At 65.6% G+C, this 55,202-nt stretch carries 58 protein-coding genes and 1 pseudogene (1 of these 59 running past the window's edge); 29 read left to right on the forward strand and 30 right to left on the reverse strand.

The window, feature by feature from the left end; genetic code table 11:
* The 3 genes from RMN86_RS03730 to RMN86_RS03740 form a co-directional block, all read left to right on the forward strand.
* On the forward strand, window positions 1–423 hold a 423-nt coding region (locus RMN86_RS03730; protein ID WP_405041307.1), incomplete at its 5' end, for an AMP-binding enzyme.
* Window positions 424–500: 77 nt separating this feature from the next.
* Entirely contained in the window at window positions 501–1,718 is a 1,218-nt protein-coding gene (locus RMN86_RS03735; RefSeq protein WP_309604489.1) for an aromatic ring-hydroxylating dioxygenase subunit alpha, read from the forward strand.
* Window positions 1,715–2,251 carry a VOC family protein gene (locus RMN86_RS03740; RefSeq protein WP_309604490.1) on the forward strand — a complete coding sequence of 179 codons (537 nt, stop codon included), beginning with the start codon at window positions 1,715–1,717 and terminating at the stop codon, window positions 2,249–2,251. The genes RMN86_RS03735 and RMN86_RS03740 overlap by 4 nt, the downstream gene beginning before the upstream one ends.
* Window positions 2,252–2,281: 30 nt before the next feature.
* Here the strand turns inward: RMN86_RS03740 and RMN86_RS03745 are convergent, their stop codons facing one another.
* The 3 genes from RMN86_RS03745 to RMN86_RS03755 are packed head-to-tail and all read right to left on the reverse strand — an operon-like array spanning window position 2,282 to window position 4,141.
* Window positions 2,282–2,602, reverse strand: a complete 321-nt coding sequence (locus tag RMN86_RS03745; protein WP_309604491.1) for a hypothetical protein — start codon at window positions 2,600–2,602, stop codon at window positions 2,282–2,284.
* Entirely contained in the window at window positions 2,602–3,369 is a 768-nt protein-coding gene (locus RMN86_RS03750; RefSeq protein ID WP_309604492.1) for a ThuA domain-containing protein, read from the reverse strand. Before RMN86_RS03750 ends, RMN86_RS03745 begins: the two co-directional genes overlap by 1 nt.
* A gap of 10 nt (window positions 3,370–3,379) precedes the next feature.
* On the reverse strand, window positions 3,380–4,141 hold the full coding sequence (locus RMN86_RS03755; RefSeq protein ID WP_309604493.1) for an SDR family NAD(P)-dependent oxidoreductase: 762 nt from the start codon (window positions 4,139–4,141) through the stop codon (window positions 3,380–3,382).
* A gap of 186 nt (window positions 4,142–4,327) precedes the next feature.
* On the opposite strand from RMN86_RS03755, the gene RMN86_RS03760 reads away from it, so the two are divergent.
* A complete protein-coding gene (locus RMN86_RS03760) occupies window positions 4,328–4,996 on the forward strand; it encodes a TetR/AcrR family transcriptional regulator (RefSeq protein WP_309604494.1) in 669 nt (222 codons plus the stop codon).
* 13 nt (window positions 4,997–5,009) lie between these two features.
* Here RMN86_RS03760 and RMN86_RS03765 read toward each other — a convergent pair whose 3' ends face one another.
* Together RMN86_RS03765 and RMN86_RS03770 are read right to left on the reverse strand one after the other, a co-directional pair.
* Window positions 5,010–6,131, reverse strand: a complete 1,122-nt coding sequence (locus tag RMN86_RS03765; RefSeq protein WP_309604495.1) for an acetoin dehydrogenase dihydrolipoyllysine-residue acetyltransferase subunit — start codon at window positions 6,129–6,131, stop codon at window positions 5,010–5,012.
* Window positions 6,132–6,284: 153 nt separating this feature from the next.
* Window positions 6,285–7,628, reverse strand: coding sequence for an SRPBCC family protein (locus tag RMN86_RS03770; protein ID WP_309604496.1), 1,344 nt, complete (start codon window positions 7,626–7,628; stop codon window positions 6,285–6,287).
* A gap of 146 nt (window positions 7,629–7,774) precedes the next feature.
* Between RMN86_RS03770 and RMN86_RS03775 the strand changes: the two genes are divergently transcribed.
* The 14 genes from RMN86_RS03775 (at window position 7,775) to RMN86_RS03840 (ending at window position 22,444) form a co-directional block, all read left to right on the forward strand.
* Window positions 7,775–8,518 carry a TetR/AcrR family transcriptional regulator gene (locus RMN86_RS03775; RefSeq protein WP_309604497.1) on the forward strand — a complete coding sequence of 248 codons (744 nt, stop codon included), beginning with the start codon at window positions 7,775–7,777 and terminating at the stop codon, window positions 8,516–8,518.
* 106 nt (window positions 8,519–8,624) lie between these two features.
* On the forward strand, window positions 8,625–9,167 hold the full coding sequence (locus tag RMN86_RS03780; RefSeq protein ID WP_309604498.1) for a nuclear transport factor 2 family protein: 543 nt from the start codon (window positions 8,625–8,627) through the stop codon (window positions 9,165–9,167).
* A gap of 3 nt (window positions 9,168–9,170) precedes the next feature.
* Complete coding sequence (locus RMN86_RS03785) at window positions 9,171–9,572, forward strand: nuclear transport factor 2 family protein (RefSeq protein WP_309604499.1); 402 nt, start codon at window positions 9,171–9,173, stop codon at window positions 9,570–9,572.
* A 12-nt stretch (window positions 9,573–9,584) separates the two neighbouring features.
* Window positions 9,585–9,932, forward strand: a complete 348-nt coding sequence (locus tag RMN86_RS03790; RefSeq protein ID WP_309604500.1) for an antibiotic biosynthesis monooxygenase — start codon at window positions 9,585–9,587, stop codon at window positions 9,930–9,932.
* 46 nt (window positions 9,933–9,978) lie between these two features.
* On the forward strand, window positions 9,979–11,172 hold the full coding sequence (locus tag RMN86_RS03795; protein ID WP_309604501.1) for an aromatic ring-hydroxylating dioxygenase subunit alpha: 1,194 nt from the start codon (window positions 9,979–9,981) through the stop codon (window positions 11,170–11,172).
* 91 nt (window positions 11,173–11,263) lie between these two features.
* Window positions 11,264–12,655 (forward strand): aromatic ring-hydroxylating dioxygenase subunit alpha, encoded by a 1,392-nt coding sequence (locus RMN86_RS03800; RefSeq protein ID WP_309604502.1) that lies wholly within the window; start codon window positions 11,264–11,266, stop codon window positions 12,653–12,655.
* 4 nt (window positions 12,656–12,659) lie between these two features.
* Window positions 12,660–14,048 (forward strand): MFS transporter, encoded by a 1,389-nt coding sequence (locus RMN86_RS03805; RefSeq protein ID WP_309604503.1) that lies wholly within the window; start codon window positions 12,660–12,662, stop codon window positions 14,046–14,048.
* 29 nt (window positions 14,049–14,077) lie between these two features.
* Complete coding sequence (locus tag RMN86_RS03810) at window positions 14,078–14,902, forward strand: glucose 1-dehydrogenase (RefSeq protein WP_309604504.1); 825 nt, start codon at window positions 14,078–14,080, stop codon at window positions 14,900–14,902.
* Window positions 14,903–14,921: 19 nt separating this feature from the next.
* Window positions 14,922–15,452: a nuclear transport factor 2 family protein gene (locus tag RMN86_RS03815; RefSeq protein ID WP_309604505.1), complete on the forward strand. Its 531-nt coding sequence runs from the start codon at window positions 14,922–14,924 to the stop codon at window positions 15,450–15,452.
* 84 nt (window positions 15,453–15,536) lie between these two features.
* The gene (locus tag RMN86_RS03820; protein WP_309604506.1) at window positions 15,537–16,073 is read left to right on the forward strand and encodes a nuclear transport factor 2 family protein; all 537 of its coding nucleotides are present in this window, start codon (window positions 15,537–15,539) and stop codon (window positions 16,071–16,073) included.
* Window positions 16,074–16,201: 128 nt separating this feature from the next.
* A complete protein-coding gene (locus tag RMN86_RS03825) occupies window positions 16,202–17,833 on the forward strand; it encodes an FAD-dependent oxidoreductase (RefSeq protein WP_309604507.1) in 1,632 nt (543 codons plus the stop codon).
* Between the two features lie 26 nt (window positions 17,834–17,859).
* A complete protein-coding gene (locus RMN86_RS03830) occupies window positions 17,860–18,777 on the forward strand; it encodes an NmrA family NAD(P)-binding protein (RefSeq protein WP_309604508.1) in 918 nt (305 codons plus the stop codon).
* Window positions 18,778–19,004: 227 nt separating this feature from the next.
* On the forward strand, window positions 19,005–19,730 hold the full coding sequence (locus RMN86_RS03835; RefSeq protein WP_309604509.1) for a LuxR C-terminal-related transcriptional regulator: 726 nt from the start codon (window positions 19,005–19,007) through the stop codon (window positions 19,728–19,730).
* A gap of 176 nt (window positions 19,731–19,906) precedes the next feature.
* Window positions 19,907–22,444: a TonB-dependent receptor domain-containing protein gene (locus RMN86_RS03840; protein ID WP_309604510.1), complete on the forward strand. Its 2,538-nt coding sequence runs from the start codon at window positions 19,907–19,909 to the stop codon at window positions 22,442–22,444.
* A gap of 44 nt (window positions 22,445–22,488) precedes the next feature.
* Here the strand turns inward: RMN86_RS03840 and RMN86_RS03845 are convergent, their stop codons facing one another.
* The 4 genes from RMN86_RS03845 to RMN86_RS03860 form a co-directional block, all read right to left on the reverse strand.
* Window positions 22,489–23,796: a cytochrome P450 gene (locus RMN86_RS03845; protein WP_309604511.1), complete on the reverse strand. Its 1,308-nt coding sequence runs from the start codon at window positions 23,794–23,796 to the stop codon at window positions 22,489–22,491.
* Between the two features lie 38 nt (window positions 23,797–23,834).
* Window positions 23,835–24,593 carry an SDR family oxidoreductase gene (locus tag RMN86_RS03850; RefSeq protein ID WP_309604512.1) on the reverse strand — a complete coding sequence of 253 codons (759 nt, stop codon included), beginning with the start codon at window positions 24,591–24,593 and terminating at the stop codon, window positions 23,835–23,837.
* Between the two features lie 183 nt (window positions 24,594–24,776).
* Window positions 24,777–25,469: an SDR family oxidoreductase gene (locus tag RMN86_RS03855; protein WP_309604513.1), complete on the reverse strand. Its 693-nt coding sequence runs from the start codon at window positions 25,467–25,469 to the stop codon at window positions 24,777–24,779.
* Between the two features lie 155 nt (window positions 25,470–25,624).
* Window positions 25,625–26,098, reverse strand: coding sequence for a nuclear transport factor 2 family protein (locus tag RMN86_RS03860; RefSeq protein WP_309604514.1), 474 nt, complete (start codon window positions 26,096–26,098; stop codon window positions 25,625–25,627).
* Between the two features lie 175 nt (window positions 26,099–26,273).
* Between RMN86_RS03860 and RMN86_RS03865 the strand changes: the two genes are divergently transcribed.
* On the forward strand, window positions 26,274–27,188 hold the full coding sequence (locus RMN86_RS03865; RefSeq protein ID WP_309604515.1) for a glucose 1-dehydrogenase: 915 nt from the start codon (window positions 26,274–26,276) through the stop codon (window positions 27,186–27,188).
* 16 nt (window positions 27,189–27,204) lie between these two features.
* Here the strand turns inward: RMN86_RS03865 and RMN86_RS03870 are convergent, their stop codons facing one another.
* From RMN86_RS03870 to RMN86_RS03885, 4 genes are all read right to left on the reverse strand, one after another.
* Entirely contained in the window at window positions 27,205–27,678 is a 474-nt protein-coding gene (locus RMN86_RS03870; protein WP_309604516.1) for a nuclear transport factor 2 family protein, read from the reverse strand.
* Window positions 27,679–27,745: 67 nt separating this feature from the next.
* Window positions 27,746–28,489 (reverse strand): TetR/AcrR family transcriptional regulator, encoded by a 744-nt coding sequence (locus RMN86_RS03875; protein WP_309604517.1) that lies wholly within the window; start codon window positions 28,487–28,489, stop codon window positions 27,746–27,748.
* 39 nt (window positions 28,490–28,528) lie between these two features.
* Window positions 28,529–29,359: a ThuA domain-containing protein gene (locus RMN86_RS03880; RefSeq protein WP_309604518.1), complete on the reverse strand. Its 831-nt coding sequence runs from the start codon at window positions 29,357–29,359 to the stop codon at window positions 28,529–28,531.
* Between the two features lie 159 nt (window positions 29,360–29,518).
* Window positions 29,519–30,280 carry a glucose 1-dehydrogenase gene (locus tag RMN86_RS03885; protein WP_309604519.1) on the reverse strand — a complete coding sequence of 254 codons (762 nt, stop codon included), beginning with the start codon at window positions 30,278–30,280 and terminating at the stop codon, window positions 29,519–29,521.
* Window positions 30,281–30,609: 329 nt separating this feature from the next.
* Between RMN86_RS03885 and RMN86_RS03890 the strand changes: the two genes are divergently transcribed.
* The 5 genes from RMN86_RS03890 to RMN86_RS03910 all read left to right on the forward strand — a co-directional run bounded on the left by RMN86_RS03890 (window position 30,610) and on the right by RMN86_RS03910 (window position 35,189).
* Complete coding sequence (locus RMN86_RS03890) at window positions 30,610–31,074, forward strand: hypothetical protein (RefSeq protein ID WP_309604520.1); 465 nt, start codon at window positions 30,610–30,612, stop codon at window positions 31,072–31,074.
* Window positions 31,071–31,478 (forward strand): MaoC family dehydratase, encoded by a 408-nt coding sequence (locus RMN86_RS03895; RefSeq protein WP_309604521.1) that lies wholly within the window; start codon window positions 31,071–31,073, stop codon window positions 31,476–31,478. Before RMN86_RS03890 ends, RMN86_RS03895 begins: the two co-directional genes overlap by 4 nt.
* A gap of 66 nt (window positions 31,479–31,544) precedes the next feature.
* Complete coding sequence (locus tag RMN86_RS03900; protein ID WP_309604522.1) at window positions 31,545–32,582, forward strand: NADP-dependent oxidoreductase; 1,038 nt, start codon at window positions 31,545–31,547, stop codon at window positions 32,580–32,582.
* A 143-nt stretch (window positions 32,583–32,725) separates the two neighbouring features.
* Window positions 32,726–34,126 (forward strand): MFS transporter, encoded by a 1,401-nt coding sequence (locus RMN86_RS03905; protein ID WP_309604523.1) that lies wholly within the window; start codon window positions 32,726–32,728, stop codon window positions 34,124–34,126.
* 130 nt (window positions 34,127–34,256) lie between these two features.
* The gene (locus RMN86_RS03910) at window positions 34,257–35,189 is read left to right on the forward strand and encodes an NmrA family NAD(P)-binding protein (RefSeq protein WP_309604524.1); all 933 of its coding nucleotides are present in this window, start codon (window positions 34,257–34,259) and stop codon (window positions 35,187–35,189) included.
* Window positions 35,190–35,237: 48 nt separating this feature from the next.
* On the opposite strand, the gene RMN86_RS03915 is transcribed toward RMN86_RS03910, so the two are convergent.
* Window positions 35,238–36,665 carry a carotenoid oxygenase family protein gene (locus RMN86_RS03915; RefSeq protein ID WP_309604525.1) on the reverse strand — a complete coding sequence of 476 codons (1,428 nt, stop codon included), beginning with the start codon at window positions 36,663–36,665 and terminating at the stop codon, window positions 35,238–35,240.
* Between the two features lie 174 nt (window positions 36,666–36,839).
* Between RMN86_RS03915 and RMN86_RS03920 the strand changes: the two genes are divergently transcribed.
* Complete coding sequence (locus tag RMN86_RS03920) at window positions 36,840–37,607, forward strand: glucose 1-dehydrogenase (protein WP_309604526.1); 768 nt, start codon at window positions 36,840–36,842, stop codon at window positions 37,605–37,607.
* Between the two features lie 22 nt (window positions 37,608–37,629).
* Complete coding sequence (locus RMN86_RS03925) at window positions 37,630–38,421, forward strand: SDR family oxidoreductase (RefSeq protein ID WP_309604527.1); 792 nt, start codon at window positions 37,630–37,632, stop codon at window positions 38,419–38,421.
* 124 nt (window positions 38,422–38,545) lie between these two features.
* Here RMN86_RS03925 and RMN86_RS03930 read toward each other — a convergent pair whose 3' ends face one another.
* The 9 genes from RMN86_RS03930 to RMN86_RS03970 all read right to left on the reverse strand — a co-directional run bounded on the left by RMN86_RS03930 (window position 38,546) and on the right by RMN86_RS03970 (window position 46,848).
* Window positions 38,546–39,952: an aromatic ring-hydroxylating dioxygenase subunit alpha gene (locus tag RMN86_RS03930; protein WP_309604528.1), complete on the reverse strand. Its 1,407-nt coding sequence runs from the start codon at window positions 39,950–39,952 to the stop codon at window positions 38,546–38,548.
* Window positions 39,953–39,954: 2 nt separating this feature from the next.
* Entirely contained in the window at window positions 39,955–41,097 is a 1,143-nt protein-coding gene (locus tag RMN86_RS03935; protein ID WP_309604529.1) for a thiolase family protein, read from the reverse strand.
* 18 nt (window positions 41,098–41,115) lie between these two features.
* Window positions 41,116–41,526, reverse strand: a complete 411-nt coding sequence (locus RMN86_RS03940; protein ID WP_309604530.1) for an OB-fold domain-containing protein — start codon at window positions 41,524–41,526, stop codon at window positions 41,116–41,118.
* Between the two features lie 122 nt (window positions 41,527–41,648).
* Window positions 41,649–42,479 carry a ThuA domain-containing protein gene (locus tag RMN86_RS03945; protein WP_309604531.1) on the reverse strand — a complete coding sequence of 277 codons (831 nt, stop codon included), beginning with the start codon at window positions 42,477–42,479 and terminating at the stop codon, window positions 41,649–41,651.
* Between the two features lie 4 nt (window positions 42,480–42,483).
* Window positions 42,484–43,494 carry an NADP-dependent oxidoreductase gene (locus tag RMN86_RS03950; protein ID WP_309604532.1) on the reverse strand — a complete coding sequence of 337 codons (1,011 nt, stop codon included), beginning with the start codon at window positions 43,492–43,494 and terminating at the stop codon, window positions 42,484–42,486.
* A 19-nt stretch (window positions 43,495–43,513) separates the two neighbouring features.
* Window positions 43,514–44,524, reverse strand: coding sequence for an alpha-ketoacid dehydrogenase subunit beta (locus RMN86_RS03955; RefSeq protein WP_309604533.1), 1,011 nt, complete (start codon window positions 44,522–44,524; stop codon window positions 43,514–43,516).
* A gap of 2 nt (window positions 44,525–44,526) precedes the next feature.
* On the reverse strand, window positions 44,527–45,492 hold the full coding sequence (locus tag RMN86_RS03960) for a thiamine pyrophosphate-dependent dehydrogenase E1 component subunit alpha (protein ID WP_309604534.1): 966 nt from the start codon (window positions 45,490–45,492) through the stop codon (window positions 44,527–44,529).
* 22 nt (window positions 45,493–45,514) lie between these two features.
* Window positions 45,515–46,282, reverse strand: a complete 768-nt coding sequence (locus RMN86_RS03965; RefSeq protein ID WP_309604535.1) for an SDR family oxidoreductase — start codon at window positions 46,280–46,282, stop codon at window positions 45,515–45,517.
* Window positions 46,279–46,848 (reverse strand): SDR family oxidoreductase, encoded by a 570-nt coding sequence (locus RMN86_RS03970; protein WP_309604536.1) that lies wholly within the window; start codon window positions 46,846–46,848, stop codon window positions 46,279–46,281. The genes RMN86_RS03965 and RMN86_RS03970 overlap by 4 nt, the downstream gene beginning before the upstream one ends.
* Window positions 46,849–47,144: 296 nt before the next feature.
* Here RMN86_RS03970 and RMN86_RS03975 point away from each other — a divergent pair, with 296 nt between their 5' ends.
* Window positions 47,145–47,939: an SDR family oxidoreductase gene (locus RMN86_RS03975; protein WP_309604537.1), complete on the forward strand. Its 795-nt coding sequence runs from the start codon at window positions 47,145–47,147 to the stop codon at window positions 47,937–47,939.
* 10 nt (window positions 47,940–47,949) lie between these two features.
* On the opposite strand, the pseudogene RMN86_RS03980 reads toward RMN86_RS03975, so the two are convergent.
* Window positions 47,950–48,174, reverse strand: a pseudogene (locus tag RMN86_RS03980) (vitamin B12 dependent-methionine synthase activation domain-containing protein); the annotation flags it as partial.
* 53 nt (window positions 48,175–48,227) lie between these two features.
* Between RMN86_RS03980 and RMN86_RS03985 the strand changes: the two are divergent.
* A complete protein-coding gene (locus RMN86_RS03985) occupies window positions 48,228–48,659 on the forward strand; it encodes a cupin domain-containing protein (RefSeq protein WP_309604539.1) in 432 nt (143 codons plus the stop codon).
* On the forward strand, window positions 48,656–49,285 hold the full coding sequence (locus RMN86_RS03990) for a TetR/AcrR family transcriptional regulator (RefSeq protein WP_309604540.1): 630 nt from the start codon (window positions 48,656–48,658) through the stop codon (window positions 49,283–49,285). Before RMN86_RS03985 ends, RMN86_RS03990 begins: the two co-directional genes overlap by 4 nt.
* A 61-nt stretch (window positions 49,286–49,346) precedes the next feature.
* Here the strand turns inward: RMN86_RS03990 and metH are convergent, their stop codons facing one another.
* The 6 genes from metH to RMN86_RS04020 all read right to left on the reverse strand — a co-directional run.
* Window positions 49,347–52,010 (reverse strand): methionine synthase, encoded by a 2,664-nt coding sequence (gene metH, locus RMN86_RS03995; RefSeq protein WP_309604541.1) that lies wholly within the window; start codon window positions 52,008–52,010, stop codon window positions 49,347–49,349.
* A gap of 7 nt (window positions 52,011–52,017) precedes the next feature.
* Entirely contained in the window at window positions 52,018–52,467 is a 450-nt protein-coding gene (locus tag RMN86_RS04000) for a PIN domain-containing protein (RefSeq protein WP_309604542.1), read from the reverse strand.
* The gene (locus RMN86_RS04005) at window positions 52,464–52,880 is read right to left on the reverse strand and encodes a hypothetical protein (RefSeq protein WP_309604543.1); all 417 of its coding nucleotides are present in this window, start codon (window positions 52,878–52,880) and stop codon (window positions 52,464–52,466) included. Before RMN86_RS04005 ends, RMN86_RS04000 begins: the two co-directional genes overlap by 4 nt.
* 63 nt (window positions 52,881–52,943) lie before the next feature.
* A complete protein-coding gene (locus tag RMN86_RS04010) occupies window positions 52,944–54,005 on the reverse strand; it encodes a homocysteine S-methyltransferase family protein (RefSeq protein ID WP_309604544.1) in 1,062 nt (353 codons plus the stop codon).
* Window positions 54,002–54,934 carry a methylenetetrahydrofolate reductase [NAD(P)H] gene (gene metF / locus RMN86_RS04015; protein WP_309604545.1) on the reverse strand — a complete coding sequence of 311 codons (933 nt, stop codon included), beginning with the start codon at window positions 54,932–54,934 and terminating at the stop codon, window positions 54,002–54,004. The genes RMN86_RS04010 and metF overlap by 4 nt, the downstream gene beginning before the upstream one ends.
* On the reverse strand, window positions 54,931–55,202 hold the 3' end of the coding sequence (locus RMN86_RS04020) for a metalloregulator ArsR/SmtB family transcription factor (RefSeq protein WP_309604546.1). 700 nt of this gene lie beyond the right edge of the window; the window shows 272 of its 972 coding nt (coding positions 701–972); its start codon lies beyond the right edge, outside the window; it ends in the stop codon at window positions 54,931–54,933. The genes metF and RMN86_RS04020 overlap by 4 nt, the downstream gene beginning before the upstream one ends.

Raw genomic sequence — 55,202 nt, forward strand, 5'->3', positions numbered from 1 at the left:
GCGGCCGCGCACATCGCGCCGGGCGTCTTCACGCTGGGCGAGATGGGCTACGCCGATGACGAAGGCTATGTGTTCATCACCGATCGGGTCTCAGACATGATCGTCAGCGGCGGCGTGAACATCTATCCGGCGGAAGCCGAACTGGTGCTGATCCGCCATCCGGGGGTGACCGATGTGGCGGTGATCGGCGTTCCGAACGCCGAGATGGGCGAGGAGGTCAAGGCGCTGGTGATGGCGGCCGAGCCGGCCAACCCTCCGGCCGGGGCTGACCTGGACGCCTTCTGCCGGCAGCACCTGGCCGGTTACAAATGCCCGCGCAGCTATGAGCTGGTGGATGATCTCGGCCGCAACGCCATGGGCAAGATCAACAAGCGCTCGCTGATGCGACCCTACTGGCCCACAGATCGAACGATCGGCGGCTGATCCAAGCCGCCGAAGAGACCCGCATTGTCCTGGCGCCACGCGAATGTGACGCGGCAACCAGCCCCTGGGAGGGCGTAATGGCAAGTTTCGAAGATCGACTTCTGGAGACCCGCCTGCGGCTCGGTCGGCGTGTTGTCGAGCACATTCGCCATGGCACCAGTGACCTGGCGGACCGCCCGATGCGCAACGACGTCAGCGTATATATCGACCCCGCGCGGCACGCCGCCGAGCGCCAGAAGCTGTTTCGCGAGACGCCACTGGTGGCGTGCCTGTCACGCGAGCTTCCGGGACCGGGCAGCTTTCGCACCTTCGACGAGACGGGTGTGCCGATCGTGGTCGTGCGCGGCGCCGACGGCGGCGTCAGGGCCTTTCTCAACATCTGCATTCACCGCGGCGCCCGCCTGGTGCGGGAGACGGGCGGTCAGGCCAAGCTGTTCACCTGCTGGTTCCATGGCTGGTCCTATGGCCTCGACGGCAAGCTGGCGGCGGCGCCGGAGGCGGAACGGTTCGACGATGCGCTGTGCGGCGCCGATCATCTGGTCTCGGTTCCGGCGGCCGAGCGGTTCGGTCTGGTGTTTGTCCAGGCGACGCCCGGGTCAACCATGGATATCGACGCCCATCTGGGGACATTCGGCGCCGAACTGGAACTGTTGCAGCTTGAGCAGGCCGAGCCGGTGAAGTCCGGGCAATTGCCGGTGAGCGCCAACTGGAAATACGCCCTGGACACCTATGGCGAGGGCTATCACTTCGCAGCGCTGCACAAACAGACTCTGGCGCCGTTCTTCCGCAACGACATCACCGTCTATGACCGGTTCGGTCCACACCATCGAATTCTGTTCGTCGGCCGCGAGCAGGAGGCCTGGCTCGATCTGCCGGAGCGTGAGTGGGGCGTGGAACACCGGATCGGCGGCATCCACTACATCTTCCCGAACACGATCCTGTTCGCGGGCGCGGTCGCGCCCGGCAAGGGCTATTACACGACCTTCCGCCACTTCCCCGGCGAGACGCCCGGCGAAACCGTGACGCACAAGACGATCTATGCGCCAAAGGGCGTGCATTCGGAGGAATACCGCAGCGAGGTCGAGGCCGCCTACGACGCCACCGCCCACGTGGTGGAGACCGAGGACTATGTGGTCGCGGCACAGGGCTGGGCGAATCTGGGCGCCTTGCCGCCCGGCTCAAGCGTCGTCTACGGCCGACAGGAGATGGCTTTGCAGAACGTACACCGCGCGATCTCGGAAGCGATCGGCATGCCGCTGCCGACGGTCGCGCCCAGACTGGAGGCTGCCGAATGAGCGCCGCGATGATCGCCTCGCTCGGAGCGGTGATGCAGATCGCCTATGTGCCTTCCGATTTCGAGGCCGCCCTGGCCTTCTGGACCAGGACGATGGGCGTTGGGCCGTTCTTCGCCCTCGATCATGTCCAGCTTGAGGATGTGAAGTATCGTGGCGCGCCGGCGCAGATCGATTTCTCGATGGTCATCGGCTATTGGGGCGACATCCAGATCGAGCTTATCCGCCAGCACAATGACGCGCCGTCGATCTACAAGGCTTGGCGTGATGAGGGCCGCGAGGGCGTCCACCACGTCTGCATCCTGGTCGATGACATGGCCGCGGCGCGGGCGGTCTGCGCCCGGGCCGGCGCGGTGGTTGTCCAGGAGGGCAAGGTGGCTGGCGGCGGCGAGGTGATCTACGTCGACACCGGAGGCGGACCCGGAACCCTGGTCGAAATCCTCAAGACCGGTGCGGGCGGCCGCGAATTCTTCGGCATGATGCGCGAGGCCGCGCGCGGCTGGGACGGGACCGATCCCGTCCGGAAGCTGGGGTAGACCACCGGCCGCCCTCGGCCGGTCGGGGCCTCAGGTCTTCGCGGGCTGCGGATAGACAATCGCGTCGGCGAAGGTGAGCGTCTCCTTGATGATCGCGTCCTGCAGCACGCCCTGGATGCCGGCCGCGCGAGGGTCCATCCCGACGGCGGCGAACCCGGCGTTCATGTGGTTGTGATCGTTCAGCTCCCAGACGTCGATGACGGTGTTGAGCTGGCCGGTCCGTAGCACATAGGCGCTCGCCAGTTTCCAGCCGGCCGATTCGACGATGGCTTGCAGCGTGCCCATCGCCTCGGTGAAGGGTCCGAAGAGCGAGGCCCTGACCTCGATGGTGGCGATGAGAAAGACGCTCATTATGCGGCGGCTCCGGCTGATCTTGTCTTGGCCCACTCCAGGCCCCGGTTCAGCAGTTCGTAGAACACCGGAAGGGCCCAGGAGCCCTTCTCCGGCACAGGATAGAACGCCATCATCGGATGCATGTCGTAGTGACCGCGGCAGTGCCCGAGGGTGAGGTAGAGCACCTCGCCCTCACCGACCGGGTGCAGATAGAAGACCGGGTGGCGGGCCCGGGGCCAGGTGTGGTCCACGAAACCGGTCGCCTCGCCCTCGAACTCGGTGTCCAGCAAGACGTGGAGCTTGCCATAGATTTCCGAAAGGTAGAGCTCGTCGTCAGCCTGGAACGGTTCGATCCCCTTGACGAGCGGGTGGTCCGGGTCGGCGACAGAAACCGTATAGGGGGCGATCGGCGGATGGGCGATGAACATGGAGCCGAGCGTCTCCATGAAATGCGGCGCCCATCGGGGGCTGTCGACCCGCCCGTCAGAAAGGAAGCGGAGGATCGAGTTGGTGCCGTGCAGGGCGTACCATCGCCCGCCCCCCTCGAGCCAGGCGCGCAGGGCCTCCTGCTCATCCAACCTGGGGATCACATCGCAGGTGTAGCTCACCAGGAAATCGGCGGCGCGGATCGCGGCGAGGTTCGAATAGTCCTCGAACACCCGCACCCGCACCCGGTCATCCTGGGCCAGGAGCTTGAGTATCTCCAGGCGGGCGAAATCAATGTCGTGATACTTGCCCCCGGCGACCAGGACAACGTTGAGGCGCTTTGCGGGCGTTTCGCTCACCGGCGTGGGCCTAGTACTGGACGCGCTTGGTGACGCCGCCGTCGATGACCACGTTGGTCCCGGTCATGAACGGGCAGGCCGGCGAGGCCATGAAGGCGATGGCGTTGGCGACTTCCTCGCCCGTGCCCAGGCGTCCCATCGGCACGGCCTTGACGGTCTGGTCGTAGAGCGCGGTCATGTGGGTCTTGATCATGTCCCAGGAGCCACCCTTGATGAAGACGGGGCCCGGCGAGACCGTATTGACCCGGATCTGCTTGGGCGCGAGCTGCTGGCTGAGCGCCGAGGCGTAGTTGATCACCGCCGCCTTCATGGCGTTGTAGGACTGCGGACCGAGGAATTCCTCGAGCGCCGCCGTGGATGAGACCGCGATAATCGAGCCGGCCTTTGATTTTTCGAGGTAGGGCAACGCCGCCTCAACGCCCCGGTAGGTGGCGAGCAGGTCGAGATCGAAGACCGCCTTCCAAGCCTTTTCGCTGACCGGCCCGCCGCCGGCGGAGGCGAAGGAGATGAAGATGTCGCAGCCGCCGAGCGCGTCGGCGGCGCGCGCGACCCAGGCGCGGTAGGCGTCGCCGTCAGCCATGTCGACGCTCTCGCCAAACGCCTTGACGCCCTTGGCCTTGAGCGAGGCGACCGTGGCGGCCACGCCGTCCGCGCCGCGGGCGCAAATCGCGACGTCGCATCCTTCGGCGGCGAGAGCCTCCGCGGTCGCCCGGCCAATACCCTTGCTGGCGCCGGCCAAGATGGCTTTGAGACCCTTGAGACCGAGATCCATGATCTTTCTCTCCTTTTGCCTTTGCTCGCAATTGCAGCAAAAAGCCAACCTGATTGTTTGTTATCTGTCACTATAGGCGAACAGGTTCCGTCGTCTATCGGCAATTCGCTCCAGGCCCGGGATCTAGACGCTATAGTGGAGCGAGCCGATGAGTCGAATGCCGTCAGCCGGGAGCGGAGTGTGCGAATGAGGGAGTCGCCGACCATGGCGCTGGCGCAACTGGAGCCCGAGGGCCTCGACGCCGAGGGGCAGAACTGGCAGCAGCGCAAGAGCATCCAGACCCGGCTCGCCATACTGGAAGCAGCCATCGACTGCCTGCAGGAACATGGCTTTGCCCGCACGACCACCCAGCTCATCGCGCAGATGGCGGGAATTTCGCGCGGGGCGATGCTGCACCACTACGCCACCAAGCAGGAGCTTATCGCCTCGGTCCTCGAATATACGTTCTTCAAGCGGATGGAGAATTTCCTCGCCGCGATCCGCACCCTTTCCGAAGACGAACGCGTCGACCGCAATGCCGGCATTGAGATCTATTGGGAAAGCCTCCTGACGCGCGAATTCGGCGCCTATCTGGAGCTGATGGTGGCGGCCCGCACCGACAGCGAACTGCGCGAAGTCTTCCTGCCGAAGGCGCGACACTACGAACGGATCGAGCGCGCCGAGGTCGCCCGGGCCTTTCCCGAATGGCAGGACGATCCCGACGCCTATGACCTTGCCATGGACTTCTGCATCTCAGCCATGCAGGGTCTGCTGTTCAATCGCGAGATCTGGGAGGATCGCGACCGGCGCATCCGGCTGCGGCGGTTCATCTCCACGGCTATCGTGATGCTGCGCAGCGGCGCCCTGGCCGCCTGAGCCACCCGGCGCCTCAGGACGAACGGATCTGCTCCGCCAGCAGGGCGTTCACCGCACCGGCCTGTTCAAGATGCGGCATGTGTCCCGCGCCGTCGATCCACGCCACCCTGAAGCCGGCAGGCAGGGCGGCTTCGTCCGGCGGCCCGACGATCCGATCGTCCCGCGAGGCGATGACCAGGGCCGAGGGAATCTTCCGCAGGTCGGCGCGAAGGGCCGCGGCGTCGTCCCCCTGGACCATGCGGTCACGAAGGGCCGTGAGCGCCTCCTCGACGCCGTCCAGGCGTTTGAACTTGAGGATATCGTCGATCATGTCCTTGGTGACGCCGGTCGGATCGGCCAGCAGAAGTTCCAGGATCGGGCGCAGATCCCGGGGGCGTTGCGCCTCAATGAGGCCCGTGAGAAAGGTTTCCGAGATCGGCGAGGCGGACAGTCCCGCCGGCGCGATCAGGGTAAGGGACAGGCCCAGGCCCGGGCGATCGGCCGCCAGCCGGGCGGCCACCGCCGCGCCAAGGGAATGGCCCACCAGATGCGCCTGCGGCACGCCCAGGGCGTCGAGCATCGCGCCGACGCTGTCGGCAAGGACCTTCAGGGACCCGTCGCCCACATCCTTGGTCGAGCCGCCATGGCCGGGCAGGTCAAGGGCGATGACGGGATTGTCCGCGGCCAGGGCTTCCATGTTGAACAGCCAGTTGTTGAGGTCGCCCGAGTAGCCATGGATCAGGACCACGGGCTGGCCCTCGGCAGGTCCGACCCGGGCAATGCGAAGCCTTCGGTCCCCCGCCGGGACCAGGGTCGTCGCCAGCCCGGCGACAGCGCCCTCCTCGGTCGCCTCGGGCGTGAAGTTTGCCTGAAAATCGGCGACGAAGGCGTCGATGTCCGCCTCGGAAAGCGCCTGCGGGCCGAGCACCCCGATCAGCGCGCCGACCGGCAGGGTCTCGCCCGTCTGGGCGACGATCCGGCGCAACACGCCCGCAGCGGGACTCTCGCAGACGTTGGTGATTTTGGAGGTTTCAATATCCACCAGGTCTTCGCCTTCAGCGATCACATCGCCTTGGGCCTTCAGCCACTCGACGATCGCCCCCTCCTGCATCGAGAGACCCCATTTCGGCATGCGGACGGGCGTAACCTCGGACATCGGGAATCCTTTGCAAGGCAACCTATGGGGGCAGGTGCGCCGGGGTCGTCGCGGTCCGCTGGGCATGTCCCGGCCCGCGCCCCTATGACGAAGCCGAGCCTAGCAGCGCCGAAAAAAACCAGCAAGTATGATTGTTTATTGCAGAGCTCTTGCCTAGTCCCGCAGCCGGCGATCAAGATTCTCGTGGAAAAACCGCACCCGGCTTTCCTGCCCGGAGAGATAGTCGCGCTTGTAGCCGCGCGAATGCAGCGCCTTCTGCTGGCCGTACCAGACCGAGAGATCCTGATCGATTCCGGGACCCATGGAGACTTCGCCCAGCTTGCCCTGGAGATGGGGCGCGGGAACACCGACATCGACCCAATCGGCCATGCTCTGCGAGTAGTATTTGGTCTGGCCCTTGGGGAAGAGGGTCATGTACCACATGTCGAAATAGCACTTCTCCGGGTCGGTTTCGTGCGGTCGGGCGCGGAGCCAGATGTTGCCGTCCGGCTTCAGGCTGAACGACAGGTTCGGGAAGATCGTGAAGTGCCAGTGGTCGGTGAGCTGGGCATCGTGATAGGAGGAAAAGTCAAAGCCCTTTTCAGCGCCCAGGAGCCGCTTCTGGCGCTGGAGGGCAAGGCGGATTTCACCCGTCCTGCCGCCTCGGAACTGATCGGGATCCAGGCCCCAGAACCGCAGCTCCTCGGCCATGTAGCTCAGCGTTTCCTCCTCGCCGCCCTGCATCGTCTTGGTCGGCCCGGCGCCGGGCATTAGCATTCGCGCATGTCCGCTGGGGTAGAGGTCGAACTGACTGTATAGGTAGGCGTATTCCATCACATACTTGGTCTGGGGATGGACGAACGGCACATGGTAGGACTCGTTGAAATTGTCCTGCACCAGCTTCCAGTTGAAGTTCCCCTCGTGCGTCACCCAATGCGTGCGGACCATGTCGTCCATCGGATAGGAGTCGATCTGGTCAGCTATCGGATGCATCTCGCTGCGCAGAGACGCGCAGGTGTCGTCCATGTTGTACCAGACGAACCCCGCCCACACCTCGCAGGGGATCTCCACCAGATTGAGCTTTCCGCAGGGATTGCCCTGGGCGAAGTCAGCCTCGTCCGGCACCGTTCGCAGCTCGCCTTTCAGATTGTAGGCCCAGCCATGGTAGGGGCAGACAAGCCGCCGCGCATGGCCCTGCTCCTCGGCCATCAGCAGCATGCCGCGATGCTGGCAGACATTGTAGAAGGCGCGCGCCTTTCCATCGTCGCCCAACACACAAAGGATGGTCTCCGGGCCCAGGGTGGTGGTGATGAAGTCCCCCGGCTTGGTGAGCTGTTGTTTGACGCCCGCGATCTGCCAGGTCCGCGTCCAGATCTTTTCCCATTCCCGGCGCGCGAATTCCGGCGACCAGTAGCGATCCGGAGAGATCGGTCGGTCGCCCAGCTGGACCGCCGGCGCCTTGGAAATATCGGCGAGGCCGCGCGTGCGGGCTTGGCGATGTTCGAGTGTGTCGGTCATGGACATCTGCTCCCCGGCGAAAAAGCGCCGCGCCAGTCTGCGGCGATAGTGTCGTGCGCCAGAAAAAAAGCAATATCGCTTAAAAGCCGAAACGGCCTATTGGTGTCCGCGCGTGCGGTGCGCGAGCGAAACTCACGGCGGACGCCATGGTCAATCTGAAGCTGGTATCGTCATCCATCCTGCCGCGGTCGCCCCTTCGGCCCCCCCGCAGCGCCCGGTCGCGACGCGCGACGCCCAAGAGCGAACTGACCCGCGCGCTGATCCTCGAGGCGGCCGTGGACTGCATCAACGCGCATGGCTTTCATGGAACAAACATGGCGCGCGTGGCCGACCTCGCCGGCGTGACCCGGGGGTGTCTGCAGTACTATTTCACCACCAAGCAGGATGTTGTCATCGCCCTGGCCAAGCACGTCGCCCGCCGCAACTGGGAAATCTATGAGAGTCAGGCGTCGAACCCGCCGGCCGGTCGCGATCTCGTTGAATTTGCAATTGACCTTGTCGCGAACCCGATAACCGACCGATACCGGGTCGCGCACCTTGAACTGCTCACGGCCGCGCGCACGACCCCGGCGCTGAGGCCCGTGCTGCAGGAGGTCGCCCAGATCGTCGAGGCCCAAGCCAAGCGGTTTACAGCGCAGCTCTTCGGCAATGGCGACCTGGCCGACACCCCTCAGTTCCGCGCGGCCCGGGATCTGACCGCCCTGGTGAACGACTGGCTGTTCGTGCAGATCTTTCCCGACCGGCGCGACGAGCGGATCGCCGAGGTTCTTTCGGCGCTCAGAATCGCGCTGCACACGCTCTGGCGGATCCCCAGCCTGGAAGGCGAGGCTGATCTGGCCAAGCCGAGGGTCCGGGTCAAGGCCGGCGCGGCAAGGGTTCCAGGGTCCTGAGGGAGCAGATTATTCGGCCGCGATTAAAGTCACTTGCGTCGGCAATCGGCGTGGGTGATCTTCCTGGTCAAAGGTGCTCGATGACGCCTTGTCGGGAGGCGTAAGGATGACGCAAGCGGCGTGGGATGAGCTTCTGGACAAGCAGGCTTGCGTTGAACTGGTCTATCGCATGGCCCGGGCCATCGACCGCTGCGACGAAGCCCTGCTTCGATCGCTCTTCCATCCCAACGCCACGGACGATCATGGGGGGTTTCGCGGCGCCGCCACGGGCTTCATCGACTGGGTCCTGCCACTGCTCGCCACCATGAAGCGGACGCAGCACTGCATCGCGAACGTGCTCATCGAGGTGTCGGGCGACCGGGCACGCGGCGAAAGCTACTTCACCGCCCACCACGCCCTGGCCCAACCGAGCGGACCCGACGTTCACATGGTCGCCGCGGGACGCTACCTCGACAGCTTTGAGCGGCGCGACGGCGAATGGCGCTTTGCGCACCGGCAGGCCTGCTACGACTGGAACGCTCAGGCGCCATCGACCGACAGTTGGGACCGCGCGGCGATGCCGGGATGGACGTTTGGCCAGAGGGGGCCCGCGGACGCCTCCTACGCCAACTTTGCGGGCCGGTTGCAGCCGTCGACAGGTGGAGCATGATCGATGTTTGATGGGTCCGTCGAAGACCGCTTGGCTATCCGTGAACGTATCGAGGCGTACAGCGACGCCGTGTTCCGCCATGACGCGGACGCCTGGATCGCAAATTGGGCCGATGACGGCGTCTGGCGCCTGCCGGGTATCGATGTCGCCGGCAAGACGCAGATCAAGGCGGCGTGGCAGGGCGCGATGTCGGCGTTCGCCGTGGCCGGGTTCTTCGCGACGCCCGGCGCGATCGAGGTGCGCGGCGATCGCGCCAGCGTCCGCGTCTACACCCAGGAGGTGCTTATCGACCATGCGGGCGCCGTTCGCCGCATCATCGGCGCCTACGACGACGAGTTGGTGAAGACCAAAGGGGCGTGGCTGTTCGCGAGCCGTTCCTACAAGATCCTGCACGATCAGACCTGAGGGTTGAAGACCATGAGAATCGTGATTTCCGGCGAGATCGACCTGGCGCCCGAGGCGCGCGAAAAGGCGCTGCTCGACGCCCGGCCGCTGATCGAAGCCGCCCTGGCCGAGTCCGGCTGCCTTCAGTACGCCTGGACGGCGGACCTCAGCCGGCCGGGGCGGGTGAACGTCTTCGAGGACTGGGAGAGCGAGGCGGATCTTGCCATTCACCTCGCCGGTAAGCCCTACCAGGGCATGTTGGCCCACCTGGGCGGTGTCGGGATCAAGCAAGCGGTGACCCGCAAATATCGCGTCGATCTCGTCGAGCCGGTCTATGATCCCGAGGGCCGCCCGCGGGCGGACTTCTTCACCGCCAAGTGACCGCTAAGTCGCCAGGACGCATCGCCAGCCAGTTTCCGGAGCGAAGATGAACAAGGTTCTCGACCGATCAGAGCTCTCCGCCATGGTCCGCAACGGCATGGCGCACGCCAAGGCGCACACCCTCGCCAAGGTCCCCGACGTGGTCGCCCTTCCCGCCGACCGCTATTTCGACCCGGCGATCTTCGCCTCCGAGGTCGAGAGGATCTTCAAGCGCGTGCCGCTGCTGCTGGCGGTGACGGCGGAGATGCCCAAGCCGGGGGATTTCAAGGCCCTCGAGGCGGCGGGCGTGCCCGTGCTTCTCTCCCGCGGCCAGGATGGCGTGGTCCGCGCCTTCGTCAATTCCTGCAGCCATCGCGGCACGAATGTCGCGGCGGAAGGTCGCGGCAATGCGCGCCGCTTCATGTGCCCCTACCACGGCTGGACCTTCACCCAGAAGGGCGAGCTGATGGGGATCGCCTCGGCCGACGATTTCGGTGACATCGACAAATCCTGTTACGGGCTTACCCCGCTTCGGGTGACCGAGCGGGCCGGTCTGATCTGGGTGATCGTCAACCCCGACAGCACCTTCAGCTTCGACGCCTTTCTCAGCGGCTATGACAAACTGTTGGCGCACTATGGCTTCGCCGATTGGCACTTTCATTCCAGCCAGGTCATCCAGGGTCCGAACTGGAAGATCGCCTACGATGGATATCTGGATTTCTATCACCTGCCTGTTCTTCACAAGAATACGTTTGGCGAGCAGATGCTAAATCAGGCGCTTTACTATGCCTGGGGACCGCATCAGCGGGTTCAGGCGCCCAGTCCCGACCTGTTGAATTTCGAAGGAATAGCCGAGGAGGATTGGTCGACAGAAGACATGCTGAACGGTGTCTGGACGGTATTCCCGCATATTTCGATCGCCAATTTCAATAGTGGTGTTCGGACGGTTATGATCTCTCAATTGCTGCCCGGAGCCACCGTCGATACATCCGTCACCACCCAGATTTTTCTGACGGCCAAGGTTCCCGATGCGGCGGAGGCCGCCCTGGTCGATGGGCAATGCGCCTTCCTCGAGCACGTCGTGCGCGATGAGGACTATGCGACCGGCTTTCGCCAGCAGGCCGCGCTCAAGAACGGCGGCCGCAAGCACGTCCTGTTCGGACGAAACGAAGGCGGGGCCCAGCGCTTCCATCAATGGGTCGATCGTCTGATCGCCGCCGCCGACGACGACGCGCTCGAGCAGCTGTTCGTCTCAGGCTGAGCGCGGCGCTCGACCGCGGGTCGTCATTGGCCAACCAACGAGATGGCGGGACGGAATGTCACGCACCCGCCCGCGAAAAGGGGAGGATCCGATGGCCGACGACCTTACCAACGCGCCGGGCGGCGGCGCGCCGCGCCCCGGAGACGCGCGCTGCCCCGGTCCGTCGACCCGCGACCTGATCCTGGCTGACGGACAGACAGCGCCGCCGGCCCTGACCGAGGCCCGCTATGAATTCTTGGGCGACGCCGACATCGCCTATGACCGATACACGTCCCCGGCCTTTTTCGACCGGGAAGTGGAAAACCTGTGGCCTCGCGTCTGGCAATGGGCCTGCCGGGAAGAACACCTGCTCAAGGTGGGCGACTACCTGACCTACGACGTCGGCCGCCACTCGGTGATCCTGGTCAAGAGCGGGCCAGACGAGATCAAGGGCTACATCAACGCCTGCCTGCATCGCGGCACGCAGTTTCGACCCTCCGACAGCCGGGGCGTGGCGCCGATCCTTCGGTGCCCCTTCCACGGCTGGAGCTGGAGCCTCGATGGCCAACTGAAGGCTGTGCCCTGCCGATGGGATTTCCCGCACGTCACCGATGAGGCCTACCGGCTTCCGGAGGTGAAGGTCGAGCGTTGGGGCGGGTTCGTGTTCATCAACATGGATCCCGACGCCGGCCCCCTGGCGGACCATCTCGGCGTCCTGCCCGATCACCTCAAGGACGGCTGGGACCTGGCCAACCGTTACACGGTGCTGCACATCCAGAAGGAACTCGAAACCAACTGGAAGGCCGCGCAGGAGGCGTTTCTCGAAGCCTATCACGTGTTCGCCACGCACACGCAGGCCTTGCCGACAGCCGCCGACGCCAACGCCCAGTACGACATCTTCGGCGAGACGGTCAGCCGCTTCATCCACACCATTGGACACCCGAGCCCTCACTTCACGCGGCCGCAGACCCAGCAGGAGATCCTGAACAAGATGGGTTCGGCGCCTGAGGGGGCCACGGTTCCCGAGGGGCGACTGGCCCGATCGGTCGCCTCCGAGCACCTGCGCAAGACCCTGGGGGCGGAGTGGGGACTCGACCTGTCAAGCTATTCGGACAGCGAGATGCTGGATTCCATCGAATACTTCCTGTTCCCCAACATGTTCATGTTTCCGGGGGTGGGCCTGCCGATGGTCTACCGCTTTCGCCCGATCGGCTCGGACCCGGGCAGGACCCTGTTCGACCTGCTGTTCCTGCGTCCCCTGGCGCCTGGCGAGACCCGTCCCGAAGCCCCGGCGGCGCATCGGCTCACGCCGGGCGACTCCTACGCCTCGGCGCCGGGCATGAGCCCGGGCCTTGGGTTCGTCTACGATCAGGACACTGACAATCTGGCGATGCAATACAAGGGCATGCAGGCTTCCCGCAAGCGCGGACAGACTCTTGGAAACTACCAGGAAGCCCGCACGCGACGCATGCATATGACCCTCGATTCCTATCTGAGGGACTGAACCCGTGACCGAAATCTCCGAGTTGAGCGAGACGGTGGCGTCCGCGCCCCGTGTGACGTCGCCGCCGCCGGCGGCGGAGGCGCGGGCGCGCCTCTACGCCTGGTACGTGGTCGGCTTCCTGACCGTGGCCGCCACGCTGTCGAGCGTCGACCGCCAGGTGCTGGCGGTGCTGATCGGGCCGGTCCAAGGCGATCTCGGTCTAAGCAACAGCCAGATGGGGCTGTTGGGCGGCGTCGCCTTCAGCCTGCTCTATTCGGTGGGCTCCATCCCGGCGGCCTGGATCGCCGATCAGCGATCGCGGCGCGTGGTGATAACGGCCGGCATCGCATTCTGGAGCGCAATGACCGCGGCGTGCGGGATGGTCAACCAGTTCGTGACGCTCTTTCTGGCGCGGATGGGCGTGGGCCTCGGCGAAGCGGCGTTGGGGCCGGCCGCCTATTCGATGATGTCGGACCTGCTTCCCCGTCGAAACCTGCCGATGGCCATCGGCGTGTTCACCGCCGCGCCCTTCTTTGGCGTGGGCGTCGCCAGTATCGGCGGCGGCCGATTGGCGCAGTATTTCGAAACGGCGCCGCCGCTGATCCTGCCGCTGCTGGGCGAGGTGCGGTCGTGGCAGGCGGTCTTCCTGCTGCTCGGCCTGCCGGGTGTCCTGCTCGCGCTGATCGGCTTCCTGACGCTGCGTGAGCCGAAGCGCAGGGAACGAGCAGCGACGGATGGCCCCGCGCCGCTGACGTCGCGCCAGATCCTGACCTTTCTGGGCGAGAGACGCCGGTTCCTGACCCTGCATTTCATCGCCTACATCGCCATGTCGATCCAGGGCTGGGGCCTGTTCTTCTGGGTGATCGAGTTCCTGGTGCGCGAGCGGGGCCTGCCGCGGGGCGAGGCGGGCCTGAAATACGGCCTGATGGCCTTTGGCCTGGGCCTGACCGGCAGCATTGTCGCGGGCCGGCTGGCGTCGAGGCTGGTGGCGCGTGGGGCGGCGGACTCCACCATGCGACTGGTGCTCTTCGCGATCCTGGCGCTCATGCCCCTGGCCATCGCCATGCCGCTGGTTCCCCGCGCCTGGCAAACCCTGCTGCTGCTCGCGCCGATCACCTTCCTGATGGGATGGCCGGGGGGATTGGGCATGACGGCCTTGCAGTTCATCGTGCCGAATGAGTTGAAGGGGCGGATCATCGCCCTCTATTCGCTCGTGGTGAACGCGCTGTCCCTGGCGCTCGGCCCTCTGGTCGGCGGCCTGATCAGCGACAAGGTGTTCGCCGGCAAATCGCTTGGCGGCAGCCTCAGTCTGATGGCGGCGGTCAACTACCCGCTGGCGGCGGTCGCCTTGCTGCTTTGCCTGCGCCCCTTCCGTGCGGCGCTCGTCAAGGCGCGGGCCTGGGAAGGCGCGTAACGCATTCTCGTTGAGACGGAGACCCGGACGTGACGGACAGGCTGAAAGACAAGGTTGTGGTGATCACCGGCGCGGCCAGCGGCATCGGCGCCGGGACGGCCAAGCTGTTCCACGCGCAGGGCGCCTGCGTGGTGATCGCCGACCTGCAGGAGGGACCCGGCGCGGCGCTGGCGCAAAACCTCGGGTCGCGCGCCCGCTTCATCCGCGCCGACGTGACCTCGGAATCCGATGTCGCGGCCTGCGTCGACCTGGCGGTATCGGCCTTTGGCGGGTTGGACGTGATGGTCAACAACGCCGGTATCATTGGCGCGGTCGGCCCGATCGCGGACACGCCACTTGACGACTGGAACCGCACCCTCGCCATCCTGCTGACCGGAGTCTTTCTCGGGATCAAACACGCCGCGCGCGTCATGATCCCGCGGCGGCGCGGCTCGATCTTGTCGGTGGCGAGCACCGCCGGCCTCATGGGCGGCCTGGGTCCCCACGCCTATACCGCCGCCAAGCATGGGGTGGTCGGCCTGACCAAGTCGGCGGCCTCGGAGCTGGCGCAATACGGCGTGCGGGTCAACGCGGTGGCCCCGGGCAACACGGTCACGGCGATGACCGCGTCCCTGCTGACCGGCGACCCCTCCGACCATGAGGGCACGCGCCAGCGGATCGCCGCCGGCTCGCCGCTGGGGATCGCGGGCGCACCCGAGGACCCCGCCTATGGCCTGCTGTACCTGGCTTGCGACGAAGCCCGCTTCGTGACCGGCCACACCCTGCTGGTGGACGCCGGCCAGACCACCGGCGGAACGATCCCGGCCTTCCACAACGGCGAAGTCCGCCTCATCGGCGCGCCGACCGCCAGCTGACCGCAGGAGGACTTTCGCCGTGATCTCGCCCCATCCCGATCCCCGTGTGGACGCCCTGATTTCCAGACAGGACATCTATGACCTGTGCTGCCGCTACCTGCGGGCGCAGGACAGGTTGATGCCATCGCTGCACCGCTCGGTCTTCTGGGACGACGCCACCACGGACTATGGCTTCTACCGCGGCGGACCCGACGGCTTCGTGGCGTCCGCCCAGAACGCCCTGCGCGACCACCTGTCCAACCACCACATGATGGGTCAGGCCCTGATTGAGGTCGAGGGCGACGTGGGGTTCGGCGAGATCTACTTTCAGGCCTTTCATCGCATCGCGCAGGACGGCGTGGCCAAGGACCTGTTCATCAGCGGCCGCTACATTGACCGCTACGAGCGGCGCGACGGCGTCTGGAAGATCGCCCATCGCAGCGAACTGGTGGACTGGGCGCGCACCGAGCCCGCCGCCGACGAATGGCTGAAGGGCGCCCCAGACGTGCTGATCGGCTATCGCGGCGACAAGGATCTCAGCAATCAACGCGAGGTCGTCCGCGTGCGCTAAATGGACGATGACCCTGTTTGATCCCGGCTGAATTGAGTCAAGTCCGCCGGGACAGGGTCTGGGGGTCGCCATCCGGAGGTCTGAATGACACCAGCCAATGACGTCGATGTCGCCGGCCTGCTGGAGATGATCGCCCGGCAGAAGGTCGCCGACGTGATGGCGCGATACGCGCGGGGCATCGATCGATGCGACATCGAGACGCTTCTGTCCGTGTTCTGGCCCGACGCCAGGGCCGACTATGGCTCGGGCGAGCAAGACGCCGGCGCCTGGGCGCGCGCCACGGTGACGGCGCTCAAGGGCATGCGCCGGACCCAGCATTCCGTCGGCAACCTGCTGGTCGAATTTCAAGGCGAGCAGGCCCGCGCCGAAACCTATTGCCACGCGTTTCACGAGTTCGAAGGTGCGGACGGGCCAAGGGAGATGGTGGTGGGCGGCCGCTATCTCGACCTGCTGGAGCGTCGGACCTGCGAATGGCGGATCTCGCGCCGGATCTATGTGATGGATTGGAATCACAACGGGCCTTCCACCTGCCAGTGGGACGAGGGGATCTACGCGGGTCTCAAGATCCGTGGCGGGCGTTGGCCGCAGGATCCGCTGCGAGCCTTCCTCGCCGGTGACTGACCACCGCGCCCTGGGGCGCGGCGTCGCGTCTGGCGGCGCAATCTGTCGATTCCGGGAGTTGCCCGCTATCGCTCTGGCTGCATCCTAGCGCGCTGGCGCCCTTCGGCGCTCCCTGGAGAGCGCGGGACGTGGAGGACATTGCAGATGTCGTGGTCATCGGGGCCGGCGCCAGTGGGCTCGCCGCCGCGATCGCCGCGCGCGACGCCGGCGCTGACGTCCGGCTGATCGAGAAATCGACGAACGTCGGCGGGACCGCGGCGATATCCGGAGGCGTCGTCTGGGTCCCCGGGAACGCGCACATGGCCGCCGATGAGCGAGACGCCGATCGCGCCGCGGCGCTCGCCTACTTCCACGCCCTCTCGGACGACCTGGACGACGACGTCCTGGCGGCGTTTGTTGACGGCGCGGGCGAGGCCATCGCCTTTCTGGAGCGGGCGACACCCCTGCGTTTCGCCATCCTGGAAGGCTATCCCGACTACTACCTTGACCGGCCAGGCGCGCGTCCGCAGGGCGGTCGCGCCTTGGACACCGATCTCTTTGACTTCAACCGCCTCGGCGCCTGGTCCAAGCGCGTCTTCACATCAGGACCTGTGCAACGCCTGATGCTTCGCGAGACACCCTTGGGCGGCGCAACGACAATCCCGTCCATGGAAACATTCCAGGCCCGCATCCAGGCCGATCAGCGCGGCTTCGGACAGGCGCTGGTCGGCGCCCTGCTGGCGGGCTGTCTTGATCGCGGCATCGAACCGATCCTCGACGCGCCTGTGCGGCGCCTGTTGGTCGACGATGGGGCCGTCGTCGGCGTGGAGTATGTGCTGGCCGGCCAGGTTCACCGCCTGGCGGCTCGGCGTGGCGTGATCCTGGCGACGGGCGGCTTTGAATGGAACGCCGAGCTCACCCGCGCTTTCCTGAGGGGTCCGCTGACCCACCCGGCCTCGCCTCCGATGGCGACCGGAGACGGCTTGAAGCTCGCGCAACGCGTCGGCGCGGGCCTAGGCAACATGACCAGCGCCTGGTGGGCGCCGACCCTCACCCCCAGCGGCGAGACCTGGCCGGACGGATCGCCAAGATCGGCCCCCGTGCTGATCGAGCGGACGCTCCCCGGTTCGCTGATGGTCAATCGCCGCGGGCGGCGCTTCTGCAACGAGGCGACCAACTATTCCGCCCTCGGCGGAGCCTTCCAGCAATTTGATCCCAACACCTACAGCTGGGCCAACCTGCCCGCCTGGCTGATCTTCGACGCCGACTACAAATCTCGCTATGCGGTGGGCCCGGCGCCCCCTGGCCCCGACGCGCCCGACTGGATCTTCTCGGCCCCAAGCCTGGCGGACCTGGCGCACGTGATCGGCTGCGACGGGGCGGGTCTTGAGGCGAGCGTCGCGCGCTTCAACGGCCACGCCGCCCAGGGGCGCGATCCGGATTTCGGGCGTGGAGAAAGCGCCTACGACATCTTCTACGGTGATCGATCGCGCCCCGGCGCGGCTGGGACCCTGGGACCCTTGCTGACGCCGCCATTCTTCGCCGTTCCGATCACCATGGGCGCCCTGGGAACCAATGGCGGCGTGCGGACCGATGCCCGTGGGCGCGCGCTCGATCCCGATGGCGATGTGATCGCGGGGCTCTACGCGGTGGGCAATGTGATGGCCGCACCGACGGGCTCGGTCTACGCCGGCGCCGGCGGCACCCTGGGTCCGGCCCTCACCTTCGGGTGCATCGCGGGCCGGCACGCCGCGCGGCTCTCCAACACACCCTTCCCCTGACGCGACTGAAGTGAGGTCCGCACCTAATGACCAGCATCCGCAAGGTTCTCGTTCTCGGCGCGAGCGGCGACCAGGGCTTCCCCCTTTTGCAACGCCTGCTGGAGGACGGCTTTCAACCGACCGCGGGTGTCCGCCGGGTCGACGCCCTGAAGGACACCCCCTTCGCGTCAGTTCCCGTCGTGCAGGCCGACATCGAGGACGAAGAGTCGCTGTTTGAAGCCTTCAAGGGACAGGATGCCCTGGCGATGCACCTGCCCTTCGAGTTTGATCGCGCCCGGGCGGCGGGGTTTGGCCGGCGGATCGCCTCGGCGGCCAAGCGCGCGGGCCTGGGCAAGATCGTGTTCAACACCAGCTGCTTCGTCGCCGAGCACGACCTGAACCTGTCTGCCCATGACGGTCGTCGCGACATCGAGCGGTCGATCGCCGACAGCGGCGTGCCCTATGTGGTCGTTCGTCCGGTGGTGTTCATGGACAACCTCATTCGCGTATGGTCGAAGCCTTCGATCGTCCACAAGGATGTCTGGGCCTATCCCGCCGGCGAGACCCTCAAGATCTCCTGGATCTGCCTGGAGGACGTCGCCGCCTATATGACATGCGGCCTGGCGCGTGACGACCTGACGGCCGAAAAGGTGCTGGTCGGCGGGCCGGAAGCCCTGGTCGGCGCCGAAGTCGCCGAGCGGGTGAGCGTCGCGGCGGGGCGGACCATCCGCTTCCAGAGCCTCACCCCCGACGACTACGCCGCCAAGATGAGCCTGCTGGTCACCGGCTCGTCCGAGGTCCTGCCGCACAGCATCTATGACGGCATGGCGCAGTTCTACCGCTGGTACAATGTTCAGCCAACCTCCCCCCTCGTGGTGGATGTCGCCGCCGCCCTGGCCAAATTGCCGATCACGCCGACGCCCATGGACCGATGGGCGGCGCGCCAGGACTGGAACCGAGTGTAAGCCCCCAGAGCTTTCCTGTTGTGGGAAGGGGTCTATCGCCACCGCCACTTTCATTCGCGTGAAATCGCGCCTGAGGCTTGAGGTCTCGCGCGAGGGGAGCCGATAATCGCGCGTTTGACTTTGGCCGGGGCTATGCGACGGTACTCGAAACTACACTCGGAATAGAGGGTACAGAGCAGGGGGGCGCGTCCATGCTGAGAGTCTCTCTCAGGTGTCACGTAAATGCCGTGGGGAACGCCGCAAGCCTTGCTGACGCGGCGTTGCCGTTGAAGGCGATCGGCGTGGCCATCGGGCTCAGCCAACCGGGCGTGGTGGAAGACTTCACCGCCAAGCACTGGCGCGTAAGCATCAACGGCGGCTTCGGCGAGCTGTTTGGCCAGCTGGCGCCCAGAACGAATCCCGAGTCCGAGCCCGTGGATCAGAGATGCCCGATTGGCCGGGCCTGCAGGGTCTCGGTCGATCCTTTCGCCTGGCGCGTGGCGCGGGTCCTGGAATCGGGGTTCCCCTGGGATCCTGGACTTGATGTGTTCAGTCGGCGAACCGCGGAGAAGGGCATTGTCGGGGGCGTGACCGTGCCCGTGCATCTGCCCATGTCCCGCGTCGGCGCGGTGGGATGGTTGGCCATAGACCACGACGTGGATGTCGATCAGATCCTGGCGACCTATTCCAATGAGTTGCGGCTGGCGGCGCATCTGTTCATGGGCCATGTCTATCGTGAACGTCCGGACGCGATGGTGTTGCTGCCCCACGTCTCCCTGAGCGAACGCGAACTCGAGTGCCTGACGTGGGTGGCGATGGGCAAGACCGACGCGGATATCGCCGAACTCATCGGCCGGTCCCCGTCCACGGCCCGGTTCCATGTGGAAAGCGCGGTGTCGAAACTGGGCGTCAACAACCGCACCCGCGCGGCCGCCGTCGCCTCCCAGATGGGCATGATCCGCGCGGTGGCGTGAGCGCCCGCCGTCCGGCCCGGCGGACCGGCAGAACTAGCGTTTACGCTAGCTTCCACTTTCATACCCTAGCCTCAGAGTGATCCGAGGGCAGCGTGCAGTTCGCTCAGATATCGGACACGTCCGATGCTGGCGCGCCGTGTTGAGTGTCCAAATAAAACAATGGGGGAGGCTCTGCGATGGATAGGAATTTCTCGCGCCGACGCAGCTTGATGGCGGCGACCGCCAGCGCCGCCGTTCTGGCCTTGCCGGCGTTGCTTCTATCGTCGGGTCTGGCCGAGGCGCAAACCAGGCCCGGCGGCTCGGCCGCGGGCGACCGGACCGTGACCAACCGGGTTGAAGAGGTCGTGGTCACGGCGCGTTCGAAGGGCGAGTCCGTCCAGAACGTGCCCATCGCCATCACCGCGATCACCAAACAGCTGAATTCGGCCGACGTTCGCGACATTCGCGACATCGTCGCCTTCACGCCGAACGTGCGCATCGACTCCATCTACCAGCGCGCGAACTCGCCCAGCATCAACATTCGCGGCATCAGCCCCTCGCGCACCGACGACAATTCGATCGACTCGCCGATCGGCGTGGTCATCGATGGCATCTATCTCGGATCCCTGCCGGGCCAGATCATCGAAAACTTCGATGTCGACCGCGTCGAAATCCTGCGCGGTCCGCAGGGCACGCTGTTCGGACGCAACACGGTTGGCGGCGCCTTGAATGTCATTCGCTCCAAGCCGACCGGCGAATGGGGCGGCAAGGTTCAATACACCACCGGGAGTTGGGACGATCAGGAGTTCCGCGGCGTCCTCAACACCCCCATCATCAGGGATGTACTCGCCGCTAAGTTTTTCTTCTTCTCCGCCAAGCGCGACGGCTATCTGCACAACACGTTCCTGAACATCAACCAGCCGCAGAAAGACTACAAGAACTACGGGGTTGTGCTCAAATTCAATCCCAACGACAGGATCGAAGCTCTGCTGACCGTCGAGAAGTTCGACGACAAGAGCCAGGGCGGCGCATTTCTCGGCAACTACAACGTCGGGGCTGGTGTCCTGCCAGTCGGCACGGGCCCCAGCGATTTCAACACGCCGGGTTCGTCGCAAGGACCAGGGGGCACCATAGACAATTTCCTGCCGGGCCTGTTCGGTCTGCAGAACACGCCGGCCAGGACGGACCTCTCCATCGCAAAAACCATCAACGACAACTTTCCGAGCCCGGGCCACGTGCAGACCGATGCCTACACGCTCAACCTGTCGGCGAAGCTGAGTGACAATCTCCGAATCGTGTCGGTGACCGGCTATCGCAAGCAACATGAGCAGGCGTCGGAAGATTTCGACGGATCCAGCACCGACTTTATCACCATCTCCACTGACGCTCATTATCACCAGTTTAGCCAGGAAGTGCGCATGGAAGGAGATTGGGATAGCAAGTTCGGTAATATCTCCTACGTAGCTGGCGCCTACTATTGGAGCAGCTACTTTGATCGCAAGTGGATCACTGGTGGTGACTTCTGGACCTTCGTTCCGATCCTGAGTGGCTACAATCTGGCGACCAATACCTGGGGCGCTCCGTCCCTGGCTGCCGCGACGGGCTTCTCCAATCCCATCGCCGCGTGCCTGGCGCCACGCACCAGCCCTACGCTGACCGCGATCTTCGGGCGCGTTCAGTGTGACTCCGGCGTCAGCAGCGCGTATGGCCCAAAGCTCGTCAACAAGCTCTATGAGACTCAGCAGACCGACTCTGCCGCGGGCTTTGCGCATGCCGACTGGGAGTTTGCGCCGAAATTCACCCTGACGGCCGGTCTTCGGTACACCTGGGAGAAGAAGCACTTCGTCGGCTATCAGTCCTACATACTGCCGGCGTCGCGCATCAATGTTGATGTGTTCCCCGGAAGCGCGGATCTGAGCAACAGCTGGACGCAGGTCACACCGATGGCGGCCTTGTCCTACAAGATGACGCCGGACATCATGTTCTACGGCTCTTTTGCCGGCGGCTGGCACTCAGGCGGTTTCTTCGGGGTCAATCAGAACACGGCGGACTTCCTGCAAAACCAGTACGCCCCCGAGACCGCGAAATCCTATGAACTTGGCATGAAAGGCCAGTTCTTCGATCACCGCGTGCAATTGAACCTGGCAGCCTTCCTCAATGACTTCGCCAACAAGCAAGAGTCTGCCATCGTCTTCGACAAGACAACGAATACCGTCGTCACCCTGTTCACAAACGTCGGTGGTCTTCGCTATCAGGGCCTAGAGGCTGAGCTGCAGTGGGCGGTCACAGACCAGCTCAATCTGGCCGCGTCGCTGGGCTATCTGGACGCCAAGTACACTGACCTGCAGATCGGCTTCCCCGGTAACAAGGCCGGCCCGGTCCCGATCGTCAATGCGACGTTCCTGGTGCCTCGAAATGCGCCCAAGTACACGGCGGGTGGATCGGTCCTCTATACGGTTCCAGTCGCGCAGGGCTCCCTGGCGTTGGGGTCGAAGGTCACCTGGGTGGATTCGAGCTTTGGCGACATCTACAATACCAGCCTTGGATTCACCAAAGCTCACACAGACGTGTCTGCCTCCGTCAGCTACACCTACAAAAACTACAAGGCGACGGTGTTTGGCCGGAACCTGACCAACTGGCGGCGTGAGGCGGCGATCCTCATCGCCCCCCTCTTCGGATCCAGCACGATCACGCCCGGCCGCAGCTGGGGCCTGGAGCTGGCGGCGACATTCTAGGCGCCGTCCCCACTCAGGTTGGATCAACCTGAGTGAGGACGAGCTCAGGGCGCGGCGGTAAAGTTCAGCTTCAACTCAGCCAGGCCCAGCATGATCCCCGGCTGATGCGCGAAGCTGTTGCCGGGCGCGTACTCGATCGTCTCGATCCGGTCCATGAGGAGGTTCCAGGCGGTCAGCTGCTCCAGCCGGGAAATTCCCGACCCCGGGCAACTGCGCGACCCTTGGGAGAATGTGAGATGTCGGGTCACACCCTTGCGGTCGAGCTGCAGATCGTGGGGACAAACCCATTCCTCGGGATCGCGGTTGCCGGCGGCCCAGCGCATATGCAGCAGCGATCCGGCGGGAACCTTCACGCCCTGAAACTCCTCGTCCCGGGTGGTGGTTCGCGTGGATAGCCCCTGGGTGGGCGAGCGCAGACGCAGGCTCTCCTCGATGAAATTCCGCAGCTTGCCGCGATCCGCGCGGATGGCCCGATAGAGATCCGGATCCTCGCAGAACAACTGGGCCTGCTCGGCGATTGCGTACTGTGTCGTCTCCAGGCCGCCGATCATCATCGCATAGACGATCCCGTTGATCTCCGTGTCCGTCAGCTGCCGGTCCAGGCCGCCATAGGTCACCTGGGTCAGCCAGGAGATCATATCGTCCTTAGGCGCGCGCCGCTTCTCGACGACCCAGGCGGCCACATACTCTCCGAACCCGGCCAGCAGGCGCATCTGTTCGCCCATCTGCTCCAGGGTCAGCTGATTGCGATGGCCCTTGCCGTAGACAAACGCCATCACCTGGGCGGCGCCCCACATCTCCATCCGCGGAATGTCCTCGTGCGGAAAGCCCAGGACATTGGCCATGACGACCTGGGGCAGCGGCCGCGCGAATTTCCCGACGAACTCCACGGCGCCGTCGGCGATCCAACCGTCGATCAGCCTGGTCGCGGCCCCGCTGATCATGTCGCGGTGGCGCGTCGCCCCCGTCCCCACCCAGGGATCGGTCAGCTCAGACTTGTGCGCCCGCCAGAGATCCTCGTTTGGCCTCAGGCTCTGGATCGACGCCATCATGGCGTTCATCTGCGGCATGGACCCGTCGGGATTTGGTTTTGGCGGCGTCGTCAGGCCCGGCGGGAAGCGTTCCGGGTCGCGCACCACCGTCAGGATGTCCTGATACTTGGTCAGGATGAACCCATCCGTCCCGGGCTCGGCGCCCTCGCCGGGCAATCGAAGGACCGGCGCCTGGGCGTGCAGGATCGGATAGGCCTCATACCAGTGTTCCTGGGCGCCGGGACAAAACAGGTCCACGTCTTCCAGGGTGACGGGGCTTTTCAGTTCGGTCGGCGCCGTTCGGGGCTCTGTTCTGGCCATCAGCTGTCTTCCTTTCGTCGCGCCTTTGCGTACCCGAGCTAGAGCTGGACGCGTTTGGTGTAGCCACCATCGACAACGAGATTTACGCCGGTCACCCAGCTGGCGGCGGGACTGGCCAGGAAGGCCACTACCTGGGCCACTTCCTCAGGCGTTCCGAAGCGTCCGTTCGGTTGAACCGCAAGATGGGACTGGTAGAGGTCCGGCATCCCCTTGCCGATGTTTTCCCATGCGCCGCCGGGGAATTGGATCGGCCCCGGCGACACCACATTGACCCGGATATTGTCGGCCCCCACAGCCTGCGACAGCTGTTTGGCATAGGTTACAAGACCCGCCTTCATGGCGTTGTAGGCCATGGGCCCCATGAAGGTTTCCACCGCCGCCGTCGTGCCGATGAAGATGACCGAGCCGGCCTTCGAGGCCTTCAGGTGCGGCATGGCCGCCTCACAGCCCCGCACGGCGCCCATGATGTCGACCTCGAAGCACCTGTACCAGCTTGCCTCGCCATCCATGCCGCCGCCGCCGGAGACGTTGTGGACAAAAATGTCCACGCCGCCGAGCTTCGCGGCCATTGCGTTGATCCAGCCGCGATAGCTGTCAGCGTCGGCCACGTCGAGGACATCGCCAACCACCGTGCCGGTCCGACCCAGGGTTTCCACCGCGGCGGCCACCTCGGCGGCGTCGCGCGCGCCAATGGCCACGGCCGCGCCGTCCGCCAAAAGGCTCTCGACGATCCGCCGACCGATGCCGCGCGTCGATCCCGTGACCAGAGCCTTCTTGCCTGCAAGTCCAAGATCCATCGGCCGGGCCCTTTCTGAAATCCGATCTGAAGGGGTGGGGCGGTGGGCTTTCGCCGCACCGCCAGACTCCCTTGGAATTTGCGGCGATCACCGCCAAATATGCAACGAATTTGTGTTTTCGCCCGAGATCCTTTCGGCGGGGGATTGCCTAGTCCTCCGGGATCGCGCCGGGCGCGATTGCGGTCACCACGGGTGGATTTCGCCGTTCCACTTGTAGAACCTGCCGGATGTCTCTGACGTGAGGCCGGCGATCACGCTGCGAATTCCAGTCGCGCTTTCCTGCGCCGTGATGTCGGCGCCGGCGCCGCCCATGTCGGTTTTCACCCAGCCCGGATGGATCATGGCGACGGTGATGTTCTGCGCCTTGAGGTCCTTGGCCAGCGTCTGCATCACCTTGTTCACCCCGGCCTTGGCGCTGGAATAGGCATAGGATCCGCCAAACGGCCAGGTCGATGCGGCCAGCTGGCTGGTGACGGTCATCACCTTTGGCGCGGCGGCGGCCTTGAGGTTGGGCAGGAACGACTGCACCATCCGAAAGGGACCGATGGTCATCACCTTGAAGGCCTCGACCCAGGCGTCGAAATCGATCGACTCCAAGGTTTGCGACTTGCCGCCCAGGATGCCGGCATTGTTGATCAAGACATCTATTGGCGTATCGCCGACCGCCTTGGCGCAGCTGGCGATCGAGGCGCCGTCGCCGACATCCAGCGCATGCACCGTGAGGCGTCCGTCCGCGCCGCTGGCCAGGGATTTGAGGTCGTCGGCCTCAGCCGGCGCGCGGCAGGTCGCAAACACCCGCTCACCGGCCTCGGCGTATTGCCGGGCAAGCTCCAGACCGATGCCGCGGCTCGCGCCGGTTATGAGGATCGTTGACATGTGGCTCTCCCGCAATCGTCCCGCCCGATGCGGCGGGGTACGAACTGTTCCGCTACATCCGGATCACATCGGCTGAGCGCCCTCAACCTCCCAACAATGAGAGTAATTGCGGCGGCAAGCGCCGGCGAAGCCCCACATGCAGGGCTTCGATACGCCTAGACCTCAAGGGCGAGGCGCGTGATTTTGGTGGTCAGAATGGCCCAACCCCGCGCTAGTCGCAGGTAGGTGTCGTGATAGTGCCCCGAGCCGTGCATGTTGATCGGCTCACCCCCCGGGGCGTTGACGACAACATCCTCCATGGCCCAGATTCCGCGCGCCGTGTCTTGGCTGAGGATCTCGATCTCGCCCATGTGGCCGTGGTGAATCGTCACCCTGTGCTCCACGGCGTCGCGGATCATTTTGAGAACGTTCGCGTGGCCGCGGTGGACCGCCGACTCGCCATCATAGGGCGGCTTCCACTCGCCGGTGAGCGGATTGCGCAGGCTGCTCACCTCTCGCAGATCGAAGATGGCTTCAGGTGCGAACACCTTGGACAGGCCATCCCAGTCCTTCGTATCCATGCAGCGGAAGTAGCGCGCCTTCAGACCCCTGATTTCCTCGATGTCCAGAAGCCTTTGCAGGGGGTCCATCCCATCTCCTTACCCGGGCGCCGCCTTTGAAGGCGTCAGAATTGACCGGATTTGAGCACAGGCCGCCGAGGCTTCCAAAGCGTTTGTTGGACACGACCGTCGCGACTGACAGCTGCCCGGCCTTGCCTTTCACGGCTTCGCCCAATAGCGTTAAAACCATCACACGTTACGAGAATTGGGTATCGCCGACCAAGCCGTTTCAAGGGTCGCATGGCGAGCCTCATCTCAGATCCAGAACGGTCCCGCAGCCGGATGGCAGGCGCAGGTCCAGGTGCGCGAGCACCGGGTCCCGCGAAACGAAAAAGATCGAGAGGAAGCACCGATGGGTATGCACGAGAGGTTCCGGCTTGACGGCAAAGTCGCCATGGTCACGGGCGGTGGAAAAGGCATTGGCCGGGGCATCGCGCTGGCGTTCGCGCAATGCGGCGCCGACGTCGCCGTCCTGGCGCGGCGTCAGGCGGATATCGACGCCGTGGCTCGCGATATCGAGAAGACCGGCCGCCGCGCCCTGGCGATCGCGGGCGACGTGATGGACGACGCCGTGATCCCCGCGGCGCTGGATCGGGTGGTTGCCGAACTCGGCGCCATCGACATCATGGTCAACAACGCCGGGGGCAATCTGGACCGCAAGCAACATCCGTTGACGGAAATTACGATGCAGAAGTGGGATGAGCAGATTTCCCTCAACCTGCGGCACAAGTTCTTTGGCTCCCAGCAGGCGGCCGCCCGCATGTCGAACGGGGGTCGCATCATCAATATTGTTTCGATCGCCGCCCTGCGCCCCACGCCCGGGTTCGGCGCCTATTCCACCGCGAACAATGGCGTCATCGCCATGACCCGCACATTGTCGGTCGAACTGGGACCGCGAGGCATCACCGTCAACTGTATCGCGCCGGGCACCGTCTTCACCGAGATGCTGGCCGAGACATTGAACGTCGAACAGGACCATGCCGAACGGATGTTCGGGCCAACGATTCCGCTGGGCCGGGTGGGAAATCCCGAAGACATCGCCGCCGCCGCGGTGTTCTTCGCCTCGCCGGCCGCCGAGTGGACCACCGGCCAATGCATCAGCGTGGCGGGCGGTCCGTAGGCGCGCCGCCAGGCCCCTACGGCCGGATCGGCAGGTGGGCGCCCGGGAAGCCCTCGGTCAGGTGACGCTGCGGCCACATGAATTGCAGGCTCGAGCGCTGAATCTTCCACTGACCGGTAACCCGTGCGTAGGCTTCATCATAGACGCCAAGCCAAATCATCGGGTTGGCTTCCGGCGCCCCGTCCAGAGCCAGATCGATAAGGTAGAGGCGCCCTAGCGCGGTGTCCGCGCCCGTGATCTCGACCCAGTGGTTGGTGTTGGCGTGCAGCGAATGGAAGGGTCCCTTGTCGAACAGCGGACCCATCACGCGTGCGTAGTTTTCGGCGATCATCGGTTTCCCGGTCCAGACGCCAAAGGGGCCGAACTCGCAGACCGCGTCATCGACGAACAGGCCGACCAGGGAGTCGAGTTCCGCCGCGTCGAGATAGTATGAGTAGAGCATCCGCAGCTTGCGGATCCTCTCGATGTCGAGCAGGTCGTCGAGTGTCATTTGAGGGTCCTTTGGGCGCATGCGGGCCCGGGAGCCAGCGCGCGCCCGTGGCGGGGAAATCGGGACATCAGATCGTTGCCGTTCGCACAAGGCGCTTCAGCTCCGCATCCACCCTCGCCAGGGTCCGACCGCGGGTCACGCCCCGGGCCTGGATCAGAAAGGCCATTTTGAGGGCCGTCGCCAGTTGGTCATCGCTGACCCGTCCATGCGCCCAGTCGTGCAGGACCATCAGGCGATGATTGGCGAACAGGGTGGTGAGATAGTCCAGACTGAGACCCGGAACGATGTCGCCATCGCGGAGGCTCTTCTGCAGCCACGGCAGGTGCCCCCCGGATGCGGTGGAGGTATCGCGGATGACCTTGTAGATGCGCGGGTCCACCGAGCCTGAGAAGTAGAGTTCCGCGTATTGGCGCGCATAGGCTCGATTGGCGAGGATGGCGTTGCGCACGTCGTCCTTGGAGGCGACCAGCGCAGACAGGCTGGCCGTGGGCGGCGCGCGCGCCAACGGCAGGCTCTGATAATAGTCCTCGATAGCAGCCGCGATCAGTCCCAGCTTGTCGCCGTAGGTCGCATAGATGGTCGTCACCGAAACCTTGGCGCGACGACCCAGTTCGCGGATGGTGAAGGCGTCCGGGCCGCCCTCGGCGATCGCTTGCTTGGCGGCCTCGAGGATCCGCCGGCGCCGGGCCAGGATGGTATCGGTGATATAGCGCCCGCGCCGCGCGCCCTTGTCCGGATCTGGTGTCACCGGGCTGCACGTCGAACCGCCCGCGTCCGCCGTCTCGATTGATACCTTAGTCTTGATGGCCATGGCGCCACTCATACTGACCCGCAGATCGTTCGCCGACGCCTATTCCGCGGGCCGGGAATTGCGCGCCCAGGCCCGGGCCTCGTCCGAAGTGACCCACTGAATGGCATTTGCAAGCAGCCGGCGAAATCCGGGATTCTCGTAGGCGGCCGGACCGTCGCCCGCCTCCGACGCCACGACCGGGCTGTTGCGGACCCGTCGCGCCCAGATGATGATGTTGTCGCCGTCTTCGTGCGCCCAGGCCGCCTGCTCGGCCTTGGGCGCCAGCGGCGGCGGACTGAAATTGGCCTGAGTGAAGGCATAGTCGCTCGCCATCAGAGGCACGATGTCGGGCGTCCGCGCCAGGGGTGTCCTGAGGTAGAGTTCGTCGGTGATTTCGAACCCGGACTCCAGGCCCCGTGTCACGGGATGGGGCGCGCCGAGCGGAGATAGCCTGTGGGTGGCGTTGCGGTGCGGCTCGCCGGCGCCGCCACGATAGCCCGAACCGGGGACCTGCCGTCCGTCTACTTCGCCCTGCGTCAGCCGAAAGGTCGAGCCCGTGATCTCGCGCCAGAGTGGCCACAGCGGCCATTGCACGAGGGCATGATTGAGCAGGATCAGGCCGACGCCCCGCGCCAGCAGAGACTCGATGCTGCTGGCGTAGTCCGCCGACGGTTGCGCCGACGCCAGGTCATTGGGATCCATCGGAATGCCCAGCATGTCGTAGAACAGGACCGCGTCGTAGCGTCCGACATTCTCAGGCCGAAGAATCACCTGCGCCGCGGGCTGCTCCACGAAGGTCGTGACGATGTCGGCGTTCGCGTCGAAGAGCGCGTGAAAGGCATTGTGGTCGAACGGATGTCCCTTGGTTACGACCAACAGATTGGACGCCATGACCGACTCCCTGTGCTCAACGCGATCCCCGCCGCGCGCGCCGCCTCACCGTCCCCGATAAGGTCCGACGCCAACGCCGCATGCCGGACATTGCCGCGCCTGCCGCCCGCCGGCAATACCACACCACGATCCACAATTCTGCAGCGCGGCGCCGATCCCTCAGGCCGCGGTCATTCCGGCGTCGACGGTGAACTCGGCGCCTGTGACGTAGTCGGACTCATCGGACGCGAGATAGAGGATGCAGTTGGCGATGTCCCGGGGCTCGCCCACCCGGCCGAGCGGCAGGCCGGCGGCCATCGTGTCCGCGTTCGTCCGGCTGCCGTTGCCAGCGCCGGCCTGCATGTTGGTCCAGATGACGCCCGGATGGACGGAATTGCAGCGAATGCCGTCCTTGCCCAGTTCCACCGCCAGCGACTTCGACATCAGCCGCACGCCCCCCTTTGAGGCCCCATAGGCGACACAGGTGGAGATCCCCACAAGCCCGGCCACGGAGGAGAGGTTGATCAGCGACCCTCCGCCGGATTTGCGCATTTCCACGGCCGCGTACTTGCAGCCTAGGAACACGCTGGTGAGGTTGACCGCGATCTGCCGGTTGAAGTCATCCAGCGACAACTCGTCGAGGGGCTTGAGGACCGCAATCCCCGCATTGTTTACAAGCACATCAAGCCGTCCGAAGGTCCTGACCGTTGTGGCGATGACCTCCTTCCAGGCGGCCTCCTTCGTCACATCGTGGGCAAGCGAAATCGCCTCGCCGCCGGCCTTGCGAATCTCCTCGGCGCAGCGTTCGGCCCCGACGGCGTCAATGTCGGTGACCACCACCTTGGCCCCCTCGCGGGCCAGGCTGAGCGCGGCCGAGTGACCCAGACCGGGATTCGACGCGCCGCCGGTCACGATCACGACTTTTTCCTGAACACGTCCCATAGCTTCCTCCCGCGGCGCCGGTTTGCGCGCCTGCGGTCTTATCGCCGAATCCGACGGATCGAAAGTCGAACCGCCATGATCGAAGAGTTCGGGTGTGGCGGCGAAGCAGCTCTCGCCCCGACCGCCCACCGGACCGCCCGTCGCGCCGGCGGGCCGTGCGGGCGGTGGAGCGGGTCGGGGTTTCGGATCCTGGGACCGCTCGGGTGCATGGCCGTGGCCCGGGGATCACGCGGGCCCGTAAGCCGGAACGCATTTTGGTTTTGACAGCAGCCAACAGGCTCTCGATAAGAAGGCGGGATCCAGTTTGAAATGAAATCCGTGGAGGTAGGATGATGCCAGGGGCTCGGCCCATACCGCCGGAAGCGGACATCCGCGCCATCGTGGGCCACAAGTTCCCCGGCGGGATCTACACCGTGGCCCACTGGGAAAACTTCCTGCTCACCGAATGCACCGGCGCGGATCTGCTGGCCGACGGCATGGTCCACCCGGTGGTGTTGTTTCACATGCCGATCCTGGGATGCGGCGCCTCGATCGCGGAGATGTTCGCGCTGGGCAAGGCCGAGTCCGACTTTTCGATCGGGATCGAAAGCTATGACTGGGAGATGTTTTCGCCGTTGCACGAGGATGTTCCCTACGCGATCAGCGGCAAGGTCGTGTCCGCCGAGCGCCGCGCCACCGCCGATGGCCATCCCTTCGATCGTATCCAGTTTCAGTTCGGTGTGGCCCATGCCGACGGCGCCTTGGCGGCGCGCACCACGATCACGTGGCACTACCGGCGGGGGTTGCCGTCATGAAGGTCGCGACCGGAGACCGCATTCCCGATTGGCTGATGGAGAGCGTGCGGCCCGAGCGCATGCGGACCATGGCGGCGATCCTGCGCGATCCCAATCCCGTGCACTGGGACCGGAACGCCTGTGACGCCCTGGGGTTTGGCCAGCGAACCATCAACCAGGGGCCCCTTGGGCTCAGCTACATGGTCAACATGCTGCATGCCTGGGCGGGCCAGGGCTGCCTGCGTCGCCTGGTCATGACCTTTCCCAAGGTGGTGCTGGATGGCGACCGAATCACGGCGCGCGGCGCCGTGACCGGTGTCCGGACGGTCGATGGCGAACGATTTGCCGATTGTGACATCTGGCTGGAGCGGGAGCCCGGGGACCGCCCGCTGATCGGCAGCGCCACGGTGAAGCTCCCCGATTGATCGGTTTGCCCGGGCGGCAAGGCGCGTCCGGCGGGCGTTGGACTCAACAGGGAGAGACGCAGGACGATGAACGCCGTCAATCGCCAGATGACCCTGCGCCGATATCCTGAGGGCATGCCCAGAGAGAGCGATTTCGAGGTGGTCACTTCGGAGATTCCCGACGTCGGAGAGGGCGAGGTGCTGTGCCGCGCCCAATACCTGACGGTGGATCCCTATATTCGCGTTCACGTCAGCCCCAGCATGTCGGTCGGCTACGCCCCGACCACGCCGCTGGGCGCGCCGATTCCGGGCGAGGCGATCCTACAGGTCGTTCAGTCACGTCACCCCGGGTTCAAGGACGGTGATTTCGTCGCGGGGTTCGGCGGCTGGCAGGACTACTGCGCCCTGCCCGGGGACTCGTTGCGCAAGGTGGACAGGGGCCTGGCCCCTCTGTCGGCGCACCTGGGTTCGCTGGGCATGCCCGGCCTCACCGCCTATGTCGGCATGACCAAGCTGGCCGAGGCCCAAGCGGGGCAGACCGTCTTCGTATCCGCCGCGCTGGGCGGCGTGGGCGCGGTGGCCGGCCAACTCGCGCGCATCAAGGGCTGCCGCGTGGTCGGGGTCACCAGCTCAGCCGAGAAATGCCGCTATGCCGTCGAGGAGCTGGGCTACGACGCCTGTCTCGACCGAACCCGGCCGGACTTCGCCGCCAGCGTCGCGGCGGCCTGCCCCGAGGGTATCGATGTCAATTTCGAGAACGCCGGTGGCGAGGTGTTCTGGGCGGCGTTCAACAACATGAAGCCCTATGGCCGCGTGCTCATCTGCGGCCTCGTCGCGGACTACAATGACGGTGCGCCGCCGCCGGGCCCGGATCAGGCGCCGCACCTGCTGCGCATGATCGCGCTCAAGCGCCTCGTGCTGAAGGGCGTGATGGTCGCCGACTACTGGGACCTGCGCCCCAGGTTTCTGGAGGAGGTCAGCGGACTGATCCGTGACGGGCGCCTGAAGTCCAAGGAATACGTCGTTCAAGGCATCGAGAACGCCGGCCGCGCGATGATCGACATGTTGTCCGGGCGCAACTTTGGCAAGACGGTCGTGCGTATCGCCGACGCCCCCGTCGACTAGATCCGATGGCGCGCCCCGGCCCGCCGCCAATGTTCATTACTGTCAGAAGCGCCAGGAGACGCGCGCGGATCCGTCCGTCAATTTGAACACGGATGCGGGCCAAGATTCAGCAGCGATGCTGAAACCAGACCGAGAAGGCGAACATGGCGCGGGAAGGGGCGGACTATCGGCTGGTGATCCTGCTGGTCGGCCTGACCCAGCTCAGCGTGACCATCGATTTTTCGATTGTCTCCATGGCCTTGCCCTCCATCGGTCGGCAGCTGCAGATTCCGCCCGCCGCGCTGTCCTGGGTCATTTCAGCGGGCGCCCTGGCCGGCGGCGGCGTCCTGATTCTCGCCGGACGCGCCGCCGACATCTTCGGCCAGCGCGTCTGCATGCTGATCGGCCTGTCGCTGTTCGCCACGGGGTCGCTCGGCGCCGCCCTGTCGCCGGATCTTCCAGTGCTCATCGGCGCAAGGGCGTTGCAGGGTCTGGGCGGCGCGATCCTGGGTCCGGCCAACTTCTCGCTGATCAACACCCTGCTGCCGGACGGAGCCCCCCGTCGCCAGGCCTTGAGCGTGTTCGGGGTGATGCAAGGTCTGTCCCTCGTCATTGGTCTGCTGATTGGCGGGATCCTGACCACGCAATTCGGCTGGCGATCCGTCTTTCTGCTGAACCCGCCTTTGGCCATGCTGGCGATTGTGCTCACCCTGAGGGTGGTTCCCAAGCCGGGCCCGGGCCGGCGCCAGAGCGGCAGTGTCGACTGGCCCGGCGCGGCGCTGATCACGACCAGCATGGCGCTCATCCTGCTCGCCGTGTCGAGGATGGGCCAGGAGGGATGGACTGCGCCTCGGCCGCTGGCGATGCTGGCGGGAGGGATCGTCGGATTCGGGTTGTTCTTCGTGGCGGAGGCTCGCGCCAGCGCGCCGCTCGCACCCTTGTCACTGTTCGGTCGGCGCAACTTCGCGGCCGCGAACGTCATATTCATGCTGATAATGGCCGCTGTCGGCGGCGTGTTCGTTCTGTTGAACCTCTATATGCAGGCCGGGCTGAAGATGACGGCCATGCAGTCTGGCCTGGGAATGATGCCCTACGCCGCGGCCGTCATGGGGTCGGGCCAGGCCCTGCCGCCGCTCATGGCCAGGCTGCCGCATCGGGTGATCGTGTTCGGCGGCTTCGGTCTCTTTGTTCTCGGGTTGGTCATGCTGGCCCTGTTCAGCGTGCAACCGAACTATTGGATCGCCATCGCCCTGGGGTCGGTGGTCATCGGATTTGGCACCACGGCCGCCTTCATGGTCCTGATGGCCGATGCGACATCTGACATCCCGCCCCTGCAGCAGGGCGCAGCCACGGCGGTGCTGATGACCTCCCAGGGCATAGGCCTTCCACTGGGCATCGCGGTCGCCCTGTCGGTGATCGGCCTTGCCGGACCGGCGGGAGGGCTGGCGGCGTTCCGCGGCGCGTATCTGGCCCTGGCGGCCATGGCGCTTGTGGCGGTGCTGGTCAGTCTGTTGGCCCTGCGCCCGTCCAGCGCTGTCCCACGGCCGGTGCTCGGTCACCCCTAGCCCGGATGCGTGATCCCCGATGGTGACGGACATGAAACCGGGCCAGCCCGCACCCAGCGCCCCAGGTGCGCTGGCGCTCCGCTGCCCGTCGCCCGGACGCATATTTTCTCGATCATGAAGGAGAGCAGGAATGGCTTTGGTTGCAGTCTTCAGCGCGAGTGGTCGGCAAGGATTGGCGCAGGTGCGCCAGTTGAAGGCTGCCGGGCACGAGGTGCGCGCCATCTCGCGACGTGCGGACCCCTTCTATGGGGAGACCTTCGAGAATGTGGAGGTGCGGCCCGCCGACATCTATGATGAGGACTCTGTCTTCGCGGCCATGGAGGGCGCGGACGCGGCGTTCTACACGCACCCCTTGCGCGCCCGGGTCGACCGGGTGCAGGCCGTGACCACCATTGGCCGCGCAGGCAAGCGAGCCAATCTGAAGCGCGTGGTCTGGAACACGTCGGGGTGGATTCCCGACAAGGCTGGCGACCCCTTCTCTTATGGAGAAAACACGAAGGCGATCAACGCCCTGTGGCGCACCGGCGTGCCCGCCACGGTGTTCGGCTCGGTCCTGTTCATGGACAACCTGCTGACCAACTGGGCCTTCCCCTTCATCGTCAATGAGGGCCGCTACGTCTATCCGCACCATCCGGATCTGGAATGCAGCTGGATCAGCCTGGACGACGTGGCCAAGTTCATGATCGCGGCGATCGATCGTCCTGACCTCGAAGGCGCCTGGATGAACATCGGCGGCCCGGAAATTCTGAAACCGCGGACCGTGGCCAAGTATCTGTCGGATGCGGTTGGCCGGCCGATCAAATACGACCCCAGCACGCCGGCGGAATTCGGCCTGCACCTGGCCAACGCCTTCGGCGATGACATGGGCGATGAGGAGCGCTCGCTGCTCGCGCCCGCGATCGGCGCCTTCTATGAGTTCAACAACAAGTCGCCCCTGACGCCCTTCAGGGTGGACATGGGACCGGTGCTCGCGCGGATCCCCATCGAACTGGAAACCATGGACAAATGGGCCAAGCGCCAGGACTGGCGCCTGAGCAACAAGCCGCGCCCGCCGGCCGGCTGATGACAACGGTTCCGAGGCCGGCTCAGCCGGCCTCGGACCTTGCGCGGGTCAGGCCGCGGGGACCCAGCCGGCGTGGAATCCGAAGGGAACGCGGTGGGGGATACGGATCTTCGCCACCGGCGCGCCTTCAAAATCCTTGGCGTCAATGATCAGGCACTCGCTTTGCCCGAGGGTCTCATCCCAGACAAAGGTGATGACGTAACCGTCGTCTTCGGATGTGGCCCCGGCGCGCTTGGCGAACACGCCCTCGCCTCCGAACCGGCCTGCCCCCAATGCGTGGATCTGAACCTTGCCGGTTGAATCGTCATACTTGAGGGCGGCGTCGAACGGCGTCATGGGATGTTTCGGATCGAAGCGGGCGGCATAGGTGAAGCGGGTCTTGCGTCCGCAGAGATCGTCGTTGATCCGCGTGAAATCGCAGTGGTTGGCGGTGTCGAGGTGGCCTTCCTTGACCGCACCCGTGCGCATGTTGAGCCGCCACTCATATAGCTGGCCCAGTTGGTCGGTCGCGCCGTCCTGATGACCTGCGTTTTCCGTCGCGCGCGAGATGTCGGTGCGCATCGAGCGGCTGCCCTGCACGATGATCTCGTCGCCGTCCTCCCAGGCGTTTGAGACGTGGAAGACCATCGAAGTCGCGACATCAAACCACTTGACGTCCTTGTCGCCGCCGAAGCGCGGCACGACCCCCAGGCGTGAGCCATTCTCCGGCTCCCAATCCAGCATCAATCCGCCCTTCATCGCCCGGCCAAGGTCGAAGGTGATCGGCATATCGAGGAATACGGTATGGTGCTCGGTGATCGCGCAATCGTGCATCATCACACCCTTGGGCATGGTGATGGGCGTGGTGTGGACAATCTCGCCCTTCGCGTCGACCACGCTGTAGGTCAGGAAGGGCTCGAAGGGCGAATAGCCGAACGTCATCATCTCGCCGGTCACGGCGTCGACCTTCGGGTGGGCGGTAAAGGGGTGGCTGAGCTTGCCGCCGAAGGTGTGCTCTCCGATGGTGGCCAGGTCCGGCAGTTGGATGGCGTGGGGCGGCGCCGCCTCCATCAGGGCGTAGAGCGTGTTGTTGTGGTAGACCATTGCGGTGTTGGCGGTGTTCTTGAACATTCCCTCGGCCGGCGGCGGCACGCCCTTCACCAGGTCGGCCATACTGGCCATGCCCTTCCAGATCCAGGCGCCCTTTGCACGCTCAAGGCGCAGACCCTCGGTATCGACGAAGCGGTTGCGATAGGTGGCCTTGCCGTCCTCGAACTGGACCGCGTGGATCATCCCGTCGCCATCGAAAATGTGGTAGGTTTCGACGTCGGGGACGAACACGGGATTGGGGCCAATCCGCAGGAAACTGCCGTTCAGGTCCCTGGGAATTTCGCCCTCGATCTCAAGACAGGGGCTCACATGTTCATCCATCACCGGCGCATAGTTGCCCGTGAGAAATGGATTTGACGCCTTGGTGATCTTGCCCTGAATCGTCATGTTTCCGTCCTGAAAGTATTGTTGGTTTACCCCGGTTTCCGGGCGGCCCCTGGGCTTGAATTTAGACACGCCCGCAGCAGGCGATCAATCGGTTTCCAGCAGCATCGCTGAAAACAGTCGGCAATGTTCGAACAAGTCCTTGCCGACGCTTTTCGAGACATTCTAAGGTGCTGGATGGAACGGCTGCAGGGTCGCGTGGCGATCATCACCGGCGGCGCATCGGGGATCGGCGCGGCCACGGTAAGGCGCTTCGCCGCTGAGGGCGCCTGCGTCATCGTCGCCGACATTCAGGCTGACCTGGGTGCGGCGATCGCCGACGAGACAGGCAGTCTCTTCCAGGAGCTCGACGTCGCCGACGATGCCGCCTGGGCGCGGCTCATGGCCCTTGTCCTGGAGCGGTTTGGTCGGCTCGATGTGGTGTTCAACAACGCCGGGATCGTGAGCGGCCAATCGATCGAGGACGTTGACCTGGCGGTGTGGAACCGGGTCATCGGGGTAAACCTCACGGGGGTCATGCTGGGCTGCAAGCACGGCATTTCGACCATGCGGCGCAATCCGGGCGGATCGGGCGGCGCGCTGATCAACACCGCGTCGACGGCGGCCTACGCGGCGATCCCCAGTGACGTGGCCTATTCGTCGACCAAGAGCGCCGTGCGGATGCTGACCAAGGCCGTGGCCGCCCATTGTGCGCGTTCCGGCTACAACATCCGCTGCAACTCCCTGCATCCCGGTGCCACGGAGACGCCGATCCTGCGCCCGGCCCTGGACGCCGCGCCGCAGCTGTTGCCGGTGTTTCACGCCATGTCGCCGATGGGCAGGATGGGCCGGCCGGAGGAGATCGCCGCCATGGCGGTGTTCCTGGCGTCGGACGAGGCGAGCTATGTCACCGGCGGGGAATTCCTGGTGGACGGCGGCATGATGGCCGGCCATCCGGGCATGTAGCATCGAGATCAGGAGCGACACGATGGGGCGACTGGACGGAAAAGGCGCGGTTGTGCTGGGCGCCGCGGGCCGGGACAACATGGGCCAGGTCATCGCACGCCGTTTTGCCGCGGAGGGCGCCAAGGTTCTGGTGGCTGGCCGAAAGGAAGACGAACTCGCCCGCTTCGCCGGCGAAATCGGTGGTCATTGGGCCGTTTGCGACATCACTCGGCGCGATCAGGTTTTCGCCCTGGCAGACGCGGCGAGGTCCAAGCTTGGCGGCGTCCAGATCGGCGTCAACGCGACGGGATGGGGCCTGCTAAAGCCGTTCCTGGAGACCTCCCAGGATGAGCTCAAGGCGATGAGCGACCTTCAGTTCGTCGGCCCGATCTTCTTCCTGCAGGCGATGATCGGCGTCATGGACCAGGGCGGCTCGCTGATCCAGATAAGTTCGGCGACGGCCACCATAATGCTCAACGACCACGCCGCCTACATGGGCACAAAGGCGGGGACGGACCACGTGATACGTTGCGTCGCCAACGAGTTCGGGGCCCAGGGAATCCGCGCCAATTCGATCTCGCCCGGCCTCACCGACACGCCGATGACGGCGGGCGCCAAGCAGACCCCGGGGGTCTTCGAAGCCTTTGCCAGCGCCTATCCCCTCGGTCGCGTGGGCACGTCCGACGACATCGCCGCGGCGGCCGTGTGGCTGGCCAGCGACGAGTGCTTCATGACCGGCCAAAACCTGCAGGTCAACGGTGGGCTGACCCTGCGCCGCAACCCCACGGGCGATGAGATCACCGCCTCAGTAGTGGCGGCCATGGCGCGGCGGTAGAGCCGGGCTCGTCAGGCAAAATTCGAGGCCTGGCGCGCCGCAGCGATGCGCGACGGATCCGCAAGATCGCACCCGACGAACCGGCTCGGATAGCTCCCACCGAGCCGGACAGGCTGCAGGAGCCTTACGCGCCGCCCGCGGCTTCTCCGGCGGAGATATAGCGGTCCAGCATGGCGTGCAGCTTGCGGATACGCATCTCCGAATAGCGCCCGAAGTGGACTTCGCCATTGCCGGACGAATGCAGACCTTCCTGAACGTAGGGCAGGTTGCCCATGTCCTGCTCGAAGATTCCGGCAAGGCCGCCCATTTCGACAGCATCGCTCCAGGGATCATCGACGCCCAGTTCGCGCACCGCGGCCGGCTTCGGCCTGGGGCCGTCCTTGGGAACGCGCTTCAGCATGATCACGTCCATGATGCCGCTGTCCGGGTCGCGCCCGTTGGGTCGCCAGCGATAGACGAGGTTGGGGGCAAAGCCGGCCCAGAAGCTCATGTTCGGCCAGACGTTGTAGAGCAGGGCGTCGCCCATCTCGGCGTCCGAACAGTCCGAGTAGTCCCAGCCGTCCTCGGCGGCGAGCGCATTGCGGGCCTGCTCGGCCGCGAAGGCGCGGGCGGTCATCCCGTCGGGCACCAGGTTCTCGCTATCGGCCCCGAAGCCACGGCGCGCGCCGCTTGTGCCGCTCATCGCCTGGATGATCTCAGTCGGCGTATAGTTCTCGTCGGCGACAAACGGGCTGGGCACGCCGGACGCGGAAAACTGGCGGCTGACGTAGTCGTTGAGCAGGTCATACTGGCTGTTGGCATCGGCCAGGAACGGCAGGATCTGCGGGTGGGTCGTGACCGAGTGATGGCTCTCCATGAAGGCTTCCGACAGCGCCTTCCAGTTGCACCGGACCACCTTGGAAACGTGCATCGACTTGTAGCGGTTGGCATAGTCATAGGCTTTGAAATGCTCTGCCAGCGGGCCGATCTGATCGATCAGCGGCACGGCGTTCCGATCCATGTTGATGAAGACGAATCCGCCCCAGGTGTCGACCTTCGCCTGCGGCAGGCTCATGTCGCGGCCTTCCCACTGGGGAAAATCCCAGGCGATGGGGTTTTCCTTGAAGCTGCCGTCGGTGTTCCAGGTGATGCCGTGGAAGGGACAGCGAAACTCGTCCTTGCACCCGTTCAGCGTCACCAGCTTTCGGCCGCGATGCAGGCAGGCATTGTAGAAAGCCTTGATTTCGCCTGTGGCCGTGCGGGTGACGATGAAGGATTTTCCGACGACTTCGTAGATATGATAGTCACCGACGTCGGGGATATCCTCCTCGCGGCAAGCCATCTGCCAGACCTTCGACCAGACGTGATCGATTTCCTTCTGGAAGTAGACAGGGTCGAAGTATCGAGACGCCGGCACGGGATCCAAACCGATGTCCGGCGCCGGTCCCTGCCGCATGAACTCCGGAACAGCCCGCGTGTCCCGGTTGAGGATGTCGTCGTAGGACTCCGAGGGGTGACGATCGGGACGATAGGTTGGCGCGGATCCATCCATGTCTAGGCCTCCAGGATTGCGACAGCAGAAATGCCCGGTGCGCCGTAGACTTGGCTGTAGGCGAGGCGCGCGCCGTCGACCTGGCGCCCCGCGGCGCGGCCGCGGAGTTGCTGAACGTTCTCATACACCTGCCGCAGGCCCGAGGCGCCAACCGGCTCACCGCAGGCCAGGCAACCGCCGTCGGTGTTGATCGGGAGCTTCCCGGAAAGCCGCGTGGCGCCCTCGGACAGCCACTGCTCTTGCTCACCGTCCGCGCAGAAGCCGTTCTCCGCCATGTGCATGATCTCGGCCCCGGATTCCGTGTCCTGAATCTGGGCGACATCGATGTCGCCGGGACCGACCCCGGCCATGTCATACGCGGCCTTCGACGCCAGTTCGGTCGGCGATACGCCCCGCTTGACGTCTAGGGAAGGCGAAAAGACCTCAAAGGAACCCCTTGGGCGGGTGCGGACCGCCGCCCCGCGGACCCGGGGTCCCGAGAGACCAAGCTCCCGCATCTTGGTCTCCGATGCGAGCACCAGCGCGACGCCGCCCTCGGCCGGGGAGCAGAACATGAACTTGGTCAGTGGGTCCGACAGCATCTGGCTCGTCATGACGGTCTCCAGGTCGACCGGGGCCCGCCGCCACGCGTGCGGCGTGACGGTTCCGTTCTCGTAGGCCTTCACCGCGACCCGCCCCAGGGTCGTGGCGCTGATGGCATGAAGCTCCATGTACCTGCGGATCTTCATGGCGAAGAACTGGGTGGTCAGCATCATGCCGGTCTCGCCGTACCAGCGCGGTAGTCCCGAGGCGACCGGGTCGGCGTTGAAAGCGCCCCTGGGATGTTTGTCGAAGCCGATCACGACGCCCAGGTCGAACTCACCGGACTTGATCGCCCAATAGCCGGACAGCAGCGAGGAGCCACCGGTGGCGCAGCCGTTGGAGATGTTGATGAACTGCACGCCGGTCAGGCCCAGGCGCGGCAGGGCCGCGTCGGCGCTCCCCGCGGCGGAGGATCCCCCGAAGGCGAACTCCACGTCGGACCACGCAAGGCCGGCGTCGGCCAGCGCCTCGCGCACGGCGTGGACGCCCTGGTCGAGCCCGGTCTTGTCGTCATGGCGCCCGAACGGATGGATCCCGGCGCCAATGATATGAACTTGTGTCATGTCCGCTGCCTCTTGGTTTCAGGTCGTCGGTTCAAAGGCGTAGGTGCTCAGCTCGCCGCGGCTCGACGTTGGGAACGACTCAATGACCACGCGCATCGGCTGGCCGATCTTCAGCCTGGCGATGTCGTCCACGAGTATGCGCCCCTCGATGATCACCTGGCCGGGGAATTCCACATATCCCAAGGCGAAGGGCTTGAAGGTCTTCTCGTCGTCCGCGCCGATATAGGGCGGCGTCTTGGGGCGAAATCGCTGCATCGTGTACGACCAAAGACGGCCCTCGCCGGTGATTTCGATCGCGTCGTAGAGCGCGGCGTCAGGACCCGAAGGCATCGGGAAGCGAACCTCGCCATCGGCCTTGCGCCGGCCGGCGATCATCCGGGGTCCGTCCGCTCGCTGAACGAAGACGCCTTCGGCGACAACCTGGCTCATACGTCAATCCTCCCCGCGCGCCTGGGCGCTTCGGCGGCAAAACCATACGATGTCGAAAAAAAAAGTCACTCGTGTTTTCTTTCAACGGGTCGGTCTGTTTCGATTTGGCGCGCCGACCGGGTTCATGCGCCTCTCGCCCAGGCGAGCGTCGCTTCGGAGGCGACCCATTTGATCGCGTTGCCAACGATCCGGCGAAAGTTGGGGTTGGCGTAGGTTTCCGGGCCGTCGCCGGGCTGAAGATAGACCAGCGGGCTGTTCAGCGCCCGCTTGGTCCATCCGATCAGGTTGGATCCCGCCGGGTGCTCCCACCCCTCATTGGAGAACATACGGCCCCGGGCGACCGCGCTATGCGCCGAATAGAAGCCGTCCCGGACGAAGGGATGGCGGGCCCGCAGCAGCGGCTGCACCTCGGCCTCGAACACTTCGTAGAGATAGAGTTCGTCCTTCATCGGAAAGGCGGCGGGCACGCCGCCCAGGATCGGGTGCGCCGGGGTGACCGCTTCAGCCTGATAGGCCACGTCGTGGCGGTAGCCGGAGTCCAGGCAGGGTCGGCCGCGCACCTCGGCAGGCTTGTAGAGAAATCTTCCGCCCAGCCAGTCGGCGTAGTCAGGCCAGTCCGGCCACCCGGCGATCGCGTGATGCAGGGCGACCACGCCCTTGCCTTGGGTGAGCAGGGCTTCCAGCCCCGCCTTGACCGAGCCTTCCGGCGCCACGGTCCCCGGCCGGTCGCCGGCGGCGCGAAAGTCGATACCCGGCATGTCGTAGAGAACCAGGGCGTCGAACCCGGCCATCCCCTGGGGATTCATCAGGCGGCCGGCCGCGGGCTGGTCGACGAAGCTGGCCTGGACGCCCTCCATGTCCTCGAACACGGACGCAAAGGCGTTGCGGTCGAACGGATGACCCTTGACCGAGACCAGAATCCGCAGCGGTTCGCCGTATCGAATTGCCGGCAAGGGTTCAGCTCCCTTCAGAGACCTTCAGCAGCTGCTTGCCGAAATTGGCGCCTTCGAAGAGGCGCATCAGCGTCCGTGGCGCGTTCTCGAGGCCGACCTGAATATCCTCTTTGAACCGCAACCGGCCGTCGCGCATCCAGGCCGAGATCCGCCTCCGGGCCCACGGAAACTCGCCGATGAAGTCGGTGAGAATGAAGCCTTCCATGGTCGCGCGTTTGAACACCAGGTTGAAATAGTTCTCGGGCCCGGCGGGCATCTGACCCAGCTGATAGCGGCTGATGCCGCCGCAGATGACCACCCGGGCATGCATCGCGATTTCGCCAAGCAGATCGTTGAGGATGGCGCCGCCGACGTTGTCCCAAAGCACGTCGATCCCGCCCTTGGCGTGTTCACGCATCTGCCCGCGAATGTCGCCGGCCTTGTAGTCGACCGCCGCGTCGAACCCCAGTTCGTCCACCAGCCAGCGGCATTTCTCCGCCCCGCCGGCCACCCCGATCACCTTGCAGCCGCCGATCTTGGCGATCTGACCGACCACGGATCCCGTGGCGCCGGCGGCGCCGGTGACCACAACCGTGTCGCCCGGAAACGGCTTGCCGATCTTCTGAAGCCCGAACAGCGCGGTGAGGCCCGTCGTCCCGAGCACGCCGAGGTGGGCGGTGGGCGGCCCGTCGTCGGGCAGCTTCAGAAGATCCTTGGCCGGAAGGGTGGCGAAGTCGCGCCAGCCCAGCATGCCGGTCACCCTGTCGCCCGGACGCAGGAGGGGACTGTTCGAGGTAACGACCTCGGCCAGGCCCGAACCGCGCATGACGTCACCGATTTCGGTGGGCGCGGTGTATCCGCCAATGTTCTCCATCCACCCCTTCTGCGCCGGGTCGAACGCCAGGTAGAGGGTCCTGACCACCACCTCGCCTTCGCCGGGCGCGGCTATGTCGCCCTCAACCCATTTGAAGTCATCGACGACCAGCGCGCGGCCGTTGGGCCGCCCATTGATCAACCATTGGCGATTGACGGTCATGACCGCCTCCTTTGATGGATCAGCGCCAGGCCAGCACCGCGCGCGCGGCCGCCTCGATGCGCCGTGGATTGGGGAGGTACTCGTCCTCCAGGTTGGGTGCGAAGGGCACGGGCGTGTGCGGACAGGTCACCTGGCCGATCGGAGCCTTCAGGGCGCGAAAGCCCTTGCTCGCGACCATGCCGGCGATGTCCGCGGCAAGCGAACAACGGGGCGGGCTTTCGTCGATGATCACCAAGCGGCCCGTCTTCTCGACGCTTTCAAGTATGGCGTCCTCGTCAAGCGGTGACGTCGTTCTGGGGTCGATCACTTCCACCGACACGCCGTCCTTTGCCAGGATTTCCGCCACCGCCAGGGCGCGCGGGACCATGGAGCCAAACGCGACGAAGGTCAGATCCTTGCCCTCCCGGGCGATGTTGGCCTCGCCGAAGGGGATACGATAGGCCTCGTCGGGGACCTCCGCCTCGGTGTCGTAGAGCACCTTGGATTCCATGAAGATCACCGGGTCGTCGTCGCGAATGGCGCTGATCAGCAGGCCCTTCGCATCATAGGCGTTGGACGGCATGACCACCTTGAGTCCCGGCACCATGGTGAACAGCGGGTGCAGGGTCTGGCTGTGCTGCGCGCCGGCGCGGAACCCCGCGCCGATCATGGTGCGGATGACCATCGGCGTCTTGGCCTTGCCGCCGAACATGTACCGGAATTTCGCGGCTTGATTGTATATCTGATCGAAGCACACGCCGACGAAGTCGACGAACATGATTTCGGCCACCGGCCGCAGACCGGTCAGCGCCGCGCCGGAGGCCGCGCCGATGATGGCGCTCTCGCTGATCGGGGTGTCCAGCACCCGTTCGGGTCCGAATTCCTTGTAGAGGCCGCCGGTCACGCCGAAGACCCCTCCGACGCCGCCCGTCTCTCCGGATGCGCCCTGCCCGCCGGCGACATCCTCGCCGATGATAATGACCCGCGAGTCGCGCCGCATCTCCTGGCTCAACGCTTCGTTGATCGCCTGACGATAGGATTTTCGAGCCATGTTCAATACCTGACGTAGACGTCTTGTTCGAGGGTCGACACATCCGGCCGGGGGGCGGCGATGGCAAGAGACACCGCCGCCTCGATCTCGGCCAGAACCTCAGCATCGATGGTGTCCAGATCGGCGGCGTCCAGAAGGCTCGCCCCTGTGACGCCGGCGCGGAAACGGATGAGCGGATCGTTGGCCCGCGCCTGAGCCAGCTCCTCCGGCAGGCGATAGGCCTGCGGGTCGCCGACGAAGTGGCCAAGGAAGCGCGAGCAGACGATCTCCAGGGCATAGGGCCCTTCGCCCGCCCGGCCGCGTTCCAGGGCGCGGCCCATGGCCTGATGCACGGCGAAGAAGTCTGAACCATCGACCACCTCCGCCGGCATGCCAAAGCTTCTGGCGCGCTCGGCGATCGACGGGGCACCCACCGCATAGCTCGCCGCGGTGTGCTCGCCGTAGCCGTTGTTCTCGAACGCAAATATGGCTGGCACGCCGAGCACCACCGCCATGTTCAGGGCTTCAAAGGTGGTCCCTTGGTTCGAGGCGCCATCGCCTGAGAACGCGACCGCGACCTTGCCGGTCTTAAGAAGTTTCTGGGTGAGGGCCGCACCGACCGCGATCGGAGGCGACCCCCCCACAATGGCGTTGGCCCCCAGCATGCCTTTGGACATGTCGGCGATGTGCATCGAGCCGCCCTTGCCCCCACAGAGCCCTCCGGCCTTGCCCATGATCTCGAGCATCATGCCCTTCACGTCACAGCCCTTGGCGATGCAGTGCCCGTGGCCGCGATGGGTCGAGCCGATCTGGTCCTCGTCGGTGAGGTCGAAACAGACGCCAACGCCCGAGGCTTCCTGACCCAGATAGACGTGGGCGAAGCCCGGAATATTGCCCAGGGCGAACTCCTTATCCACCCGCTCCTCAAAGGCGCGGATGGTGAACATTCCCCGGTAGGCGCGCTTGAGGTCGTCACGGCTCAATTGCATGTCATCGATCCTTGCATGGGCGTCAGCCGGCTCCCCGCCCGCCGTCAACTGTCAACTCGGCGCCGGTGACCATGGCCGCCTCGTCGCTGATCAGGAAGAGGATAGCGTCCGCCATGTATTGCGGCAGGCCGATCATCTTCAAGGGCGTGTCATCGGCGAAGGCCTCGGCGAGGGCCGGGTCGTCGCCGAACTGGCGGGTGATCATCGGCGTCCAGATCACCCCGGGATGCAGCGAATTGACGCGCACCTGCGGTCGCATCGCCGCGCCTTCGACAGCCGCTGTCTTGGTCAGACCGGTGACCGCGCCCTTGGTGGCGCAATAGGCGATCGCCCCGGGAAAGCCGACCTGGCCCATCAGCGAGGAGACATTGACGATGGCGCCCGGCGCGCCGGCGCGGACAATGGCTTCGAATCCGAGCTTCAGGCCGAGAAAGGCGCCTTGGACATTGACGTCATAGATGTCCTGGAAGTCGGCCTCCGTGGTGTCCGCGAGCGGCCGGACAAGGAAGGCTCCGGCGTTGTTGACCACGCCATAGACGCCGCCCAGCTGCGCCTCGGCCCGGGCGATCACCGTGCGCCAGTCAGCCTCGCTGGCGATGTCATGCGGGACGAAGATCGCCCGGCCCCCCTCAGCGGTGATTTCGGCGACCACGCTGGCGCCGTCGCCGAGGTCCCGACCGGTGCAGGCGACCCTGGCGCCCTCGCGGGCGAGCACCCTTGCGGTCTCGCGGCCGATGCCCCTGGTCGCGCCGGTGACGATCACCACGCGGTCTTGAAGGCGACCGTTCATTGCGCCTGGGCCCCGCCGTCGAGCACCAGGTCGGCGCCGGTCATGAACTGCGATCTGCCAGACGCGGCGAAGGCCACAGCCGCGGCGATCTCGGCGGGCGCGCGGGGGCGGCCAAGCGGGTTTTCCCCGTTGCCCGGCAGGACAATGTTGACGCGAATCTTCTCAGGACCCAACTCCAGGGCGGCGGCCTTGGTCACCAGTCGCAGGCCCTGCGTCAAGGCGTCGAACGCGCGGCGCGTTCTCGCCGGGGGGGCGACAAACACCACCGAGCCTCCGTCGCCCTTGGCGCGCATCGCCGAGACGCCGCTCTGAAGCGCGAGGAATGCCGCCAGCAGGCTGGCGCCGACCTGGCTTGAGAAATCGGCGCCGGTCGTCTTGGCGATGGGCCCACCCGCCCCTTCGGGCGCGATGAAGATCAGGATATCAAGCCCGCCCGGATGGTCATTCGCCGGACCATCGACGATCCGCGCGCCGTCTGCGACAAGCGCCTGGCTGATTGCAGAGGCCAGGTCGTCATCGCCGCCGACCAGCCTGGCCGCCAGAGGAGGATTGGCGGACCTCTCCATCGTCAGACGCACTCCCGGATCTCAGTACGCCACGCCTGCGTTCAGGCTGTGGCGGCGCCTTTGCGGCGTCAGCGGAATTCATCGGGACGAGGTCGATAAAAGTCAAGCCTGCTGGTTAACGGCGTCACGAACTGTTTTTGCGCCCATGATTCACCTGATCACCCCGGCTGGGGCTGAACGCGCGGCCTTTTGAGCTTACACTGTCAACTTGTGAAACTTGGGCGGTCGCCTACAAGATGATCCCGACGCGAGATCGGGCGACGGCCTGAACCCTGTCGAACTCTGGAGACCAAGACGTGACCAGCGCATTCAAGGACGGCCTGTTGGCCGGCAAGACGGCTTTCGTCGCCGGCGGCACCAGTGGCATCAACCTCGGCATAGCCAAGCGCCTGGCCGAACTCGGCGCAAAAGTCGCCGTCGTCGGGCGCAATCCCGAAAAGGCGAAGAACGCCGCGGCGTCCATCGGGCCGGAGGCGCTCGGGCTGTCGGCCGACGTGCGCGACTACGGCGCGATCCGCGGCGCGCTCGAACATGTCGTCGCCGAGTTCGGCAAGTTGGACATCGTGGTCTCCGGCGCGGCCGGAAATTTCCTGGCGCCCGCCGTCGGCATGTCTGCCAACGCCTTCCGCACCGTGGTGGACATCGATCTCAACGGCACCTTCAATGTCTTCCGCGCCTGTCACGACCTCTTGAACACGCCAGGCGCCTCGCTGATCGCCATCACGGCGCCCCAGGCGGTGAACGCCTCGACCCTGCAGATTCACGCCTGCGCCGCCAAGGCGGGCATCAACCAGGCCGTGCGAGTCCTGGCCCTGGAGTGGGGGCCGGACATTCGTGTGAACGCCATCTCCCCCGGCCCGATCGCCGGCACCGAGGGCATGACCCGGCTCGCCCCCGGCGCCTCGGCGGATGGGGGGCGCCAGGAGCGTATCGCCTTGAAACGCTGGGGCCGTATTGAGGAGGTGGCCGAGAGCGCCGTATTCCTCTGCAGCGCGTCAGCATCCTATGTCACGGGGATCATCCTCGACTGCGATGGCGGCTCTTCGCTCGGCGACGCGACGCAGCGCACGATGAATCCCGCGCAGGCGTAGGCGGAGGGCATCACGGCTCGTAGTTCAGGATCGGTCCCAGCCACCGTTCGGCCGTGGCCAGGTCCCAGCCCTTGCGCCGCGCGTAGTCTTCGACCTGATCCTTCTCGATCCGCCCGACGCCGAAATGGTGTCTCTCCGGATGGCTGACATAGAGCCCTGAGACAGCCGCCGTCGGGTAAATGGCGTCGCTCTCGGCAAGCGCCAGATATTGGTTGCGTCCAGATGCAGCGAATGCTAAACCCAATTCACTGCACTTTGACGCAATGAAAATAGCGATGGGAGCCGATCATGTCCGGGACAGCCAAGAGCCACGCAACGGAAAGCTTTTACGTGCTGGGCGAAACGCTCGCCCCGATGCTGACAAACGACATGGGCTCTGCCGTCGAGATCTTCGACACCCGCGGCCCCTCCGGCGGGGGGCCGCCGACGCACCGGCATGGGTGGGAAGAGATTTACGTGGTGACCAAGGGCGTGCTCGACGTCACGGTTGACGGCAGGACCATACGTCTTGAGGCCGGAGGCTTTGCGCACGTGCCGGCCAACACGCCGCACAGCTATCACACCGTCGAAGACGCCGAGTTCCTCACCATAGTCACCAAGGGCAACGCCTCGAAATTCTTCCGTCAGGTGTCGAGCGAAGTGTCCATGAACCCGCCGGACATTGCGGGCGTCCTTCGCGTCGGCAGTCTCCACGGCATAGAGTTCCTTCCGCCGGCATGACGTCGACCCGCCGCTACGTCAGCCCGAAACGTGAGGCGCAGGCCGCGGCGACGCGCGAGGCCATCCTCAGTGCGTTCGCCGAACAGCTGTCCGAGCCCGGCCGGGACAAGCTCTCGCCAAGCGATGCCGCGCTGCGCGCCGGCGTCAGCCTGCGCACCGTGCACTTCCACTTCCCGAACGAGGAAAGCCAGATCCTCGCGCTCAGCGACTGGTTCGACCGGATGTTCTATCCGGCGGGCGTCGTCCTCGCCTCTAGCCCCGACGACCTCCCGCGCTACTTCCACGACATCCACGCCATGGCGCTGCGGCATCCGCTCACCCGCGCGATCGCCGCGAGCCGGAGCGGGGTCTGGAATGAGGTGCGCCAGCACCGCCGGGTGAAGCGCCTCGACGCCATTCGCAAGGCTGTTAAGGCGATTGGCGCTCCCCCGAACGCCACCGCCGACGCAACGGCAATGCTGCTCAGTCTCTCCGGCGCCGATGCCTCCTGGCCGCTCCACGATCACGGCCTCCCGCTGGCGCGGATCCCGGGCGTGATCGCCAACACCGTCGCCCTGATCGTCGCGCAGCTTCGCGGTCAGACAAACGCCAAGACTCCACCGGCATTCGACGGATCAGAATGCTGACCTTCCGAAGGTCCGCCGTGAGTCAGCCGCCCATATTCATCCCGCCAGCTTCAGGGGTCCCTCAAGCCTCATAATTCAGGATCGGGCCCAGCCACCGTTCGGCCGTGGCCAGGTCCCAGCCCTTGCGCCGCGCGTAGTCTTCGACCTGATCCTTCTCGATCCGCCCGACGCCGAAATAGTGGCTTTCCGGGTGGCTGAAATAGAGCCCTGACACCGCCGCCGTCGGGTACATGGCGTAGCTCTCGGTGAGCGCCAGGCCGGTGGCGGCCTCAGCCCCGAGGATCCTGAACAGCTCGCCCTTTTCGGTGTGGTCCGGCTGGGCCGGATAGCCGGGCGCGGGGCGGATGCCGCGGTACTGCTCGGCCACCAGGGCGTCGATGTCGAAGGGCTCGTCGGGGGCATAGCCCCAGAGCTCGGTGCGCACGCGCCGGTGCAGGGCCTCGGCGAAGGCTTCCGCCAGCCGGTCGGCCAGCGAGGCGGCCAGGATCGCCGAATAGTCGTCGCCCTTGGCCTTGAACGCCTTGGCGATCTCGCTCTCGCCGTGCCCGGCGGTGACCGCGAAGCCGCCGACCCAGTCGGGCTTGGTCCCCACCGGCGCCACGAAGTCGGCCAACGCCACATTGGCCCGGCCGCCGTCGGCCTGGCTCTTGTCTTTCGCCATCTGCTGGCGAAGGGTGTGCAGCCGCGCGAGCACGGTCGTCCGCGTCTCGTCCGTATAGAGAACAATATCGTCCCCGTCGGAATTGGCGGGCCAGAAGCCGACCACGCCGCGCGCCTCGAACCACTGCTGGCCGATGATCTGTTGCATCATCACCTGGCCGTCCTTGAACAGGGATGTCGCGGCCTCGCCGACCACGTCGTCGGCGAGGATCTGCGGGTAGCGGCCGATCAGCTCCCAGCTGGCGAAGAACGGCGACCAGTCAATGTGCCGCGCCAGGTCCGCCAGATCATAGGGCGCAAACGTCCGTGTGCCGATGAACGACGGCCTCGGCGGATCGTAGACGCTCCAGTCCGGCGCGAAGGCGTTGTCACGGGCCTGCGCCAGGGTGGCCCGCGCGCGCTTGTCCTGGCCGCGGGCGAACTGTTCGCGCACCCGGACGTACTCCGCCGCGGTCTCGGCCTGCAGACGATCGCGTTCGGTGGGCGACAGCAGGCCCGAGACCACGCCGACCGCCCGGCTGGCGTCGAGCACATAGGTGGTCTGGCCGCCCTTGTACCGTGGCTCGATCTTCACCGCCGTGTGGGTCTTCGAGGTCGTGGCGCCGCCGATCAGCAGAGGGATGGTCATGCCACGCCGTTCCATCTCGCCGGCCACATAGGCCATCTCGTCGAGCGAGGGGGTGATCAGGCCCGACAGCCCGACGATGTCGGCCTTCTGGGCGATGGCTTCGTCCAGGATGCGGTCGGCCGAGACCATCACGCCCAGATCGACCACGTCGTAATTGTTGCACTGCAGGACCACGCCGACGATGTTCTTGCCGATGTCGTGGACGTCGCCCTTGACCGTGGCCATCAGGATCTTGCCGTTGGCCTGACGGGGCTTGCCTTCCTTTTCCTTCTCCATGAACGGCAACAGGTAGGCGACGGCCTGCTTCATCACCCGCGCCGACTTGACCACCTGGGGCAGGAACATCTTGCCCGCGCCGAACAGGTCGCCGACCACGTTCATGCCGTCCATCAAGGGGCCCTCGATGACGTGCAGCGGGCGCTCGGCCAGGCCCCGGGCCTCCTCGGTGTCGGCCTCGATATAGTCGGTCAGGCCGTGCACCAGGGCGTGGCTGATCCGCTGGGCGACTGGGGCCTCGCGCCAGGTCAGGTCCGGCCCCTTCACCTCGCTCTTGCCGCCCTTGTACCTGGGCGCGAGCTCCACCAGCCGTTCGGTGTTGGTCAGCGCCGGGTCGCGTTGCGGCCGGTTGAGGATCACGTCCTCGACGGCCTCGCGCAGCTCTTCGGGGATGTCGTCATAGACCGGCAGATCGCCGGCGTTGACGATGCCCATGTCCATGCCGGCGGCGATGGCGTGATAGAGGAACACGCCGTGGATCGCGCGGCGCACCGGCTCGTTGCCGCGGAAGCTGAAGCTGACATTCGACACGCCGCCACTGATCCGCGCGTGCGGCAGCTGGGCCTTGATCTCCCGCGTCGCCTCGATGAAATCCACGGCATAGTTGTTGTGCTCGTCGATCCCGGTGGCCACGGCGAAGATGTTGGGGTCGAAGATGATGTCCTCGGCCGGGAAGCCCACCTGTTCGGTGAGGATCTTGTAGGCCCGCGCGCAGATCTCGATCTTGCGGGCCGCCGTGTCGGCCTGGCCCACCTCGTCGAAGGCCATCACCACCACGGCGGCGCCATAGCGCAGGCAGGCCCGGGCCTGTTCGATGAACCTGGCCTCGCCCTCCTTCATCGAGATCGAGTTGACGATCGCCTTGCCCTGGACGCAACGCAGCCCCGCCTCGATCACCTCCCACTTCGAGGAATCGATCATCACCGGCACCCGGGCGATGTCCGGCTCGGCGGCGATCAGATTGAGGAAGGTGACCATCGCGGCCTGGCCGTCGAGCAGGCCGGCGTCCATGTTGACGTCCAGCACCTGGGCGCCGGCGTCGACCTGCTGGCGCGCCACGCTCAGGGCTTCGGCGTATTCGCCGGCCTCGATCAGCTTACGGAACTTCGCCGACCCGGTGACATTGGTCCGTTCGCCGATATTGATGAAGAGAGGTCGCATGGACTGCCTAGAGCTGGAGGCGTTCGCGGGCGCGAGGGCTGAGCCCCTGCGGCGAAAACGGGTTCACGATCTGCACGCCCTGGAAGACCGATCCATCCTGCATGTCCTCGGACAGCAGGGTGGTTATCCCGGCCCGTGAGCACGCGGCGAGCAGCAGCGCATCCCAATAGGAAAAACGACCAGCCGCCGCCTGCCCGAGCGCGATCTCGACGCAACCCGCGTCGTAGGCGAAGTTTGGAAACGTCACGAAGATATTCCGCGCCTGTTGCATCGCGACGTGAGGCGGCAGCTTGAGACGTCGCCGCAGCACATTCTGCAACTCGCCCACCACCTGCAGGGCGATCGGTTGTTGCATCGCGGTCAGCCGCAGCACGACCGCCCTTGCCACCGACTGGCGTCCCTCCCTGTCGCGATCATCCACGGCATAGACGAGTATATTCGTGTCCGCGCTGATCATTCGCGGTCGTAGAGTTCGTCACGCGGTCCATAGGGACCGTCCGACCGCCATCCCTGGCCAGCCAGACCCAGGAAAGACTCGATTGCAGCCTGGCGTTCCGCCTCCGATGTCGCCGGCGACGGACAGATCGGGATCGGTGCGCGGTTCGACGCGTCGGCAATTTCAACAGCGACGATCTGGCCCCGCCGCTCACGGTAGAGTTTGCGCCAAAGCTCGGCCGCTGGACCCATCGGGCGGACGCCCAACGTCGGCCGGCCGTCTCGGCCATCCTCCATTTTGCGCCAGGATCCGGGAACGCCGTCGACCTTCAGCATGAGAAGTTCCCCCGGCCTGAGCGCGAGGATCCGTTCCCGAGGCGCGCCGCCGAGATGCTTGGCCCAGATCACGACGTCTGAGATCGTCGTATGGGTCATTTGACGACTCGCTCGCATCCGCGCATGGCGCCTAGGGACCCCAAACTAGACCCCCCGTGACCCCTACACAAGCTCGAACGGCTCCAGCCCGGCCAGACGCATGGCTGTCGGCCGTTGCGGGATCGCCCGGGGCTTCATCCCGCGCACCGCCTCGGCGACGTGGCGGATGTGGTCGGGCGTGGTTCCGCAACAGCCGCCCAGGATGTTGACGATCCCCTGCTCGGCCCAGTCGTGAAGCATGTGGCCGGTCTCGTCGGGGGTCTCGTCATACTCGCCAAAGGCGTTGGGCAGGCCGGCGTTGGGGTAGGCGGACACCAGGGTGTCGGCGATGCGGCTGAGCTCGGCGATATGCGGCCGCATCAGCTCGGCGCCCAGCGCGCAGTTCAGCCCGATGGCGAACGGCTTGGCGTGACGCACGGAATTCCAGAACGCCTCCACCGTCTGGCCCGAGAGAGTGCGGCCCGAGCGGTCGGTGATCGTCCCGGAAATCCAGATCGGCAGCGGCTCATAGCCCGCGTCGCCCAGGTCGAGGATCGCCTTGATCGCGGCCTTGCAGTTCAAGGTGTCGGTGACGGTCTCGATCAGGAACAGGTCGACCCCACCCTCGTGCAGCGCCTTCACCTGTTCGGTATAGGCCGCGTGGACCTGGTCGAAGGTCACCTTGCGCGCGCCCGGATCGTTGACGTCGGAACTCATCGACAGCATCACCGGCAAGGGTCCCAGCGACCCGGCGAGGAACCGCGGCTTGTGCGGCTCCTTCGCCGTCCAGCGATCGGCCGCCTCCCGGCCCAGTCGGGCGCCCGCCAGGTTCAGGTCGCGGACCGCGGCGCCCATGTCGTAGTCGGCCTGGGCGATGGAGGTCGACGAGAAGGTGTTGGTCTCGCTGATGTCGGCGCCGGCCGCGTAATAGGCGTCATGCAGGCCGGTGACGATGTCCGGCCGGGTCAGGCACAGCATGTCGTTGTTGCCCTTCAGCTGGCCCGGATGGTCCTTGAACCGCTCGCCGCGATAGTCGGCCTCCACCAGCCCCCTGGTCTGGATCATGGCGCCCCACGACCCGTCCAGGATCAGCACCCGTTCCTTGGCCGCGGCCTTCAACGCCGCGATGCGTTCGGTGCGGGTCATGCGGCCTCCTGGGGTTCGCGCACGCCCAGCACGCGACAGATCGCATAGGTCAGGTCGGCGCGGTTGAGGGTATAGAAGTGGAAGTCTGAAAAACCTTCCTCGGCCAGGCGGGCGCACATCTCGGTGGCCACCGAACACGCCAGCAGCCGCCGCGTCTCGGGGTCCTTGTCCAGGCCGTCGAACAGGTTCTCCAGCCAGCCCGGCAACTGGATGCCGATCGGGCCGGCCATCTTCTTCAGGCCCTTGAAGTTGGTCACCGGCATGATTCCCGGTGAGATCGGGATGGTCACGCCCGCGTCGCGGACCCGGTCCATGAACCGAAGAAAGCCCTCGATATCATAGAAGAATTGAGTAATCGCCCGGGTCGCGCCGGCGTCGATCTTGGCCTTCAGCACATCGATGTCGTGGTCGATCCCCGGGCTCTCGGGATGCACATGCGGATATAGCCCCACGCTGACCTCGAAATCGCCGATGGCGCGGATGCCGGCGGTCAGTTCCGTGGCGTTGGCGTAGCCATCGGCGCGGGGCGAATAGGCCCCGCCGATCTGTCCCGGCGGATCGCCGCGCAGGGCCACGATATGGCGGATACCGCCGTCCCAGTAGTCGCTGATCACTTCGTCAACCTCCGCGCGGCTGGCCTCGACGCAGGTCAGGTGCGCGGCGGGCCGCAGGGTCGTCTCCTTAAGCATTCTGAGGACGGTGCGATGGGTCCGGTCCCGCGTCGAGCCGCCGGCGCCATAGGTCACCGAGACAAAGGTCGGGTCCAGCGGCTCCAGCCGGCGGATCGCTTCCCACAGGGTTTCCTCGGCCTCCGGGGTTTTCGGGGGTGAGAACTCGAATGAAACGCCGGGGCGCGACATTGTTCCGGCGCCGGCGCGGGCGATGGGGCCAAGGACCCGGTCGCCGAAATCACTTTCGCGGCGCCTCATGCGGCGCGCCTTTGCCGTTCGCGGCTGCGCTCGCCGGTCCAGATCTTCACGGTGAGGCCTTCCTTGCGAGTGGGCGGCAGGGTGATGACGCGCACCTTGGACAGGCCGGCGTCGGCCAGCCAGCGGGCCATCTCCGGCTCGGCGAACCCCAAGCGGCGATGCTGGTGCTGTTCGCGCAGGAACTCCAGGCTATGGGGGGCGAAGTCGGCAATGATCAGCCGCCCGCCCGGGGCCACCAGGCGTCCGGCTTCACGCACCGCCGCGGCGG

Source organism: Phenylobacterium sp. (genome assembly GCF_031360265.1).
GTDB lineage: Bacteria > Pseudomonadota > Alphaproteobacteria > Caulobacterales > Caulobacteraceae > Phenylobacterium.

Coding starts and splice junctions, on each gene's coding strand:
- RMN86_RS03735 (WP_309604489.1), top strand. CDS start 501: ATGGCAAGTTTCGAAGATCGACTTCTGGAGACCCGCCTGCGGCTCGGT.
- RMN86_RS03740 (WP_309604490.1), top strand. CDS start 1,715: ATGAGCGCCGCGATGATCGCCTCGCTCGGAGCGGTGATGCAGATCGCC.
- RMN86_RS03745 (WP_309604491.1), bottom strand. CDS start 2,602: ATGAGCGTCTTTCTCATCGCCACCATCGAGGTCAGGGCCTCGCTCTTC.
- RMN86_RS03755 (WP_309604493.1), bottom strand. CDS start 4,141: ATGGATCTCGGTCTCAAGGGTCTCAAAGCCATCTTGGCCGGCGCCAGC.
- RMN86_RS03760 (WP_309604494.1), top strand. CDS start 4,328: ATGAGGGAGTCGCCGACCATGGCGCTGGCGCAACTGGAGCCCGAGGGC.
- RMN86_RS03765 (WP_309604495.1), bottom strand. CDS start 6,131: ATGTCCGAGGTTACGCCCGTCCGCATGCCGAAATGGGGTCTCTCGATG.
- RMN86_RS03770 (WP_309604496.1), bottom strand. CDS start 7,628: ATGACCGACACACTCGAACATCGCCAAGCCCGCACGCGCGGCCTCGCC.
- RMN86_RS03775 (WP_309604497.1), top strand. CDS start 7,775: ATGGTCAATCTGAAGCTGGTATCGTCATCCATCCTGCCGCGGTCGCCC.
- RMN86_RS03780 (WP_309604498.1), top strand. CDS start 8,625: ATGACGCAAGCGGCGTGGGATGAGCTTCTGGACAAGCAGGCTTGCGTT.
- RMN86_RS03785 (WP_309604499.1), top strand. CDS start 9,171: ATGTTTGATGGGTCCGTCGAAGACCGCTTGGCTATCCGTGAACGTATC.
- RMN86_RS03790 (WP_309604500.1), top strand. CDS start 9,585: ATGAGAATCGTGATTTCCGGCGAGATCGACCTGGCGCCCGAGGCGCGC.
- RMN86_RS03795 (WP_309604501.1), top strand. CDS start 9,979: ATGAACAAGGTTCTCGACCGATCAGAGCTCTCCGCCATGGTCCGCAAC.
- RMN86_RS03800 (WP_309604502.1), top strand. CDS start 11,264: ATGGCCGACGACCTTACCAACGCGCCGGGCGGCGGCGCGCCGCGCCCC.
- RMN86_RS03820 (WP_309604506.1), top strand. CDS start 15,537: ATGACACCAGCCAATGACGTCGATGTCGCCGGCCTGCTGGAGATGATC.
- RMN86_RS03830 (WP_309604508.1), top strand. CDS start 17,860: ATGACCAGCATCCGCAAGGTTCTCGTTCTCGGCGCGAGCGGCGACCAG.
- RMN86_RS03840 (WP_309604510.1), top strand. CDS start 19,907: ATGGATAGGAATTTCTCGCGCCGACGCAGCTTGATGGCGGCGACCGCC.
- RMN86_RS03845 (WP_309604511.1), bottom strand. CDS start 23,796: ATGGCCAGAACAGAGCCCCGAACGGCGCCGACCGAACTGAAAAGCCCC.
- RMN86_RS03850 (WP_309604512.1), bottom strand. CDS start 24,593: ATGGATCTTGGACTTGCAGGCAAGAAGGCTCTGGTCACGGGATCGACG.
- RMN86_RS03855 (WP_309604513.1), bottom strand. CDS start 25,469: ATGTCAACGATCCTCATAACCGGCGCGAGCCGCGGCATCGGTCTGGAG.
- RMN86_RS03860 (WP_309604514.1), bottom strand. CDS start 26,098: ATGGACCCCCTGCAAAGGCTTCTGGACATCGAGGAAATCAGGGGTCTG.
- RMN86_RS03870 (WP_309604516.1), bottom strand. CDS start 27,678: ATGACACTCGACGACCTGCTCGACATCGAGAGGATCCGCAAGCTGCGG.
- RMN86_RS03875 (WP_309604517.1), bottom strand. CDS start 28,489: ATGGCCATCAAGACTAAGGTATCAATCGAGACGGCGGACGCGGGCGGT.
- RMN86_RS03880 (WP_309604518.1), bottom strand. CDS start 29,359: ATGGCGTCCAATCTGTTGGTCGTAACCAAGGGACATCCGTTCGACCAC.
- RMN86_RS03885 (WP_309604519.1), bottom strand. CDS start 30,280: ATGGGACGTGTTCAGGAAAAAGTCGTGATCGTGACCGGCGGCGCGTCG.
- RMN86_RS03890 (WP_309604520.1), top strand. CDS start 30,610: ATGATGCCAGGGGCTCGGCCCATACCGCCGGAAGCGGACATCCGCGCC.
- RMN86_RS03895 (WP_309604521.1), top strand. CDS start 31,071: ATGAAGGTCGCGACCGGAGACCGCATTCCCGATTGGCTGATGGAGAGC.
- RMN86_RS03900 (WP_309604522.1), top strand. CDS start 31,545: ATGAACGCCGTCAATCGCCAGATGACCCTGCGCCGATATCCTGAGGGC.
- RMN86_RS03905 (WP_309604523.1), top strand. CDS start 32,726: ATGGCGCGGGAAGGGGCGGACTATCGGCTGGTGATCCTGCTGGTCGGC.
- RMN86_RS03910 (WP_309604524.1), top strand. CDS start 34,257: ATGGCTTTGGTTGCAGTCTTCAGCGCGAGTGGTCGGCAAGGATTGGCG.
- RMN86_RS03915 (WP_309604525.1), bottom strand. CDS start 36,665: ATGACGATTCAGGGCAAGATCACCAAGGCGTCAAATCCATTTCTCACG.
- RMN86_RS03920 (WP_309604526.1), top strand. CDS start 36,840: ATGGAACGGCTGCAGGGTCGCGTGGCGATCATCACCGGCGGCGCATCG.
- RMN86_RS03925 (WP_309604527.1), top strand. CDS start 37,630: ATGGGGCGACTGGACGGAAAAGGCGCGGTTGTGCTGGGCGCCGCGGGC.
- RMN86_RS03930 (WP_309604528.1), bottom strand. CDS start 39,952: ATGGATGGATCCGCGCCAACCTATCGTCCCGATCGTCACCCCTCGGAG.
- RMN86_RS03935 (WP_309604529.1), bottom strand. CDS start 41,097: ATGACACAAGTTCATATCATTGGCGCCGGGATCCATCCGTTCGGGCGC.
- RMN86_RS03940 (WP_309604530.1), bottom strand. CDS start 41,526: ATGAGCCAGGTTGTCGCCGAAGGCGTCTTCGTTCAGCGAGCGGACGGA.
- RMN86_RS03950 (WP_309604532.1), bottom strand. CDS start 43,494: ATGACCGTCAATCGCCAATGGTTGATCAATGGGCGGCCCAACGGCCGC.
- RMN86_RS03955 (WP_309604533.1), bottom strand. CDS start 44,524: ATGGCTCGAAAATCCTATCGTCAGGCGATCAACGAAGCGTTGAGCCAG.
- RMN86_RS03960 (WP_309604534.1), bottom strand. CDS start 45,492: ATGCAATTGAGCCGTGACGACCTCAAGCGCGCCTACCGGGGAATGTTC.
- RMN86_RS03965 (WP_309604535.1), bottom strand. CDS start 46,282: ATGAACGGTCGCCTTCAAGACCGCGTGGTGATCGTCACCGGCGCGACC.
- RMN86_RS03970 (WP_309604536.1), bottom strand. CDS start 46,848: ATGGAGAGGTCCGCCAATCCTCCTCTGGCGGCCAGGCTGGTCGGCGGC.
- RMN86_RS03985 (WP_309604539.1), top strand. CDS start 48,228: ATGTCCGGGACAGCCAAGAGCCACGCAACGGAAAGCTTTTACGTGCTG.
- RMN86_RS03990 (WP_309604540.1), top strand. CDS start 48,656: ATGACGTCGACCCGCCGCTACGTCAGCCCGAAACGTGAGGCGCAGGCC.
- metH (WP_309604541.1), bottom strand. CDS start 52,010: ATGCGACCTCTCTTCATCAATATCGGCGAACGGACCAATGTCACCGGG.
- RMN86_RS04000 (WP_309604542.1), bottom strand. CDS start 52,467: ATGATCAGCGCGGACACGAATATACTCGTCTATGCCGTGGATGATCGC.
- RMN86_RS04005 (WP_309604543.1), bottom strand. CDS start 52,880: ATGACCCATACGACGATCTCAGACGTCGTGATCTGGGCCAAGCATCTC.
- RMN86_RS04010 (WP_309604544.1), bottom strand. CDS start 54,005: ATGACCCGCACCGAACGCATCGCGGCGTTGAAGGCCGCGGCCAAGGAA.
- metF (WP_309604545.1), bottom strand. CDS start 54,934: ATGAGGCGCCGCGAAAGTGATTTCGGCGACCGGGTCCTTGGCCCCATC.